The sequence below is a fragment of the Thermotoga sp. KOL6 genome (genome assembly GCF_002866025.1).
In the GTDB taxonomy this organism is placed as follows: Bacteria; Thermotogota; Thermotogae; order Thermotogales; family Thermotogaceae; genus Thermotoga.
Genome location: NZ_LNDE01000003.1, coordinates 115,344 through 157,373 on the forward strand (window position 1 = coordinate 115,344; position 42,030 = coordinate 157,373).

Annotated in this window: 34 protein-coding genes, 7 tRNA genes, 3 rRNA genes and 1 CRISPR repeat array (1 of these 45 cut by a window edge); of the genes, 30 read left to right on the forward strand and 14 right to left on the reverse strand. The window is 44.3% G+C overall.

The window, feature by feature from the left end; all coding sequences use genetic code 11:
• Positions 1-130, reverse strand: partial view of a flavin reductase family protein gene (locus tag AS005_RS07695; protein WP_101511128.1) — the start only. 329 nt of this gene lie to the left of the window's left edge; the window shows 130 of its 459 coding nt (coding positions 1-130); it begins with the start codon at positions 128-130; its stop codon lies beyond the left edge, outside the window.
• A gap of 52 nt (positions 131-182) precedes the next feature.
• Between AS005_RS07695 and AS005_RS07700 the strand changes: the two genes are divergently transcribed.
• Together AS005_RS07700 and lgt are read left to right on the forward strand one after the other, a co-directional pair.
• Positions 183-428, forward strand: a complete 246-nt coding sequence (locus tag AS005_RS07700) for a DUF370 domain-containing protein (protein WP_101511129.1) — start codon at positions 183-185, stop codon at positions 426-428.
• On the forward strand, positions 425-1,294 hold the full coding sequence (lgt, locus tag AS005_RS07705; RefSeq protein WP_101511130.1) for a prolipoprotein diacylglyceryl transferase: 870 nt from the start codon (positions 425-427) through the stop codon (positions 1,292-1,294). The genes AS005_RS07700 and lgt overlap by 4 nt, the downstream gene beginning before the upstream one ends.
• Here lgt and rdgB read toward each other — a convergent pair.
• Positions 1,251-1,829, reverse strand: coding sequence for an RdgB/HAM1 family non-canonical purine NTP pyrophosphatase (gene rdgB, locus AS005_RS07710; RefSeq protein WP_101511131.1), 579 nt, complete (start codon positions 1,827-1,829; stop codon positions 1,251-1,253). The two genes, lgt and rdgB, sit on opposite strands and share 44 nt — an antisense overlap.
• Before the next feature lie 114 nt (positions 1,830-1,943).
• On the opposite strand from rdgB, the gene AS005_RS07715 reads away from it, so the two are divergent.
• From AS005_RS07715 to AS005_RS07735, 5 genes are read left to right on the forward strand one after another with little or no spacing between them, the layout of a single operon-like run.
• Entirely contained in the window at positions 1,944-2,492 is a 549-nt protein-coding gene (locus AS005_RS07715) for a bifunctional nuclease family protein (RefSeq protein ID WP_101511132.1), read from the forward strand.
• A complete protein-coding gene (locus AS005_RS07720) occupies positions 2,470-3,291 on the forward strand; it encodes a polyprenyl synthetase family protein (RefSeq protein WP_233186292.1) in 822 nt (273 codons plus the stop codon). The genes AS005_RS07715 and AS005_RS07720 overlap by 23 nt, the downstream gene beginning before the upstream one ends.
• Positions 3,288-5,609, forward strand: a complete 2,322-nt coding sequence (locus tag AS005_RS07725) for a hypothetical protein (protein ID WP_101511133.1) — start codon at positions 3,288-3,290, stop codon at positions 5,607-5,609. Before AS005_RS07720 ends, AS005_RS07725 begins: the two co-directional genes overlap by 4 nt.
• Entirely contained in the window at positions 5,588-6,436 is an 849-nt protein-coding gene (locus tag AS005_RS07730) for a tetratricopeptide repeat protein (protein ID WP_101511134.1), read from the forward strand. Before AS005_RS07725 ends, AS005_RS07730 begins: the two co-directional genes overlap by 22 nt.
• A 2-nt stretch (positions 6,437-6,438) precedes the next feature.
• Positions 6,439-7,218 carry a DUF368 domain-containing protein gene (locus tag AS005_RS07735; protein WP_199203888.1) on the forward strand — a complete coding sequence of 260 codons (780 nt, stop codon included), beginning with the start codon at positions 6,439-6,441 and terminating at the stop codon, positions 7,216-7,218.
• Here AS005_RS07735 and ruvA read toward each other — a convergent pair.
• Genes ruvA through AS005_RS07750 form a run of 3 tightly spaced genes read right to left on the reverse strand, consistent with a single transcriptional unit; the run spans position 7,204 to position 10,247 of the window.
• A complete protein-coding gene (gene ruvA, locus AS005_RS07740) occupies positions 7,204-7,770 on the reverse strand; it encodes a Holliday junction branch migration protein RuvA (RefSeq protein WP_101511135.1) in 567 nt (188 codons plus the stop codon). The genes AS005_RS07735 and ruvA overlap by 15 nt on opposite strands.
• Positions 7,767-9,065, reverse strand: coding sequence for a folylpolyglutamate synthase/dihydrofolate synthase family protein (locus AS005_RS07745; RefSeq protein ID WP_101511136.1), 1,299 nt, complete (start codon positions 9,063-9,065; stop codon positions 7,767-7,769). The genes ruvA and AS005_RS07745 overlap by 4 nt, the downstream gene beginning before the upstream one ends.
• Positions 9,066-10,247: a phosphopentomutase gene (locus AS005_RS07750; RefSeq protein WP_101511137.1), complete on the reverse strand. Its 1,182-nt coding sequence runs from the start codon at positions 10,245-10,247 to the stop codon at positions 9,066-9,068.
• A gap of 97 nt (positions 10,248-10,344) precedes the next feature.
• Here AS005_RS07750 and leuS point away from each other — a divergent pair, with 97 nt between their 5' ends.
• From leuS to AS005_RS07835, 17 genes are all read left to right on the forward strand, one after another.
• Positions 10,345-12,819: a leucine--tRNA ligase gene (leuS, locus tag AS005_RS07755; protein ID WP_101511138.1), complete on the forward strand. Its 2,475-nt coding sequence runs from the start codon at positions 10,345-10,347 to the stop codon at positions 12,817-12,819.
• Positions 12,820-12,828: 9 nt separating this feature from the next.
• The gene (locus AS005_RS07760; RefSeq protein WP_101511139.1) at positions 12,829-13,455 is read left to right on the forward strand and encodes a redox-sensing transcriptional repressor Rex; all 627 of its coding nucleotides are present in this window, start codon (positions 12,829-12,831) and stop codon (positions 13,453-13,455) included.
• Positions 13,456-13,677, forward strand: coding sequence for a DUF4911 domain-containing protein (locus AS005_RS07765; RefSeq protein ID WP_101511140.1), 222 nt, complete (start codon positions 13,456-13,458; stop codon positions 13,675-13,677).
• Entirely contained in the window at positions 13,674-14,141 is a 468-nt protein-coding gene (locus tag AS005_RS07770; RefSeq protein WP_101511141.1) for a YqeG family HAD IIIA-type phosphatase, read from the forward strand. The genes AS005_RS07765 and AS005_RS07770 overlap by 4 nt, the downstream gene beginning before the upstream one ends.
• Entirely contained in the window at positions 14,128-15,342 is a 1,215-nt protein-coding gene (locus AS005_RS07775; RefSeq protein WP_101511142.1) for an adenosylhomocysteinase, read from the forward strand. The genes AS005_RS07770 and AS005_RS07775 overlap by 14 nt, the downstream gene beginning before the upstream one ends.
• Positions 15,339-18,644, forward strand: coding sequence for a reverse gyrase (gene rgy / locus AS005_RS07780; protein ID WP_233186295.1), 3,306 nt, complete (start codon positions 15,339-15,341; stop codon positions 18,642-18,644). Before AS005_RS07775 ends, rgy begins: the two co-directional genes overlap by 4 nt.
• 3 nt (positions 18,645-18,647) lie before the next feature.
• The gene (locus tag AS005_RS07785) at positions 18,648-20,819 is read left to right on the forward strand and encodes a sodium-translocating pyrophosphatase (protein ID WP_101511144.1); all 2,172 of its coding nucleotides are present in this window, start codon (positions 18,648-18,650) and stop codon (positions 20,817-20,819) included.
• A gap of 60 nt (positions 20,820-20,879) precedes the next feature.
• On the forward strand, positions 20,880-21,149 hold the full coding sequence (locus tag AS005_RS07790) for an acyl carrier protein (protein ID WP_101511145.1): 270 nt from the start codon (positions 20,880-20,882) through the stop codon (positions 21,147-21,149).
• Positions 21,127-22,008: a DUF89 domain-containing protein gene (locus AS005_RS07795; RefSeq protein WP_101511146.1), complete on the forward strand. Its 882-nt coding sequence runs from the start codon at positions 21,127-21,129 to the stop codon at positions 22,006-22,008. Before AS005_RS07790 ends, AS005_RS07795 begins: the two co-directional genes overlap by 23 nt.
• Before the next feature lie 134 nt (positions 22,009-22,142).
• Positions 22,143-22,994 (forward strand): YitT family protein, encoded by an 852-nt coding sequence (locus AS005_RS07800; protein ID WP_101511147.1) that lies wholly within the window; start codon positions 22,143-22,145, stop codon positions 22,992-22,994.
• Positions 22,995-25,205 (forward strand): primosomal protein N', encoded by a 2,211-nt coding sequence (priA, locus tag AS005_RS07805; protein ID WP_101511148.1) that lies wholly within the window; start codon positions 22,995-22,997, stop codon positions 25,203-25,205.
• Positions 25,206-25,434: 229 nt separating this feature from the next.
• Positions 25,435-26,996, forward strand: a 16S ribosomal RNA gene (locus AS005_RS07810).
• 43 nt (positions 26,997-27,039) lie between these two features.
• A tRNA-Ile gene (locus AS005_RS07815) sits at positions 27,040-27,116 on the forward strand.
• Between the two features lie 5 nt (positions 27,117-27,121).
• Positions 27,122-27,197, forward strand: a tRNA-Ala gene (locus AS005_RS07820).
• A 40-nt stretch (positions 27,198-27,237) separates the two neighbouring features.
• A 23S ribosomal RNA gene (locus tag AS005_RS07825) occupies positions 27,238-30,258 on the forward strand.
• Positions 30,259-30,299: 41 nt separating this feature from the next.
• Positions 30,300-30,416: ribosomal RNA gene (gene rrf / locus AS005_RS07830) — 5S ribosomal RNA — on the forward strand.
• The 16S, 23S and 5S rRNA genes sit together here with 2 tRNA genes alongside, the layout of an rRNA operon.
• Positions 30,417-30,634: 218 nt before the next feature.
• Complete coding sequence (locus AS005_RS07835) at positions 30,635-30,913, forward strand: hypothetical protein (RefSeq protein ID WP_101511149.1); 279 nt, start codon at positions 30,635-30,637, stop codon at positions 30,911-30,913.
• Positions 30,914-30,940: 27 nt separating this feature from the next.
• Here AS005_RS07835 and AS005_RS07840 read toward each other — a convergent pair whose 3' ends face one another.
• A complete protein-coding gene (locus AS005_RS07840) occupies positions 30,941-31,513 on the reverse strand; it encodes a hypothetical protein (RefSeq protein WP_101511150.1) in 573 nt (190 codons plus the stop codon).
• An 82-nt stretch (positions 31,514-31,595) separates the two neighbouring features.
• Between AS005_RS07840 and holA the strand changes: the two genes are divergently transcribed.
• The 4 genes from holA to glmM are packed head-to-tail and all read left to right on the forward strand — an operon-like array spanning position 31,596 to position 35,784.
• Positions 31,596-32,573, forward strand: a complete 978-nt coding sequence (gene holA, locus AS005_RS07845) for a DNA polymerase III subunit delta (RefSeq protein ID WP_101511151.1) — start codon at positions 31,596-31,598, stop codon at positions 32,571-32,573.
• Positions 32,542-33,735, forward strand: coding sequence for a TIGR04013 family B12-binding domain/radical SAM domain-containing protein (locus tag AS005_RS07850; protein WP_101511152.1), 1,194 nt, complete (start codon positions 32,542-32,544; stop codon positions 33,733-33,735). The genes holA and AS005_RS07850 overlap by 32 nt, the downstream gene beginning before the upstream one ends.
• The gene (locus AS005_RS07855) at positions 33,716-34,498 is read left to right on the forward strand and encodes a carbon-nitrogen hydrolase family protein (RefSeq protein ID WP_369819491.1); all 783 of its coding nucleotides are present in this window, start codon (positions 33,716-33,718) and stop codon (positions 34,496-34,498) included. Before AS005_RS07850 ends, AS005_RS07855 begins: the two co-directional genes overlap by 20 nt.
• A gap of 2 nt (positions 34,499-34,500) precedes the next feature.
• Positions 34,501-35,784, forward strand: a complete 1,284-nt coding sequence (glmM, locus tag AS005_RS07860; RefSeq protein WP_199203889.1) for a phosphoglucosamine mutase — start codon at positions 34,501-34,503, stop codon at positions 35,782-35,784.
• Here the strand turns inward: glmM and AS005_RS07865 are convergent.
• From AS005_RS07865 to AS005_RS07875, 3 genes are read right to left on the reverse strand one after another with little or no spacing between them, the layout of a single operon-like run.
• Complete coding sequence (locus tag AS005_RS07865; protein WP_101511155.1) at positions 35,764-36,213, reverse strand: SRPBCC domain-containing protein; 450 nt, start codon at positions 36,211-36,213, stop codon at positions 35,764-35,766. The two genes, glmM and AS005_RS07865, sit on opposite strands and share 21 nt — an antisense overlap.
• The gene (locus AS005_RS07870; protein WP_101511156.1) at positions 36,137-37,246 is read right to left on the reverse strand and encodes a two-component system response regulator; all 1,110 of its coding nucleotides are present in this window, start codon (positions 37,244-37,246) and stop codon (positions 36,137-36,139) included. Before AS005_RS07870 ends, AS005_RS07865 begins: the two co-directional genes overlap by 77 nt.
• The gene (locus tag AS005_RS07875) at positions 37,227-38,627 is read right to left on the reverse strand and encodes a HAMP domain-containing sensor histidine kinase (RefSeq protein WP_233186296.1); all 1,401 of its coding nucleotides are present in this window, start codon (positions 38,625-38,627) and stop codon (positions 37,227-37,229) included. Before AS005_RS07875 ends, AS005_RS07870 begins: the two co-directional genes overlap by 20 nt.
• Positions 38,628-38,843: 216 nt before the next feature.
• On the opposite strand from AS005_RS07875, the gene tsaA reads away from it, so the two are divergent.
• Both tsaA and AS005_RS07885 read left to right on the forward strand, forming a co-directional pair.
• Positions 38,844-39,293: a tRNA (N6-threonylcarbamoyladenosine(37)-N6)-methyltransferase TrmO gene (gene tsaA / locus AS005_RS07880; protein WP_101511158.1), complete on the forward strand. Its 450-nt coding sequence runs from the start codon at positions 38,844-38,846 to the stop codon at positions 39,291-39,293.
• Positions 39,294-39,358: 65 nt separating this feature from the next.
• Positions 39,359-39,434 (forward strand) — tRNA-Ala (locus AS005_RS07885).
• A 49-nt stretch (positions 39,435-39,483) separates the two neighbouring features.
• On the opposite strand, the gene AS005_RS07890 is transcribed toward AS005_RS07885, so the two are convergent.
• The 5 genes from AS005_RS07890 to AS005_RS07910 form a co-directional block, all read right to left on the reverse strand.
• Positions 39,484-39,747, reverse strand: coding sequence for a stage V sporulation protein S (locus AS005_RS07890; protein ID WP_004082838.1), 264 nt, complete (start codon positions 39,745-39,747; stop codon positions 39,484-39,486).
• Between the two features lie 69 nt (positions 39,748-39,816).
• A tRNA-Arg gene (locus AS005_RS07895) sits at positions 39,817-39,893 on the reverse strand.
• 4 nt (positions 39,894-39,897) lie between these two features.
• Positions 39,898-39,973 (reverse strand) — tRNA-His (locus AS005_RS07900).
• A 13-nt stretch (positions 39,974-39,986) separates the two neighbouring features.
• Positions 39,987-40,063, reverse strand: a tRNA-Arg gene (locus tag AS005_RS07905).
• 11 nt (positions 40,064-40,074) lie between these two features.
• A tRNA-Gly gene (locus AS005_RS07910) sits at positions 40,075-40,150 on the reverse strand.
• 93 nt (positions 40,151-40,243) lie between these two features.
• A CRISPR array of direct repeats spans positions 40,244-41,729; the repeat unit is 30 nt; unit sequence GTTTCCATTCCTCTAAGGAAGTATTGAAAC.
• The last annotated feature ends 301 nt before the right edge of the window (positions 41,730-42,030 follow it).

Here is a 42,030-nt window from a genome sequence, read left to right on the forward strand (position 1 = left end):
TTGAAACTGCCACCATCGGAGGTTGCCACGAGACTCTTGTAACCCATGCTACCGTTATTCCATTGAGTTTACCTTCCACGTTGACAGTGACGATAACCGTTGATGTATAGAATTTCCCCAACGCATCCATTTCTTTCACCCCCCCTGAAGATGGTATTATACACCATAGTGGAGGTGGGACAATGAGTTTTGTCTCTTTTGGAAGAAAAGTATTCCTTCCCAGGGAAAGAGTGATGGCGGTGATGCCTGTCAGTGCTGTTGTGGCGAAAAAGATAAAAGATGTGGATTTCTATGCAAATAAAATAATAAATGCAACGTTTGGTAAACAGGCGAAGACGGCCGTTGTGATGGACAGTGGTCATGTAATTCTCATACCTACGAGATACAAAATAGCAGTTCGTGCCATATGGGGGCGGAGAAAGAAATGAGAAAAATACTTATTTCGCTTGTTGTACTTTTCGGAGTCGTTTTTTTGTCGATTTTCCTAGCGAAAGTTTTCAGTGGTGAGATCTTGGTAAAACGGTACATTTTTAGGATAGGAAATTTCGAACTTCGTTGGTATTCAACTTTGATTCTCTCTGGTTTTCTGATCAGCTATTTCGTCGCTAGAAGAAGGGCTAGCAGAGAAGGTATCAACGTTGAAGAGTTCGATGAACTCGTTTTTTACGGTGTGATCTTCGGAATTATAGGTGCACGGCTTTATTATGTTCTTTTCAATCTAAGGTATTACAGAGATTTTTGGAGTGTTCTGAAAGTCTGGGAAGGCGGGCTCGCTATACACGGTGCAATAATTGGTGCTTTGCTGACAGGATTTCTTTATGTTCTCTTAAAGAAACCGTCTTTTTCTTTTCTCCAGGCAACTGATCTTTTCACATCCGTTCTTCCGTTAGGGCAAGCTATAGGAAGGTGGGGAAATTTCTTCAACTATGAGGCTTTTGGGGTACCGACGAATCTTCCTTGGAAAATGTTCGTTCCGGAACCCTATAGACCTCTTGTATACAAAGATTACGCATTTTTTCATCCAACGTTCCTGTACGAATCTTTGTGGGATCTCGCAGTGTTTTTTATTTTAAGTGCTTTCTACAGAAAATATCGCGAAAAGCCAGGGGAGGTCACTTGTCTCTACTTTGTTCTCTATTCTCTCGGTAGGATCGCTGTGGAAAGATTGAGAGTAGATAGTTTGATGCTGGGAGATATAAAGGCCGCCCAGCTTTTGAGTGCGATATTGATATTGCTCGGTTTCATGGGATTTATACTTCTAAGACTTTCGAAAGTATCAAAAACAGCTTTTTGAAAGCTTGTGCCCTATGACTTAGTTTTTTCTTGAGATGAGGAATTTCTCCAAACGTTCTGTCGAAACCATCCGGAACGAAAAATGGGTCGTATCCAAATCCTCCATTTCCCCTTATTTCTTCGGCAATCTTTCCTTCTACCCTACCTTCTACAGAAACGAGAATGTTTTTCAAAGGGTCGAAGAAAGTTGCACTGCAGACGAAAGCAGCTCTTCTGTCTTTTCCTTCTAACATCCTTAAGATGGTCTTCATTTTATCCTTGTATGAATAGTCTTCCATGAATCTAGCGGACATAACTCCCGGGAAATTTCCTAGTGAATATATCACCAGTCCTGAATCATCAGCAATCACAGGTTGCTTGAGTTTTTTTCCATAAACGATAGCTTTTTTCACAGAATTTTCCAGAAATGTTTCTCCGTCTTCCACTACCTCGATTTTCTCTGGGGAAGGAAGTAAATCTATCCACTCTGGAGCGATTTCTTTTATTTCCTCAACCTTGTGAGTGTTTGTGGTAGCAATATAAACAAGCGTTTTCACGGCAGCTTTTCCTCCTTTCGACTTTGATCTTATTTTACCTGAAAAAATTTTCGACCTTTGGAAAATTGGTTGTAGAATATGTTTTGGATCGGAAACGGAAAGGAGGGAAGAATTTTGAAAAAGGCCTGGGTGAAGGCGTTGGTGTTGGACAGGATCAGCAACACACCAGTAGTTGTCCTTGGTATAGAAGGGACAAACAAAGTGCTTCCCATATGGATAGGTGCTTGTGAAGCGCACGCTCTGGCATTGGCTTTAGAAAAAATGGATTTTCCTCGTCCTTTAACCCACGATCTCTTGCTTAGTGTTTTGGAATCACTCGAGGCACGAGCAGAGAAAGTGATAATTCACTCTTTGAAAGATAACACCTTCTACGCCACCTTGGTTTTGAGAGATCTCACATACACCGATGAAGAAGACGAAGAAGCAGCACTCATTGAAATCGATTCTCGACCTTCCGACGCGATAGTTTTGGCAGTTAAAACGGGAGTACCCATTTTCATCTCTGATAACTTGGTGGAAAAACATGCGATCGAACTGGAGATAGGAGAGGACCAGGATGAAGAGGAAGAATTCAAAAAGTTCGTTGAAAATCTAAACATTGATGCCTTCAAGCAGATGATAGAGAAGAAGAGGGAAGAAGATGAAGAAGAAAATGACGATTGAATCTAAAATAAAAGAAGCTTTGCACCCTCATTGGAACCTACTCACAGAAGAAGCGATGCTTTATTCAGCAACTGCTGGTGGAAAGAGAATTCGTCCTCTCCTCCTCCTAACCGTTGGTGAAGATATTGGTGTGGATGAAAAAGAACTACTGGATGTGGCAGTAGCTGTGGAACTCTTTCATACAGCTTCTCTCATACACGATGATCTCCCACCGATAGATAACGCGAATTTTCGCAGAGGAAAGCCTACTTGTCACAGGGTGTACGGTGAAGGTATAGCACTACTTGCGGGCGACGGGCTTTTCTTCTTGGCCTTTTCTCGAATAGCAAAAGTTGGTATACCAAAGCTTTTTGAAGAGTTCTCGGAGATGGCTTACAAGCTTCTCCTTGGAGAAGCTATGGATGTTGAATTCGAAAGAGGTGAAAGAGAAATCTCTACAGAGATTGTGGAGAAAATGTACTCTTTTAAAACAGGGGCTTTGTTCGCCTTTTGTTTTTCGGCTCCGTTCATTTTGAAGAAACACGAGTATTCTCTTATGAAAGAGATGGGCGAGAAATTCGGAGTAGCTTTTCAAATATACGACGACTTGAAGGATGTGTTGGGTTCCTTCGAAAAATTGGGAAAAGATGTTGGAAAGGATGTGAAAAAGGTTACGCTCGTCAAAAAGATGGGAATTCAGAAGGCTCGATCGCTTGCCGATAAATATTACGACGAGGTTCTGGAATTTGTGAAATCAGAAGGATTACATAAGACGCTCAGGCTTCTGAAAGATCTAAAGAAAGTGGTGGAGGAGAGATGAATTTTCTGAAAAGATTGTTGAGTACATTATTGAAGCGAAGAGTTCTTCTTTTCTCGCTTGTGGGCATCTTAGTAGCGGTGATTGTTTTTGTTGTTCTCTTTCGGGAAGAAAGCTCCTTGAAAGTGGGAAAGGAAGGGGCAGAATCTGGTTTTGTCAACCTGAGGGTAGAAATTCCACGCGGGGCATTCGGGAAGCAAAAATTACTGAAAATAACACGAATATCCAGTGAGGAAAGAAAAAAATATCCTGATGTTTTTATTGGGGATCTTTACAAGGTTGAATTTGCAGATGGTGTTAACGAATTTGCTTTGAAACCTATCCGTCTAAAGTATTACTTCGATTCCAGATACTTCAGAGGGGAGAATTACAACAATCTTGCTCTTGCCTACGTAACAGAAGATGGCGGTTACAGAATCATACCGGGTTCAATGATAGGAAAGGATGAAAGGGGTTATTTTGTAGAAGCTTTCACTTATCACCTATCTGTCTTCGGCTTGATTATGAAAGTTGCTGGTTTTCAAAAACATGGAATAGAACTTCTGAGAGAGGCTGTGAGTAGCTATGCGCCAGCTGTTCTTGTCGTGCCAGGAGAGGATCCCACATTTAGAGGGAATGTTGGGGATAGCAATATTTGGGAAGCGATTTTTCCGGACAGAACGCTCATGGCCTATAATTATGCTTTGTACGATTCTAGGTCTTTTTCTTACAGTGAGATGTACAGAGAATTCATCAGAAAGGAAGGACGAAGGTGTTTCATCGATTTCGAAGCAGATTTTCTCTCGCAAGAGTTGACCAAATATTCACAGTATGAGTTTGATATTCTCGCCCATGGAACTGGTGGCTTAATAGTTCTAAGGATGTTACAACGTCATCCTGAAGTGAGGAATGTTAGAAAGATAGTTCTTCTTTCCACACCAGTGCAGGGTACTAATGTTGTGAATCCTCTCTATTTTTCTTCGATGTTTTTCGGAAAGGATCCGGAGGTGCTCAGTGATATTTTAGGAGTTGAGTGGACAAAACTAAAAATGATGATTTTGCACATAAAGAATCTGATAGACACTCTTGGTGAAGTAGCATTGGATATTCTGCCAGATTCTTCCTTAATAAAGGAGCTAGAAAACTTCAAAAGAGACGATGTGGAGATATTTTCAATATGTGGTGATACCCCTCCTTATGAAGTTGATGTTTCAGGAACGGAGTTGGAAAAGTTCTATCCTGAGTTCGTGAAAGGAAAAGGAGACGGTTTCGTTTCCGCTCGATCCTGTGAGATTGGTGAGTCTTTCCAACTGAAGGGTAGCTTCTACGACCTTTATTCGCGGGAAGAAAACATATCTCAACTGAAAAGGTTGTTGGGTTACGAAAAGCGGGCTTTTCCTGGTTTCAAAGACGATACTTATGTTGAGTATCTTCCCGTACAGAATCCGGAACGCTTTCCAGAGAGTGAAGAGTCAAAGAGTTCAGAGGGCAAGATTATGAAACCGAAAGGTGAGGAATCGATATTTCCAGGAACGTTCCAGGTGTCGATGTTTCTGAAAAAGCTCAAATCCTTGCAACTTCCGTCTTATACAACAGGAATTACACTTGGAAGCGAGGCGTACATCGTAGCGGGTCATGCGATTCTGAAGTGGGACAAGGAGATGTTCAGGGGAGAAATCATGTTTTTCAAGAAAGTGAGTGACTTTGCATCTTTTCTGAGTGACGGCGATATTTTCTTGATAGACACGGTGGGAATAAAGAAATTTGCTCCCTTTCCTTTGGATAGAGATATAGAGGATGCCATGATGATCAAGGATAAGATCCTCTACGCGAGAATGGTTCCGAGTGGTGTGAGGTATTATCTTTTCGAGAATGGCAAAGAAACTCTCCTAGCCACATCTCCTGGTTTTAAAACGAAGATAAAATCGGAAAATGGAAAATTCTTTCTTTTGACGGATAAAGAAGTTATAGTGTTGGACAGCGATTTCAGTGAAAAAGAGAGAATTCTGAGCTCACTGCTCAGTGAAAATGAGGAAATAGTTGATGCAACGTTTGTGAGTGATTCAGTCTATGTTCTTTCGAGTGGTGGAACGATAGCTCGTGTCTCCAATGAGAATTTTGAAATAAGGCATCTGAGAGTCCACACTCCAAAGAAGATTCTCAACTTTGGAAACGATATCCTGGTTGTGGGAGAACATGCTTTGATAGATGTAACGAATGGTATCGTTCAGCCTTTCGAGAGGAAAATTTTGGATGCCTTTACGGGTAACGATAGCCTTTTTATCGTGTTTGAAGAGAGGGTGGGAGTATCGGTGGAAGAGTGGAGAAGAACAGGAATTTAGTGACCTTAATATTGTTATTATTTTCTCTCATAGTATTGGCCAGCGATCTTTACACAAACGCTTTGGGAGCTTATATCAGCGGGGATTATAAAAGAGCTCTTGAGCTTTTCGAGGAAGCCCTTCAGGAAGACCCCACTATTGAAGAGAGAGATCCATTTGTAAAACTAAAAATGGGAATATGCGCTTATGCGATAGGTGATTACGAGAAAGCAAGAGCGTATTTGTCGAGTTTCCCAGATAACGTAATAGCCCAAGAGATTCTCAAAAAACTAAACGTGACTGAAGAGGAGTGGGAAAAGTATGTAAAAGCCAAAGCTCCTATCGAGAAACAGGAAAGTGAGAAAACCTCCATAAAACCTTCAATATGGATGCTCGTCGTAGTTTCAGGGGGAACTTTTGTTGTGGTTTACTTCTTGCAACGGTTGATTGTTACTCGTTTGTTGAAAAAACCTAAAGTTGAAGAAGTCATTGAAGAAAGGCATGAGGAGATCGAGGAAGAACCAGAGGCAGTTTTGAAAGAGCCTCCCCTTTCAAAAGGTGAAGAAAAGCTAGAGGAAAAATTGGACGTTCTCGAAGAACTTCTCGGAGGGATTGAAGAGAAAAGAGGGAAGGCAACCGAGGGAGAAGATGTAGACGTAGATGAAGTTCTGAAGAAAGCTAAAGCGATTCTTGAAAGTTCAGAAGAAGTGCCAGATGATAAAACAGCCGAGGAGATCAATTTGGATGTAGACGAGGTTCTCAAGGAACTTGAATCGAAGGAACAATACGATGAGGAAGATGCTAAAAAATTAGTCCTTGTTCTGAAGAAAAAACTCGAGGAGGAATAGAGGTGTGGTACCTCCTTTCCGGGATCCTCATGGGGATAGCAAACGTCGTTCCTGGTGTGAGTGGGGGAACGATAGCAGTTTTGATGGGAATATACGATAAGCTTATAGAGGCGGTTGATTCTCTTGTCTCCAGAGATTTCAAATCTTTGAGAATACTTCTTCCCGTTGGATTTGGCATTCTTGGAGGGATCTTTGGTTTCGCCAGTTTTCTCGAATATTCTTTAAGTAATTACCCTGTTCCCACACGCTTTTTCTTTGTTGGGCTTGTCGTTGTAAGTTTCATAAAAGCAAAGGGGTTCTTCCGTTTTAATAGGAAGAATTTGATACTCGTTCTCATCGGGATTGTGTGTGTTCTGCTACTTAATTTGATGAACAAGGGGGAGAGCAAAGAAAATCTCCTTTTCCTGTTGTTGGGTGGGTTTGTAGCAGCGATAGCTATGGTGATACCCGGTATAAGTGGATCCTTGATCCTACTGATACTGGGTGTTTATGATTCTGTTCTTTCAATGGTTTCTCATCTTATTGTGGGAAAATTACTGATTTTTTCTTTGGGGGCAGCTTTGGGGTTGATAGTTTCTATAAAAGTCATGAAATTCTTTCTGAAAAATTTCAAGGAAGAAACGTACAGTTTCATAGGAGGGATGATTGTAGCATCTCTTTACGAGGTGTTGCCAAAAAACATGGTTTCGGGAGATATTCCTTTCTCAATCCTGAGTTTTATCCTATCTCTAATTTTGGGGATTGGTCTTTTGAAAGTGGAAAAAAAGCTATCTGCGACTTAAGATTTTCAAGGCTTTTTTTATCACTTCGGAAGTAGTCATTCCTTCTTTGAGAACCTCTTTCACAACTTCCCTTGCCAACCTTTCTGGATATCCAAGCGACACCAACGCTTCTAAGGATTCATGATAAACTTTCATATCTTTGATATCTACGTTCTCAAACTCTCCTTTCAATTCCATGACGATGCGTTCGGCAGTTTTTTTGCTGATTCCAGGTAATTTCGAAAGACCTTCGATATCCTGGGAAGCAATCATTGTGATCAGATTGTCTACATCTTCACTCGAAAGTAACTTCAAAGCTGTCTTTGGACCGAGCCTTGAGACCTTTATGAGTGAAAGAAAGAGATTTTTCTTTTTTTCATCCGAAAAACCATACAGTGTTACTCCCTCTTGAGAGATTATCATGAACGTATGGAGATAACAGTCTTTTCCCTCTTCCAACTCTTCGCTTGTTTGCATATCGCATACGATCTCAAATACAATTCCCGAGTTTGTTGACAGATGTATCGTGTTCCCACTCTTTTGTACCACCTTCCCCACGATGCCTGCAATCATACATTCCACTCCTCGCTGATCTTTCCTTCTACAAGATATTCTCTGACGTATCCAACAAGAAAAAGAGAGCCAGTTACAACGGTTACAGAGTCCTCATTCGTTTCTTCCAAAGCTTCAAAAGGATCTTCGATTATTTCTGGGTTGTTAAAAATTTTTTTTGCAATTTCCACCAGACCGTCAAAATCCTTCATTCTGGATGAAGGAACGCGGGTGAGGATAACTTTTCTGAAAATCCCAGTGTAATTTTTCAAAATACCTTCTCTATCCTTGTCATCGAGGATACCAACTATCAAATCCAAAGGCCTTCCTTTGAAATACATCTTCAAACTTTCTACAAGACTTTTCGCGCCGTGTGGATTGTGAGCTCCATCGAGGACGAATGTCTTACCATCTTTCTCTAAGACTTCAAATCTCCCTATATTTTTTGCCTTTTTCAAACCCTCACGAACGGCTCTTTCGCTCACTGATATTCCACTCGCTTCCAGTGCCTTCAAAGCAACTGCTGCATTTTTTATCTGATGATATCCGTTCATTTTCAGAATCAGATCCTTCATTTCTTTATCGCCAAAATAATCGAACTTGTTTTCAAAGATTTTCAACTGTTTTACTTTCACAGAGAAATCTTTGTTCAAAACGTACAATTTCGACCTTTTATTTCTTGCGATATCTTCTATCACTTTTAGAGCTTCTTCTTTATTTTCCCCGGTGACAGTGGGAATATATTCCTTTATTATCCCAGATTTTTCCCACGCAATTTGCTCCATAGTTTTTCCTAAAACTTTTTCATGATCCTTATCTACTGTGACAATAACAGAACACAATGGTTTTACCACATTTGTGGCATCCAAACGACCTCCAAGCCCAACTTCTAGAACGGCAAAATCCACACTCTTTTTTGCAAAATAGAGAAAGGCCATCGCTGTTACGGTTTCGAAAAAACTGGGGGAGAATATTTCATCCCTGTCCAGTTCATTCAACACAGGTTCTATCTCTTGAAAAATCTCTACAACGTCCTTTTCGGAGATGTAGCCTTCATTCAATCTTATTCTTTCTCTAAAGGTGCTGAGATGTGGAGAGTAATATGCACCCACCCTATAACCTTGAGCCGTTAGTACATGGCTGATCATGTTGGTGACTGATCCTTTTCCATTTGTCCCGGCGACGTGTATGGTTTCATAATTCAAGTGGGGATTTCCAAGGCGCGAGAGAAGAAGGCGAATCCTTTCGAGGCCAGGCTTTATCCTACCCATTGGCTTTTTATGATACAAGTATCTCAACACATCCAAGTATTCCATTTACTCGCTGTCACCCCATATGAGATTCTTGAAGGAAGTTCCGTTTTCTAATGGAGGAACGCCGAAGATATCTGCTATTGTTTGTCCAAGATCAGCGAAAGTCTCCCTGACACCTATATTCACATCTCTTTTCAGTTTTTTTCCGTATCCTAAAACAGGTACCATCTCACGTGAATGATCCGTTGAGGGAGTTGTGGGATCACAACCGTGATCAGCCGTTATGAAAAGAATATCATCCTCTGTCATAAATTGAAGAATTTCAGGAAGTCTTCTATCGAATTCCTCCAGAGCTTCAGCATAAGCAACGTAATTGTTTCTGTGACCGTACTTTGTATCGAAATCTACTAAGTTTGTGAATATCAAACAATCGTGTTTTTTCTCTTTTAAAAGGAAAACGGTTTTGTCAACACCATCGTTGTTGTCTTTCGTTTTGTAATTTTCTGTTATTCCTCTTCCCGCAAATATGTCGGCTATTTTTCCTACTCCGTAAACAGGGATGTTGTTTTTCGTGAGGATGTCTAATAGCGTTTCCCCTTCCGGTTCGAGCGAAAAATCCTTTCTTTCGGGCGTTCGAACGTAGTTCGGCCATTCTCCTGTGAACGGTCTGGCTATGACTCTTGCAACTTTGTAACCCATTTCATCGAGTAGTTCTCTGGCGATTCTGCAGTACTCATAGAGTTGTTCTAGTGGAACGATTTCTTTTTTCGCGGCAATTTGAAAGACACTATCCGCTGAGGTGTAGACTATCAGAGCACCTGTTTTCTCGTGAATAGGCCCTAATTCCTTTATTATCTCTGTTCCTGAAGCAGGTTTGTTTCCTATCACTTTTCTCCCTGTTCTTCTTTCGAATTCTTCTATCAATTCTTTTGGAAAGCCGTTCGGGAAAAGATCAAACGGTTTTTTAAGGATTATACCGGCTATTTCCCAATGACCGGTAGTTGTATCTTTTCCAGGACTCTTCTCCATCATCTTTCCATAAATACCTTCCGCCGGTTTCACGGGTTTAACTCCCGGTATATCTTCAAGGTTTCCTAGCCCCAATCTTTCCATATTTGGAAGATGCAGCCCTCCAACTGCTTTGGCGGTATTAACGAGTGTGTTACTTCCTTCATCACCATATAAGTGAGCATCTGGCATTTCACCAATTCCCACGCTATCGAGAACGATCAAAGTCACTCTCATCCTTATCAGCCCCTTTTCCAAAAAATTCTACCATGAAAGCGCGAAAATCTGCTATTATTAAGTTAAGAGAAATACAGGAGACTCAGGAGGTGTAGATATGAAAGAGTATAGGCCACAAGAAATAGAGAAAAAATGGCAAAAAGTTTGGGAAGAGAAGAAGGTTTTCTACACACCGCAAAGATCTGAAAAACCCAAGTATTACGCCCTCGTGATGTTCCCCTATCCTTCGGGAACGCTACATGTGGGTCACGTGAAGAACTACGTTATCGGCGATATTGTCGCCAGATACAAGAGAATGAGAGGCTACAATGTTCTCCATCCTTTCGGTTACGATGCTTTCGGTCTTCCAGCGGAAAACGCTGCCATAGAAAAGGGTATCCATCCAGAAGAATGGACCAAAAGAAACATTTCTATCATACGAGAGCAGGTGAAAAAACTTGGTATAAGTTATGACTGGAGCAGAGAAATAGCTACTTGTGATGAGGAGTACTACAAATGGACCCAGTGGATTTTTCTTCAACTTTATAAGAACGGTCTTGCTTACAAAAAGAAAGCGGCCGTTAATTGGTGTCCCAGTTGTAAGACAGTTTTGGCGAACGAACAGGTCAAGGATGGAAAATGTGAAAGATGTGGAACGAACGTCACCATAAAGCATCTTGAACAGTGGTTTTTCAAAATCACTGACTACGCAGAAAGGCTATTAAGCGACTTGGACAAACTCACCGGATGGCCTGAGCATGTGAAAACGATGCAAAGAAACTGGATAGGAAAAAGCACTGGAGCCGAGATCGAGTTTCCAGTGGAAGGTACAGATACGAAGATTAAGATTTTTACAACAAGACCCGACACACTTTGGGGAGTTACTTTCATGGCCCTCGCACCTGAGTCTCCACTTGTGGAGGAGCTCGCTCCCGAGGATGAAAAAAAGGCGCTTCAGGAGTTCCTCGAACGTGTAAGGCAACAGGATAGATTCAAAAGGACCTCTGTGGAAGCGGAAAAAGAAGGCTTTTTCCTTGGAAGATACGCAGTCAATCCGGTGAACGGTGAAAAGGTTCCTATATACGTTGCGAATTACATTCTAATGGAGTACGGAACCGGTGCCATAATGGGAGTTCCCGCGCACGACCAGAGAGATTTCGATTTTGCTAGGAAATACGGGATACCCATAAAAGTCGTTATAAAGCCGGAGGATAAGGATCTCGATCCTAAAACGATGAAAGAAGCTTACGAAGGTGAAGGGATCATGGTAAATTCCGGTCCATTTACGGGAATACCGAGCAAAGAGGGTATTGAGAAAGTTATAAATTGGCTTGAAGAAAAGGGATTGGGCAAGCGATCGGTTCAGTATAAGCTTAGAGATTGGCTTATTTCAAGACAAAGGTATTGGGGGGCGCCTATTCCCATTGTTTACTGCAAGAATTGTGGAATCGTACCTGTTCCGGAAGAAGACCTTCCTGTGAGACTTCCGAAGGATGTAGAATTTCTTCCAACAGGACAATCTCCCCTTTCTTTCCACGAAGGTTTCAAGAAGACAAAGTGCCCGATCTGTGGCGGTGATGCTCAGAGAGAGACCGACACTATGGATACGTTCGTTGATTCGTCTTGGTATTTCCTCAGGTATGTGAATCCTCATTTAGAAGATAAGCCTTTCGAACCTGACGACGTGAATTATTGGCTCCCTGTGGATCAGTACATAGGAGGTGTGGAACACGCTGTTCTTCATCTTTTGTACTCCCGATTCATAACCAAAGTCCTTCACGATTTGGGATATTTGAAATTCGACGAGCCGTTCACTAATTTGTTCACGCAAGGAATGATTTACAAAGATGGTGCTAAGATGTCCAAATCGAAGGGGAATGTAGTCTCTCCAGACGAGATGATAGAAAAATACGGCACTGATACTTTGAGAATGTACATTCTGTTCATGGCGCCGCCGGAAAAAGATGCAGAATGGAGCGACGCCGGAATAGAGGGTGTCCACAGATTCGTGAAAAGACTTTGGAATACTTTCTATACGATCCTCCCGTATGTAAAAGAGGAAAAGATCGAAGGACTTTCACTGAACAGTGCGGTAGAGAAAGAACTCAGAAGAAAATTACACAGCATAATAAAGAAGATTACGGAAGATATTGAAGGTGGCTTTAAGTTCAACACAGCTATCAGCGGTCTCATGGAATTGGTAAATCACCTAAATCAGTACTTGAACAACGTCCCAGAGGAAAAATGGAATAGGAAGCTTCTGAGAGAAATTGCTGAAAAACTGACACTCGCGTTGTCTCCTTTTGCACCACACATAGCGGAAGAATTCTGGCACGATCTTGGAAAAGAAGGATTGGTAGTTCAGCAGGAATGGCCATCTTACGATCCAAAGGCTCTTGAAGTTGAAGAAGTCGAAATTGCCATTCAAATAAATGGAAAAGTGAGAGATAAAATGATGGTACCGGTCGATATAAATGAAGAAGAACTGAAGAAGATCGTTCTGGAGAGGGAAAAGATCAAAGAGTACGTTGGGGATAAGCCTATAAGGAAATTCATTTATGTCAAGGGAAGAATAGCGAATATAGTGGTATGAGGTGATAGAATGGCTGGAAAGATTCCAAAACCTGTATCAAAAAGATTGGTCAGTTATTACATGTGTTTGGAGAGACTCCTCGAGGAAGGGGAGGAAGTAGTTTCTTCGGAGGAGCTTGCACAGAGATTGGATCTCAAGGCTAGCCAGATCAGAAAAGATCTTTCTTACTTCGGAGAGTTCGGGAAACGTGGAGTTGGATACAATGTAGAACACCTGTACAACGCCATTGGAGAGATACTTGGAGTGAAGAAAGAATGGAAGCTCGTCGTCGTTGGAGCAGGAAACATAGGTCGAGCTGTGGCGAATTATGCCGTTATGAGGGAAAGGGGTTTCAAAATAGTGGGTATCTTCGATAAAGATCCATCAAAGGTTGGTAAAGAGATTGCTCCGGGATTGACGGTGATGGATGTAAAAAATTTGGAGGAATTCGTAAAAGAAAATGGTGTGGAAATAGGGGTGATCGCCGTTCCGGCTGATCGCGCGCAGGAGATTGCAGAGAGATTGGAAGAAAGTGGTGTGAAAGGAATTTTGAATTTCGCTCCTGTGAAAATCAAAGTCTCCATTCCGATCGAAAATATTGACATAACTGCGGCTCTGAGGGTCCTCACTTTTGAGATTGTAAGGAGGAACAAATGAATGGAATACGACGTTTATGTCAAGGTTTCCAAAGAAGATGTTCATCTTCTGAATTATCTCTTGGAAGTCGAAGAACACATGTTCAACATCAGAAAATACGAAGATGGCGTTTTAAGAATCATCACACCTTTTCCGGAAGAAGCGATCAAGCTTCTTGAAGGTTGTAAGGAAATGGTGGATCTCGAAATAATCGATGTGAGGGAGAACCCTGGAGAAGCATGAAAAAGGTCGAAAGAGTTAACAGAGTGGAAGACGTAAACTTTGAAGCGCTCATAAAAGAAGGATACGAATATTTTTTGTTCGATTTTGACAACACACTTGCTCCTTGGAGAGAAGAAAACGTAGATGAAAGTAAGAGAAAAATTCTGGAGAATCTTTCAAAGAAGGCACACGTGGTGATCGTGTCGAATGGAACACCGAGAAGGGTAGAGCTTCCTGCTACTTTCATCTGGCGAGCTGGTAAACCTTTCAGTTTCAAATTGTGGAAGTTTTTGAGGAGGAAGAAGGTTAACCCGAAACGATGTGTAATGATAGGGGATCAGATATTCACGGATGTTCTTATGGGGAAGCTTTTTGGATTTCGAGTGATAAAGGTGAAACCTTTGAGCTCGAAAGAGTTCTTCGGTACGAAAATTTTGCGGTTCTTCGAAAGGATAGTGGAGGGTCAAAAAGATGAGAACGGGTGAAATGAAAATAAACTGGGTTTCGAGATATATGCCTCTTCTGAATGAAATCTCAAGAGAGTACTCGAAAGAAAAACCACTGTCTGGTTTGACTGTGGGTATGAGTATACATCTCGAAGCGAAAACGGCATATTTAGCCATAACGCTTTCTAAGCTGGGAGCGAAGGTAGTTGTGACTGGAAGTAATCCACTTTCTACTCAAGACGACGTGGCAGAAGCCCTCGCAGAAAAGGGAATAATCGTTTATGCGAAGAGAACACATGATGAGAATGTTTATCGTGCAAATCTCGTGAAAGTGTTGGATGAAAAACCGGATTTCATAATAGACGATGGTGGAGACCTTACCGTCATATCTCATCTTGAAAGGACTGATGTTCTCGAAAATCTAAAGGGTGTGTCTGAGGAAACAACAACTGGTGTGAAACGATTGAGGGCACTTGAAAAATCTGGAAAACTAAGGGTGCCAATTATCGCGGTGAATGACTCTAAAATGAAATTCCTTTTTGACAATAGGTACGGAACAGGACAATCTACTTGGGACTCTATCATGAGGAACACCAATCTTCTCGTTGCGGGGAAGAGGGTTGTAGTTGCGGGTTATGGGTGGTGTGGCAGAGGAATTGCCCTTCGGGCTTCCGGACTCGGTGCGAAAGTTATTGTGACAGAAGTGGATCCCGTTAGGGCAGTAGAAGCGATTATGGATGGTTTCGAAGTTATGCCGATGAGAGAAGCTGTGAAGAATGCGGATTTTGTTATCACGGCTACAGGGAATACGGATGTGTTGAACGAAGAAGATATACTCTCTCTTCGAGATGGTGTGATTCTTGCCAATGCAGGGCATTTCAACGTTGAAATACCGGTGAAAGTGTTGGAAAAAATTGCTGTTGAGAAATTTGAAGCTCGTCCGAACGTAACAGGTTACGTTTTGAAGAACGGCAAGACAGTTTTTCTTTTAGCGGAGGGAAGGCTGGTGAATCTTGCGGCGGGAGATGGGCATCCAGTTGAGATCATGGATCTTTCTTTTGCGCTCCAGATAATGGCCGTGTTGTATCTTCTAAAGAATCATGAAAAATTGGAGCCCAAAGTCTACACATTGCCACCTGAAATAGATGAAAAAGTTGCCAAAATGAAGCTGGCAGCTATGAAGGTGGAAATAGATAAGTTAACGGAACATCAAAGGAGGTATCTGGAAAGTTGGCAGTGAATTCAAAATACCATCATTCTTGTATAAATTGTAATGGCGTGAATACCGACGAGAGAAACGAAAGGGGACTTCCATGTGAAATTTGTCTACCTGGGGAGTCCCCTTCTGACATTTATAATGAACTTCTCACCAGAGGAACCCTCAAGGACTATCGTTTCTATCACGACTTTTGGAACAGATATGAAGAGTTTCGAAATTTCTTCAAGAAATCCTTCGGGAAGGATCTTACAGGTTATCAAAGATTGTGGGCTAAAAGGATTGTTCTGGGGAAGAGTTTTACTATGGTTGCTCCAACGGGTGTTGGAAAGACAACTTTTGGGATGATAGCTGCTCTGTGGCTTTCCAGAAAGAGAAAAAAATCGGTGTTGATTTTTCCCACTGTAACTTTGGTGAAGCAAGCGCTCGAGAGATTGAGAGAAATGGCTGATGAGAAAACGAAGATATTGGGTTTTTATTCTTCCATGAAAAAAGAGGAAAAAGAAAAATTCGAAAAAGGTTTTGAAAGCGGTGATTATCACATCCTTGTTGTTTCTACACAGTTCGTTTCTAAAAACAGAGAAAGACTTGCGAAGAGAAAGTTCGACTTTGTCTTTGTGGATGATGTGGATGCTGTGCTCAAGGCTTCTCGAAATATAGACACTCTTTTAATGATGGTTGGTATTCCTGAAGAGGAAATCAAAAAAGCTCTCTTTTTCATCAATCGAGGTCAAACTTACGAAAGACCCAAGAACTTGAGAACAGGTATCCTCGTTGTCTCCTCCGCTACAGCCAGGCCACGTGGAATCAGGCCCTTGCTTTTCAGGGATCTACTCAACTTCACTGTGGGGAGACTAGTGTCAGTTGCTCGAAACATCACTCACGTTCGCATCTCCACCAAATCCAAGAAACGACTGTTGGAACTTGTGAAAAACTTGAAAGATGGTATTCTCATCTTTTCCAAAACTGAGGAAGAAGGAGAAGGTTTAGTAGAGTATCTAAGGAGTAACGGTATAAAGGTTGGAGAGACATGGAGTAGATTTGAGGAAAATTTCGAAGATTTCAAAGAGGGGAAAATAAACGTCTTGGTTGGCCTTCAAGCCTATTATGGAAAGCTAACGAGGGGAGTCGATCTCCCTGAAAGGATAAAGTATGTAATCTTCTGGGGGATCCCTTCTATGAGATTTTCTTTGAAACTGGACAAAGTTCCCAAATTTATCCTTGTGAGGGTTCTTAGAGAAGCAGGTTTGATAAAAGCCCAGGGAAGAATCCTGGAGGATGCGAAGCTCCAGCAAATCGCACAAGAACATTTTTCACAGGAAGAATTTGTGAAAAAGGTGAAAGAGATATTCAAAGGGGCTACGATAGAGGATGAAGAACTCATAATTCCAGATGTGTACACTTACATTCAAGCATCTGGAAGATCCTCCAGAATACTCAACGGTGTACTCGTGAAGGGAATTGCTGTGATTTTCGAGGAAAACGAAGAGATCTTCGAGTCACTGAAAACCAGATTGTTGTTAGTAGCAGAAGAAGAGGTAGTTGAAGAGGACGAGATCGATTGGAAAGAACTCATCCGTGAGGTTGAGGAAAGTAGGAAAAAGGTGACCAAGGGAGTTGTAGATTCGGCGAAGTCGCTTCTCATCATCGTGGAATCGCCCACAAAAGCTGATACTATATCGAAATTCTTAGGAAAGGCCTCTTCACGTAAAGAAAGGAATATACTCGTACACGAAGCTGTGACGGGTGACGGTGTTGTTCTTTTCACAGCAACTAGGGGACACGTTTACGATCTGATAACCAAAGGTGGTATTCACGGTGTAGAAGAAAAAGATGGTATTTTTGTTCCCGTGTACAACTCCTTAAAAAGGTGTAGAGATTGTGGTTATCAATTTACAGAAGATTATAACGAGTGTCCTGTATGTTCTTCTAGAAATCTTGATGATAAGACAGAAACACTTAAAGCATTACGGGAAATATCGCTAGAAGTTGATGAGATTCTTGTTGCAACAGATCCTGATGTTGAAGGAGAAAAGATATCTTGGGACGTAACCCAGTACCTGATACCTGCCAACTGGTCTCTCAAACGAATCGAAATGCATGAAATAACAAGATATGGTTTCAAAAAGGCCCGAGAAAATGTTCGTTTCGTTGATTTTAATTTGGTAAAAGCGCAAATAGTGAGAAGAGTTCAAGACAGATGGATCGGTTTTGAGCTGAGTGGGAAACTTCAAAAGAAATTCGAGAAACCCAACTTGTCTGCTGGTAGAGTTCAATCCACCGTTCTAGGATGGATAGTGGAACGAGAAGAGGAATATAAAAAAAGTGAGAGAAACTTCACGCTTCTCACCTTAGAAAACGGTATACAACTCGAGATAGAAGGTGAAATAACCGGTGATAGTGTTAAAATAGTGAAACTTGAAGAGATGGAAGAGGAAATAAATCCTTTACCACCATACACAACGTCTACTGCTCTCACAGAAATATCTCAACGCCTGAGATTGGGTGTCCAAGAAGTTATGAATATTCTTCAGGATCTGTTCGAGAAGGGTTTCATCACTTATCACAGAACAGACTCTACAAGGGTTTCACTGGAAGGACAAAACATTGCGCGTCTCTATCTGAGAAAGATTGGTAGGGAAAACATTTTCACTGGAAGAGGCTGGTCTTCAGAAGGTGCGCACGAAGCTATCAGGCCGGTGAAGCCCATAGATAGAGGAGAGATCGAAGAATTAATTGAAGAAGGTTTGGTTACGGATCTCACAAAAAAGCATCTCGAAATTTACGATCTCATATTCAAGCGTTTCCTAGCAAGTCAATCTTCTTCTGTCAAGGTAAAAAAACAAGTTGTTACCCTAGAAATAGAAAATCACGTTTTGGAAAGAGAATTTTTGGTGAGCGTGATCAAAGATGGATGGAATCTCTTCATGCCCTTAACACTTTCGCCAAGATTTGAACACACAAACTACAAGGTAATTGAAAAAAAGTTTTACAAAAAACATGTGGTTCCTCTCTTCACACAAGCCTCTATAGTGGAGGAGATGAAGAAAAAGGGGATTGGAAGGCCTTCCACTTATGCGAAAATAGTAGAGGTACTTTTCAGAAGAGGTTACGTGTACGAAGATAAATATAGAAGAATCAGGCCAACCAAACTGGGTGTAATGGTTTATTCGTATCTTAAGGAGAAGTATGAAAAATATGTGACAGAAGATACAACACGCAGACTGGAAGAGATAATGGATAGAGTGGAGAAAGGATTGGAGGATTATCAGGCAACACTCAGATTTCTATACGAAGAAATAAAATCTCTCATGGAGGAGGGGTAACGTATGTGGTTGCTCTTTCTTGTTCCCCTTATTGCTCTAGGATTCGCTGCGGCGAATTTTTCTGCGGTTGTCAAAAAACCCGAAGGAACAGATCGAATGAAAGAGATTTCCTCCTACATTCGAAGTGGAGCAGATTCTTTCTTGGCCCACGAGACGAAGGCTATCTTCAAAGTAGCTATCGTTATAGCCATTCTTCTGATGATTTTCACAACTTGGCAAACGGGAGTTGCCTTTCTCATTGGAGCAGTTATGAGTGCATCCGCGGGTATAGTTGGTATGAAAATGGCCACGAGAGCCAACGTAAGAGTGGCAGAAGCTGCACGAACAACAAAAAAGATAGGTCCGGCCCTGAAGGTTGCGTATCAGGGTGGAAGCGTTATGGGACTCTCCGTGGGTGGTTTTGCTCTTCTGGGGCTGGTTTTGGTGTATCTGATCTTTGGAAAATGGATGGGTCAGTTGGATAATTTGAACATATACACCAACTGGCTTGGTATAAATTTCGTGCCTTTTGCGATGACCGTTTCCGGATATGCTCTTGGCTGTTCGATCATCGCGATGTTTGACAGGGTCGGTGGTGGTGTCTACACCAAGGCAGCAGACATGGCAGCAGATCTTGTTGGAAAAACAGAATTGAATCTCCCTGAAGACGATCCAAGAAATCCTGCAACCATAGCCGATAACGTTGGAGACAATGTTGGGGATGTTGCAGGACTCGGCGCAGACCTCTTGGAAAGCTTCGTTGGTGCGATAGTATCATCCATAATTTTGGCTTCTTACATGTTCCCGATCTACGTTCAAAAACTGGGAGAAAGATTCGTTCATCAAATACCAAAGGAAACCATTCAGTCTCTCATCAGTTATCCTATCTATTTCGCCCTGGTTGGTCTTGGTTGTTCCATGTTGGGAATACTTTATGTCATAGTCAAGAAGCCTTCCGACAACCCACAAAGGGAACTCAACATCAGTCTTTGGACCTCAGCCATTCTTACAGTTGTTCTAACTGCTTTCCTGACATACTTCTACTTAAAGGATGCCCAAGGTTTGGAAGTCGTTGGGTTCAGGTATGGACCTATTTCACCGTGGTTCTCGGCGATCATAGGTATATTCGCGGGTATTCTCGTAGGTTTTTGGGCTGAGTACTACACGAGCTATCACTACAAACCCACCCAATTCTTGAGTCGCTCTTCTATCGAAGGAACCGGAATGGTTATTTCCAATGGTCTTTCTCTTGGAATGAAGAGTGTTCTGCCGCCGACTTTAACCCTCGTTCTGGGAATTCTCTTTGCAGATTACTTCGCAGGACTGTATGGAGTTGCAATCTCTGCTCTTGGAATGCTTTCATTTGTGGCCACGTCCGTATCCGTTGATAGCTATGGTCCCATAGCAGACAATGCAGGTGGAATAAGCGAAATGTGTGAGTTAGAACCAGAAGTGAGGAAAATTACGGATCATTTGGATGCTGTAGGAAACACAACGGCAGCGATAGGGAAGGGATTCGCTATAGGATCAGCTATACTTGCAGCTCTTTCCCTCTTCGCGTCCTACATGTTCTCTCAAATTAGTCCTTCCGATATTGGAAAACCACCTTCAATAGTGCTTCTTTTGAACATGGTAGATGCTAGGGTGATTGCAGGAGCTTTGCTTGGTGCAGCAATCACTTATTATTTCAGCGGATACCTGATCTCTGCTGTCACCAAAGCCGCAATGAAAATGGTCGATGAGATCAGAAGGCAAGCTCGTGAGATCCCTGGCCTTCTTGAGGGCAAAGCAAAACCGGACTATAACAAGTGTATCGAGATAACCAGTGACAATGCGTTGAAACAGATGGGATATCCAGCTTTTATAGCCATTCTCACACCTCTCATAACAGGTTTCCTTCTGGGTCCGGAATTCGTCGGTGGAGTGTTAATTGGTACGGTCATCAGTGGTGCCATGCTTGCCATATTGACAGCGAATTCTGGAGGCGCTTGGGACAATGCCAAGAAGTTCCTTGAAGCGGGGCATTTGGAAGGATATGGAAAAGGTAGTGATCCTCACAAAGCGCTTGTCATTGGTGATACTGTAGGGGATCCTCTCAAGGACACAGTAGGTCCTTCACTCGATATTTTGATAAAAATAATGTCGGTAGTTTCGGTGATAGCAGTCTCTATATTCAAGCATATTCATCTTTTCTGACAACAAGGGGGCTCTTGCCCCCTTTAAACATGTGGTAGGATTTCTAAAGGGGGGATGTTTTTGGAGAGGGAGGAACTCTTAGCAAAATTCGTAGAAATTACTTCTGAAAAGATCGGAAAGGAAATCGAGGTAGTCGATGAAGAGTCTTCTTTTTCAGAGCTTGGCTTTGATTCCCTTGATGTGATAGATCTTGTGATGTTTTTCGAAGATGAATTCGCCATAAGGATAGAAGACGAAGATTTTGGGAAAATTCGAAAAGTCAGAGACTTGATAGATCTTGTGGCAAAGAAGCTGGAGGAGGTTGATGATGAGATATCTGAGAGCGGATGAAAGATGCTTGATCTGTAGTTTGAGACAGGCAGAGAATCTTTTGAAGAAAACGATCAATTCTCCCGAAAAGAGATGGGTGATTTTTCGAGAGATTTTTAGAATTATGAGTGAAATGAAATGGGGGTTGAAACCCCTTGAGGTGAATGGTGAGATTCATAGGTTCATAATGGAATATGTGAAAGTGGAAGATCCGTTCAAAGAGGAAAAAGAAAGATCCAACGAAATGGCATTGAAAGTTGTTGAGATGTTCAAAGCGGAGATTTTGAACTCCGCTGATCCTGTTTATTCTGCTGCAAAGCTGGCAGCCTCTGGAAATTTGATAGATCTTGGAATACCGGGTTGGAAAGTGGAAGACATATTTGAAAAGTTACACGAAGCTTATGAAAGACCTTTCGATAGAGAGGATTACGAGAAATTCAGAGAAGCTCTTGAAAACGCTTCAACTCTCTTTTATGTGGCGGATAATGCCGGAGAGATCGTTTTCGATAAATTCTTTATGGAGGTTTTGAAACAGCAAAATCCATCTTTGGAAATAATAGTCGCTGTTCGAGGAAGACCCATAATCAACGATGCCACCATCGAGGATGCGAAACAAATAGGATTGGACGAAGTTGCTTTGGTAATAGACTCTGGTGTAGAAGAACCCGGGGTGATTTTGGACAAAGCAACGAATGAGTTTAGAAAAGCGTTTTTTGAATCAGATTTGGTCGTTTCCAAAGGACAGGGGAATTTTGAAGGGCTGTACGAAGAAGAACGTTCCAACCTCTTCTTCCTCTTAACCGCCAAATGTGACTTTGTTGCAGAGATTTTGAAAGTACCGGTGAGTGGGAAAGTATTCGTCTCTTCCGAGTCTTTATGACTGCCATCATAGATCTATAAAAACAGGGAGCCTGTGGCTCCCTGTTTTTGTTCTTTCCCTTCTTTCTTGTTGTATTCAAGCTTTATTCTGCATAAAATAATATAGACAAGTCGTATCGAATGGGAGGTGAGGAGTTGCTGGAGAAGATCAAAGAGTACGTTTTAAGTACTATCGGTACAGTGATCACAGCGGTTGGTGTAGTTGTTTTTTTGGTTCCAAACAATATAGCAGCAGGTGGTGTGAGTGGTCTTTCCATGATTTTACATCATCTTCTCCCTTTACCAGTGGGTGTTTGGATGTACATTCTCAACGGTTTACTTTTCCTCATCGCCTTTCTCACTGTAGGGTTTGATTTCAGCGCTAAGACGATCTACTGTACGTTCGTTTTCAACTTCTTTGTAGATTTTTTTGATCGTCTCGTTCCCATACCGAAATACACCGGAGATGATCTCTTTTTGGCGGTATTCTTCGGTACCTTACTAACCGCTTTAGGACTCGCCGTCACTTTCTCGCAGAATTCTTCGACTGGAGGAACAGATATCATTGCAAGGATTTTGAACAAGTACTTCTGGATATCTATGGGGACAGGTTTACTGGTAGTAGACCTAACCATAGCAGCTTTGGCTGGCGTGGCTTTCAGTGCAAGAACGGGTATGTACGCCCTTCTCGGTGTGATTTTGAACGGTATAATGGTGGACTTCATGTTGAGAGGAATAGAGCAGTCCAGCGAAGTCATTATCATCTCTGAGAAATCGGATGAGATAAAAGATTTCGTTCTCTACAAGCTGCAGAGGGGAGCCACGTACGTTCCTGCGACGGGAGCTTACACGGGAAAGGAACGGAGGATACTCCTTGTAGTGGTAAGAAGAAGAGAATTGAACGAGTTGATCAGGTTCATAAAGAAGACCGATCCGAGGGCGTTCGTTATAATCAAGGAAGTAAGGCAAGCTTTAGGAGAGGGTTTCAAAGAATTGGGGGAATTGTGAGTGTACTACGATGCCGTTGTTTCAGGTTCAGAAAGAATCGTGTGTGTTTTTTCGGAAGAAATCCTTGAACCTGGTGAGAGGGTAAAAATCAGCTTGAGAGGAGAAAAAATAAAATGTTATGTCTTAAGGGAGTCTTCTCCAAAGGGAGAAGTTTTTCGTGTAAAAGAAAGAGATGGGAAGAGTTTCTTAAAAGAGGAACATGTAAAACTGGCAGAGTGGGTGTCTAGAAGGTTTGGCTCTCCTCTTGGTTCTGTGTTTGATCAATTTTTTCCTGGAGGTATTGATGACTACAAGACAGAAATGGTAGTTTCTCAAAGTCCTCTTCTGGATTTCCAAAAACTCCCAATGTCGGAGTTTCTGAAGACTCGCGGTGAAGAGGTTCTAAAGGAAATGTTGAAAAAAGGACTGGTGAGAATAGAGAAAGACTTTTACTTGAGAGAGCCTAAACCTCGTCAAAAGAGAAGAGTCTACTTGAAAAGACCTCTCTCTGGGATAATGCGTGAACCTTTGACGTTCAAACAGAAATTGGTAGTAGAATATCTTCAATTCAACGATGGTGTTCTTTTGAGAGAGCTTTTGGAAGATTTAGGAATATCTAGGAGTGTAATCGATTCTTTAATCGAGAAAGGTATCGTGGAAGTGATTATTCAGGATGTTTCGCCAAAAAGAGTGATTTCATTGCGTAAAAAATTCGAAGGACGAATCTCTAGGATAAATCTTTTTTTTGGACCTACTGGGAGCGGAAAGACAGAAGCGCTCTTCGATCTCGTTGGTGAACATTCTAAAAAAGGAGTTGTCTTGTTCCTTGTACCAGAGGTTCCCATTCTCACTCACACACTTTCTCGTCTCAAAGGAATTTTCCCGGATCTGAACATTGGAATATTCCATAGTTATCTATCGAAGGCGAGAAAGAATTTGGAATGGTACAAGGCATTTGAAGGAAAGGTAGACGTTTTGTTGGGGACCAGAAGTGCGGTTTTTGTTCCTGTAAACAAATTGTCCTTGATAATTGTGGATGAAGAACACGATGAAAGTTTCTATCAGTACACGAGCCCCTCATACGATGCAGTTGCGGTGGCAAGAAAGATCTCTGAGTTGTTCGATGTACCTTTGGTTTTGTCATCAGCCACACCCAGTTTAGGTTCCTATAAAGATGCAAAAGAGGGAAAAATTAAGCTTTTCACGTTTTCTAGAAATTGCAAAAGTATGTCAGTGGAAGTCATCGATATGAGGAAGGAGGAGAAAATAGGGAGTTTTGCTCTAAAAACCCTAAACAGAATAGAGGAAACCCTAGAAAACGGTCGTAGAGTTCTTGTGTACGTGAGGAGGAAAGGATACTGGGGAAGGATACAATGTGAATCTTGTGGCTACGTTCTCAAATGCAGGGATTGTGATGTGTCTCTCGTATATCACAAAGAAAAAAACGCTTTGAAATGTCACCAGTGTGGTAGAGAGTACGAAGTCTTAGAAACGTGTCCTGTTTGTGGTGGGAGACTTTACGGCAGAATAGGGGGTACGGAGAAGGTCGAAAAAGAATTACAGAAATTCTTTCCAGACAAAAAGGTGAAACGAGTGGATCGTGAGGTTGTAGAGGATATCATGGAAATGGAGGATTACATAGACGACTTGACTGCTGGTGAGATAGATATCCTTGTTGGAACGAAGATGATAACCAAGAGTTTCAACGTTCCAGAAGTGGGTCTTGTGTGTGTTCTTGATGTGGATTCTCTGGTTTTTCTACCGGATTTTTCAGCTTCTTTGAGGACATTTCAGTTGATTGTTCAGGCGTTAGGAAGAGCTTCCAGAAACGAGGAAGGCAGAGCTATTCTTCAAACTTACAATCCCGATGAGAGCGTGATCATGAGAGCCGTGGATGAAGACATAGAAGGTTTTTATGAAGAAGAATTGGAAAGAAGGAGGTTGCTTGGATATCCACCATACAAACACTTGATTCACATCGCCTTGAAAACGAAAGATCCCAGCTTAGGAAAAAGACTTCTTTTGACTTTGAAAGAACGTTTGAGGAACGGAGAGGTTTTAGGACCCTCTGAACACTGGATATTCAAACTGAAGGGGCTCTACAGATATCATCTTTTGATAAAAACGGATACACCGGAGGAAAGCGTTTCAGAAGTGTCGAAATTATCCAGAGTGTTGGGCTTGGACACAGTTGTTTGGGTGGATCCCCCATCGCTAGAGATACCAGATTAACTTGTTCGTAACTATTGCTTATCTTTTTCTTAATTGAACGAGCGTTGAAGGAATGCTATTATTTATCTCGGCGACGTTGAGATGAAGGGTCTTCAAAAAGGCAAAAAAAGAATAAAACCGCTAAGGAGAAGTTACGTACCCCGGAGCCGAAGAAAACTTCATGGTTTTTGTCCTCGGGTCATTGAAATATGGATAGCAGCCCCAAATTTGTTGAGCCTGGATCGAATCTTATATGGAGGGTTTGATCCTGGCTCAGGGTGAACGCTGGCGGCGTGCCTAACACATGCAAGTCGAGCGGAGGAAACTCCCCTTTGGGGAGGAGTACTCAGCGGCGGACGGGTGAGTAACACGTGGGTAACCTATCCTCCGGAGGGGGATAACCAGGGGAAACCCTGGCTAATACCCCATACGCTCCGTCCACGTAAGTGGGCGGAGGAAAGGAGCGTTTGCTCCGCCGGAGGAGGGGCCCGCGGCCCATCAGGTAGTTGGTGGGGTAACGGCCCACCAAGCCTACGACGGGTAGCCGGCCTGAGAGGGTGGTCGGCCACAGGGGCACTGAGACACGGGCCCCACTCCTACGGGAGGCAGCAGTGGGGAATCTTGGACAATGGGGGAAACCCTGATCCAGCGACGCCGCGTGCGGGACGAAGCCCTTCGGGGTGTAAACCGCTGTGGCGGGGGACGAATAAGGCAGGGAGGAAATGCCCTGCCGATGACGGTACCCCGCTAGAAAGCCCCGGCTAACTACGTGCCAGCAGCCGCGGTAATACGTAGGGGGCGAGCGTTACCCGGATTTACTGGGCGTAAAGGGGGCGTAGGCGGCCTGGTGTGTCGGATGTGAAATCCCACGGCTCAACCGTGGGGCTGCATCCGAAACTACCAGGCTTGGGGGCGGTAGAGGGAGACGGAACTGCCGGTGTAGGGGTGAAATCCGTAGATATCGGCAGGAACGCCGGTGGGGAAGCCGGTCTCCTGGGCCGACCCCGACGCTGAGGCCCGAAAGCCAGGGGAGCAAACCGGATTAGATACCCGGGTAGTCCTGGCTGTAAACGATGCCCACTAGGTGTGGGGGGGTCACTCCCTCCGTGCTGAAGCTAACGCGTTAAGTGGGCCGCCTGGGGAGTACGCCCGCAAGGGTGAAACTCAAAGGAATTGACGGGGGCCCGCACAAGCGGTGGAGCGTGTGGTTTAATTGGATGCTAAGCCAAGAACCTTACCAGGGCTTGACATGCCGGTGGTACCTCCCCGAAAGGGGTAGGGACCCAGTCCTTCGGGACTGGGAGCCGGCACAGGTGGTGCACGGCCGTCGTCAGCTCGTGCCGTGAGGTGTTGGGTTAAGTCCCGCAACGAGCGCAACCCCTGCCCCTAGTTGCCAGCGGTTCGGCCGGGCACTCTAGGGGGACTGCCGGCGACGAGCCGGAGGAAGGAGGGGATGACGTCAGGTACTCGTGCCCCTTATGCCCTGGGCGACACACGCGCTACAATGGGCGGTACAATGGGTTGCGACCCCGCGAGGGGGAGCCAATCCCCAAAGCCGCCCTCAGTTCGGATCGCAGGCTGCAACCCGCCTGCGTGAAGCCGGAATCGCTAGTAATCGCGGATCAGCCATGCCGCGGTGAATACGTTCCCGGGCCTTGTACACACCGCCCGTCACGCCACCCGAGTCGGGGGCTCCCGAAGACACCTGCCCCAACCCGAAAGGGAGGGGGGGTGTCGAGGGAGAACCTGGCGAGGGGGGCGAAGTCGTAACAAGGTAGCCGTACCGGAAGGTGCGGCTGGATCACCTCCTTTCTAGGAGATTTCCGGGGCTGCTATCCATATTCCAATGGCTCGGGGGCTCGTAGCTCAGTCGGTCAGAGCGCACGCCTGATAAGCGTGAGGTCGGTGGTTCGAGTCCACCCGAGCCCACCATTGGTGGGGACGTAGCTCAGCTGGGAGAGCGCCTGCTTTGCAAGCAGGAGGCCAGGGGTTCGAATCCCCTCGTCTCCACCAAGGTGAAGGGTCATTGAAAACTGCATAGGGGAAAGTAGGAGGTCAAGGTACTAAGGGCACGCGGTGGATGCCTTGGCGGCGGGAGGCGATGAAGGGCGTGGCAAGCTGCGATAAGCCCGGGGGAGCCGCAAGCAGGCGTTGATCCCGGGATTCCCGAATGGGGAAACCTGGGTGGCCGATAAGGTCACTCGCCGCCGAAAGGCGGTGCGACACCGGGGGAAGTGAAACATCTCAGTACCCCGAGGAAAAGAAATCAAACGAGATTCCCCTAGTAGCGGCGAGCGAACGGGGAGGAGCCCAAACCAGCGTGGTGTCAAAGCCCGTGGGCGTTGCCACGCTGGGGTTGCGGGACACGGCCGGGCGAGGCCACGGACTCGCCGGGGAGTTACAAATCCCTCCTCTAGCCGAACCACCTGGGAAGGTGGGCCGGAGAGGGTGACAGCCCCGTAGGCGAAAGGGGAGGGACTCCCTGGGCCGTGATCCCGAGTACCGCGGGACACGTGGAATCCCGTGGGAAGCTGGGGGGACCACCCTCCAAGGCTAAATACTACCCGCCGTCCGATAGCGCACCAGTACCGTGAGGGAAAGGTGAAAAGCACCCCGGAAGGGGAGTGAAAGAGGACCTGAAACCGCGTGCCTACAAGAAGTCGGAGCCCCCATTTGGGGGTGACGGCGTGCCTTTTGATTAATGAGCCCGCGAGTTGCCGTCGGTGGCGAGGTTAAGCCGAGAGAGGCGGAGCCGTAGCGAAAGCGAGTCCGAATAGGGCGCTCAGTCACCGGCGGCAGACCCGAAGCCGGGTGAGCTACCCCTGGGCAGGGTGAAGGTGGGTTAAAACCCACTGGAGGCCCGAACCGGTGGACAGTGAAAAGTCCTCGGATGACCTGGGGGTAGGAGTGAAAAGCTAACCGAACCCGGTGATAGCTGGTTCTCCCCGAAATGCATTGAGGTGCAGCCTCGGGTGGTCTGTGCAGGGGGTAGAGCACTGATGGGGCTAGGGGGTTTTCCTCCGAACCCCGTCAAACTCCGAATCCCTGCACACAAAGCCCGGGAGTGAGCCCGCGGGGGATAAGCTCCGCGGACGAGAGGGGAACAACCCAGACCGCCGGCTAAGGGCCCGAAGAGGTGGCTAAGTGGGAAAGGATGTGGAGCGCCTAAGACAGCTGGGATGTTGGCTTAGAAGCAGCCATCATTTAAAGAGTGCGTAACAGCTCACCAGCCGAGGCGCTCTGCACCGAAAATGTAACGGGGCTTAAGCCACCCCCCGAAGCCGCGGGTCAGTACCTCCACTGGAGGTACTGGCGGTAGGGGAGCGTTCCGCTGTAGGGTGAAGGCGGACCCGCGAGGGCCGCTGGACGAGGCGGAAGTGAGAATGCGGGCATGAGTAACGAGAGGAGGGTGAGAATCCCTCCCCCCGTAAGCCCAAGGGTACCTGGGGAAGGGTCGTCCGCCCAGGGTTAGCCGGGACCCTAAGGTGAACCCGAAAGGGGTAGCCGAAGGGAAGCCGGTTAATATTCCGGCGCCACCTGCGGTCGATGGCACGAGGGGTGACGCAGGAGGGTAAGTGCCGGGGGCAAGTGGCATGCCCCTCCAAGCGGTTAGGGCGATGACGGGCGTAGGTAAATCCGCGCCCCGAGCCTGAGCCGTGATGGGGAGGTCCCTTCGGGGACCAACGGCGCTGACCCCACACTGCCGAGAAAAACCTCGCGTGCCGCTTGAGACCGTAGGTGCCCGTTCCGCAAACCGACACAGGTGGGCGGGCTGAGAAGGCTCAGGGGAGCGGGTGAACCCTCGCCAAGGAACTCGGCAAATTGGCCCCGTAACTTCGGGAGAAGGGGTGCCGCGTTAGGGTGAACCCAGGGGAAGGGGCAACCCGGAAACTGGGGGAGCCCGAGGCGGTCGCAGTGACAAGGCCCTGGCGACTGTTTACCAAAAACACAGGTCTCTGCTAACTCGAAAAGAGGAAGTATAGGGACTGACGCCTGCCCAGTGCCGGAAGGTTAAGGGGAGGGGTGAGGCTCCCCTTGTGGGAGCGTAGCTCCGACCCGAAGCCCCGGTAAACGGCGGCCGTAACTATAACGGTCCTAAGGTAGCGAAATTCCTTGTCGGGTAAGTTCCGACCTGCATGAATGGCGTAACGACTGGGGCACTGTCTCGGCGGGGGGCCCGGTGAAATTTCAGTCTGGGTGAAGATGCCCAGTACCCGCGGCTAGACGGAAAGACCCCGTGGAGCTTTACTGCAGCCTGGTATTGGGCTCTGGTGCATCGTGTATAGAATAGGTGGGAGGCTGTGAAGCCGCCTCGCCAGGGGCGGTGGAGCCGCCAGTGGAATACCACCCTCGGTGCACTGGAGTCCTAACCTGACCCTGTGAAAAGCAGGGTGGGGACAGTGCCAGGTGGGCAGTTTGACTGGGGCGGTCACCTCCTAAAAGGTAACGGAGGTGCGCAAAGGTCGGCTCAGGTGGGTTGGAAATCCACCGTAGAGTGCAAGGGCATAAGCCGGCCTGACTGCGAGGCCGACAGGCCGAGCAGGGGGGAAACCCGGCCCTAGTGACCCGGCGGTCCCGTGTGGAAGGGCCGTCGATCAACGGATAAAAGTTACCCCGGGGATAACAGGCTGGTCCCGCCCGAGAGTTCACATCGACGGCGGGGTTCGGCACCTCGATGTCGGCTCATCCCATCCTGGGGCTGAAGCAGGTCCCAAGGGTTGGGCTGTTCGCCCATTAAAGGGGTACGTGAGCTGGGTTCAGACCGTCGTGAGACAGGTCGGTCCCTATCTGCCGCGGGCGTAGGAGGCTTGAGGGGGGTCCTCCCTTGTACGAGAGGACCGGGAGGAGGGGGCCTCTGGTGTACCGGCTGTCGCGCCAGCGGCATACGCCGGGTAGCTATGCCCCTAAGCGATAACCGCTGAAAGCATCTAAGCGGGAAGCGCGCCCCAAGATTAGGCCTCCCATCCCGTTAAGGGAGTAAGGCCGGTCCGAGAAGAGGACCTTGATAGGCCGGGGGTGTAAGCGCCGCAAGGCGTTGAGCCCACCGGTACTAATCGGCCGAGGCCTTGACCTCCGAAATCCCCTATGCAGTTTCCAATGGCCCTTCAAGTATCCCCGGGTGCTGATACTGGGGCGGGAAACACCCGGTTCCATTCCGAACCCGGCCGTTAAGCCGCCCTGGGCCGATGGTAGTATGGGGGCAGCCCCATGCGAGAGTAGGTAGCGCCCGGGGTTTGTAGAGTAGCGGGAGCTTTTTAGCTCCCGCTTTTTGTTTTTGTGTTTTTGTACTTGAACTTAAAGTTTTTTTAATCTTCTGTGGTACTTTTTAGAATTTCGAGCATTACTTACGAAGTACTTCCTTTTTGTATAGGTGGAGCTTTTCGACTGATTTTTCCTATTTTTAACCAGAGAAGGGATATATGATAAAATTTTAACAAGGGGGTGATCTTGTGGCAGAAAAGCTTCCAATCAAAACGGTGATGGCCATCCTTGTGGAAAACAGAAAGGAGACCGCCGAGAAGGTTCAAAAGATACTCACCGCTTGGGGTTGCTTGATCAAAACAAGGTTGGGACTTCATGACGGGGTTTTAGATAACTGTTCAGAAGCGGGCTTGATTGTTTTAGAACTCGTTGGAAGCCCTGAGCAACACAGGGAATTGTGTGACAAGTTGAACAAGCTTCCAGGTGTGAAAGCAGATTACATGGAGCTTTCGTTCGACGAGAAATGAAGCCCCTCGTAAAGAGGGGCTTTTCTTTTACCAGGCAGTCCAGGTAATCCAGAGTCTCACGTTGTTGACTGTTATTGTAACAGTTGCACCATTGGTTGATTCAATACTTTCATAACCGAGTATCACCCAAAGTGTTACGTCTTCTCCATTGTTTATCCTGTTAAGGGCTGTCTTCAAAGCAGGTGAGTCGTCCGAGGAAAGGGAAATGTCGTAGTCAGGCTTAATGCTGGTATCAATATTTAAAGAAAAGTCGCCTGTAGTTGGTGTAGAAGTTGGTTCTGTAGTTGAAAACCCTATAAAGCCGTTCACTTTGAGATCCCCTTCTACTTCGATTCTTCCTGTTACTTCAATTTTGTGGAATTGAACGGTACCAGGAACACCAGCTTCTCTTTGGGCGTTTTCAATATCCTGATGTCTTATCGTGAAACTCGTCCAAGTTGCTTCTGACGTCGTCGATGTTGCACCTTCAGGTACTTCCATTACCATTGGTTCTAATCCAGGGTTTCCTAGATCGATCGGGATAGGTATTGGGATACACCCAGAAACTAACAATAAGAGGCCTGCTGTAATCAGAGCTGACCAAAAAACCACTTTTTTCATAGGCATCACCTCCTTGTTTTCATGATATCACTTTTGAAGTATATTTTCAAACATGTTAAAATTTTCAGTGAGAGGTGATTGAATGCCGGTGAGTTTTCTTACAGGAGCAGCGGAGACAAAAAAAGAGGAACTCATAAAGAAGGCCCTAAGCAAGGAAAAAGATGTTGAGTATATAAGAATTCATCCTGACGATCCTGATAAATTGAATTTTATAAAGTCTGTGATCAACACGAAAACGATATTCTCTGGAAAAACTGTGATCGACATCGTTGATTTTGATTCTTGGAAGGCTCAGGATCAGAAGCGTTTCCTGGAGCTCGTAAAAAACGTGCCACCGGACGTTTATATATTCGTTCGATCCCAGAAGACAAAAGAAAAAGGTGTAACTTTGGATCTTCCAAAACCTTGGGAAACGGATAAGTGGCTCGAATGGATAGAAAGGCGTTTCAGAGAAAATGGCCTGAAAATCACCAAAGATGCTCTGCAGTTGTTTTTCTCCAAAGTGGGTACCAACGATCTTCTTGTGGAAAGGGAAATAGAGAAGTTAAAGGCCTATTCTGACACGGGTGAAGTAACAGCGGAAGATGTGGAAGAAGTTGTTTTCACTTATCAAACGCCAGGTTACGACGAGTTCTGTTTTGCTGTTTCTGAGGGAAAAAGAAAACTTGCTCACGCACTTCTGTCACAATTGTGGAAAACGACTGAACCCGTGGTGATTGCCGCAGCCCTTGTGAATCACTTTCTTGATCTTTTCAAATTGGTTGTTTTGGTGACGAGAAAAAGATACTACACCTGGCCGGACATCTCGAAAATATCTAAAGAACTCAACATCCCTGTGCCGAGGGTTGCACGTTTTCTGGGCTTTTCGTTCAAGACGTGGAAGTTCAAGGTGATAAACCACCTTCTTTACTACGATATCGATAAATTGAAAGAGATTCTCAGGAAACTCTATGATCTAGACAGAACAGTCAAGAGCGAAGAGGATCCAAAGCCGTTTTTCCACGAGTTTATAGAAGAGGTGGCACTCGATGTACATTCTGTTCAGAGAATTGAAGAATAATTGGTACAGTCTTGCTGCTCTCCTTTCTGCGGTATACAGCAGAAATCTCGATATCATGGCGAAGACAGTGAAGTTGGACGAAATAGAGAGATTTCCAGCTGATGAAACTGTTGTTGCGTACTCCTTCATGAGCTTCGATCTAGATCTTGTGGAAAAAGAGGTAAAAATTCTCAAAAAGAGGGGCTACACGGTCATAGCTGGTGGGCCACATGCGACAGCTGATCCCGAAGGTTGTTTGAGGCTGGGGTTTGATCATGTTTTCGTGGGAGACGGTGAAGAGAACATCATAAGGTTCATAATGGGGGAACGTCTGAGAATCTTCGATGGCCTATCGAAGAGGATCAATTTGAATCATTATCCACCCTTTCTTCCCTCGAAAAGGATTTACATGCCCATAGAGATCTCCAGGGGGTGTCCCTTCTCATGTGCGTACTGCCAAACACCGAACATAGCGGGAAGAGTTGTAAGGCATCGTGATGTAGATGTGATTCTTCACTATGCAAATCTCGGGGTGAAACATGGTAGAAAGCTCGCTCGCTTCATAGCATCGAACTCTTTTGGGTACGGCTCTAAGAACGGAGTAACTCCTAATGTAGAAAAGATAGAAGAGCTTCTCTTTGGTCTCAGAAGAGTCGGTATAGAGGAAATATACTTTGGAACCTTTCCTTCAGAAGTGCGTCCCGAGTCTGTGACCGACGAGGTTTTGAGTGTGATTAAGAAGTACGTCAACAATCGTTCGGTCGTAATAGGAGCTCAGAGTGGTAGCGACCGAGTCCTCAAGATCATAAAGAGGGGACATACCGTGGAGCAAGTCGAAGAAGCCATAGAGAAGATAGCGGCGCATGGTTTCACACCTCATGTGGATTTCATATTCGGTTTTCCGTTTGAAACGAGAGAAGATATCGAAGAAACCTTCAATTTCATCGTGAAGATAGTGAACAAGTACGGCGCCAAGATACATGCGCATACTTTCATGCCTCTCCCCGGAACGGAACTCTTCAATGTAGGGCCTGGGAAACTCACAAAGGACCATTACAAATTTCTCGGAAGACTTGCTTCGAAAGGCATACTAGATGGTTATTGGATGAAACAAGAAACACTTGCAAGGAAGGTGTACGAAATTGCGAATAGCAGCCGTGCAAATGCTTCCGAGAATCGGTGAATACCAGTGGAATCTAGAGAGAATAGGGCATTTTGTGGAAGAAGCCATCGACAACGGGGTTTCGTTGATCGTCTTTCCAGAACTCACAATCAGTGGTTACACTTGGGACGAGGGAGTAATGAAAAAGGGATCGGTGTTTTTCAAAGAGGTCGCAAAGAAAAAACTTTTGAAGTTGTCCAGAGAAGGACAAATCGTGATCGTTGTGGGAACTCCGAGGACAGTGCTTGGAAAGTTAAGAAATTCTTTGGTGATTTTCAAAAAGAAAAAAGAATTGCTCTTCTATGATAAAACACATCTCTTCCGTGGAGAAAAAGATATATTCGAGCCAGGAGAGTACTACTTGGCGTTCTCCTACAAAAACGTCGTCTTTGGTACGTTGATCTGCTACGAGATAGGTTTTCCAGAAATTTCACGTATTCTAGCTTTCAAGGGAAGTAAGATTATTCTTGCTTCCTTCGCGTTCGGTAAGATGAGGGAGCACACTTACGATGTCGCGACCAGAGCTCGAGCCGTAGAAAACGGTGTGTTCCTTGTTGCTTCCTCCATGTGTGGTGAGGGTTTTACAGAATTTGTTGGCAGAACAAGGATAGTAGGACCAAACGGTAAGATCATGAAAGAAATTCCGAATGAAGAAGGGCTGATATTTGAGGACATCGATCCTGACATCGTTTATCATTACAGATACAACGAAGAAGGAGATTCCCATGCTTATTTCAGAAATTACAAAAAGCACATCTATTCGTTGGAGAAGAGGAGGTTATAGCGATGAAATACTTTGGTACCGATGGAATAAGGGGTGTTTTTGGAGAAACACTGACAGATGATCTGGCTTTCAAGGTTGGAAAAGCTTTGGGAGAGATGATTGAGAATGAAAAGGTCATCATAGGAAAAGATACGAGAGTCTCTGGAGATTCGTTGGAAGCCGCACTTTCCGCCGGTATTACTTCCATGGGTGTGGACGTTCTCTCTTGTGGAATTCTTCCAACACCCGCTGTTGCTCTCCTTACGCGAATCACCAGATCTTTCGGAGTGGTTATATCTGCATCTCATAATCCTCCAGAGTACAATGGGATAAAGATTCTGAAAAGTGGTTACAAGATACCGGACAAGATGGAGGAAGAAATAGAGAAGAGGTTGGAGAAGGAGGATTTTTCCAAACGTTATATTGTAGGGAGAGTGAAATCTTTCAAAGAAGGAAAAGACATGTACATAGGAGCAATTCTTGAAATGTTCAAGGATTTGGATCTCACAGGCGAGAGGGTTTCTCTCGATTTGGCAAATGGTGCAACTACGGTCACAGCTAAGGATGTGTTCGAATTTTTAGGAGCGAGTGTAGAGGTGTTCAATCACTCTCAAGATGGATTGCTCATCAATCAAGGATGCGGAGCTACCCATCCGAAGTTTCTAGCAGAACAAATGAAGAACGGAAAGATCGGCTTCACATTCGACGGAGACGGTGATCGAGTGTTGGCAGTGGACGAAGAGAGAAACGTTATCAACGGTGACAAAATCATAGGGATATTAGCAAATGGGATGATGAGAGAAGGTCGCTTGAAGAACAACATGGTGGTTGGAACTGTCATGACTAACGGAGGTCTCGAAGAGTATCTGAAAGGAAAAGGTGTGAAGCTTGTCCGGACAAAGGTGGGGGATAAATACGTCTTGGAAGAAATGTTGAGATTGAGGTCGAACTTGGGAGGGGAAAGATCAGGGCACATAATCATTCTTGACAGAAGCACCACAGGAGACGGCCTCATAACCGCTCTGGAGATAATGAGAATCCTCAAAAATAGTGGTAAGGCTCTGTCTGAACTAGCCAAAGTGATACCTGATTACCCTCAAATTACTAAAAATGTGAAGAGAACAGAAAAAACATCATTAGAAAGTGATGAATTGAAAAAACTGATCGAGAAAATCACCGCAGATGGCTACCGTGTCGTTGTTAGGCCATCGGGTACGGAACCTGTCATAAGGATTACAGTGGAGGGAAAAAACAGGGAAGAGATAGAGGAAATCGTGGAGAAACTATCACGGGCTATCGAGAGTTGATATCCCGTATTCTATCCATACCTTTGCGAGAGTGAGCATTTCTCCCCATCCCACGGCACAAACGAGTTTTATTTCCATGTCTTTTTCATTGAGAACTAGTGTATGATCTTCGATTTGAACCCATGTTCCACCGTAGGAAGAAGGAAAAAATTCCATTTTCACTCTCGATCTGTAGCCATCTTCGTAAGAGTTCCAGGAAAATTCGATAAGGCGGGGAGGAACGAGTCTGTGGATGATCCCCTCATCGGTGACTTCCTCCCCAAACGTTTTTCTGAACCAACGAAAGAATATCTTTCCACCTTCTTTGATTTCCATTCTCATTCCGTCTGTCAACCAATCATCCCAACCACGTTCATTCACGAAGACCTTCCAGACCTTCTCCACTGGAGCTTTTATGTGAACCCCCGCTTTGGTGGGAGGAATTTTCATCCTTTTCCCTCCTATAGACTTCCCTTATTTCCTTCTCCAAACTCAAAAAAGCTTCCACAACTTCGGGAGAGTACAGCTTACCAGATAGTAACTCTATCTCTTGAAACGCTTCATCCAGAGTTTTGGCTCTTTTGTAAGGTCTTTCTGTTACCATTGCATCGAAACTGTCTGCGACAGCAACTATGAGTCCCGATATTGGTATCTCTTTTCTTTTCAATCCTCGAGGATAGCCAGAACCGTTCCATCTTTCGTGGTGAGTGAGAGAGATTTCTGCACCCATTTGTAGAATGGGAGAAGAGCTTCTACTCAGTATCCTGAAACCTATAATAGTGTGTTGTTTCATGATCTCGAACTCTTCAGGCGTAAGAATTCCAGGTTTTAAAAGGACTTTATCGGGAATTCCGATTTTCCCTATATCATGCAAAGGGGCAGAGAATTGTATTTCGGTGACTAAGAGTTCATCTAGTCCCATGACCTCTGCTATCCTTCCAGAAAGCCATCCAACTCTTTCTGTGTGTCTGTAGGTTTCAACGTCTCTGTACTCGGACAACATGTTCAATATATCCAAGATCTCGAACATAAAATCCTCGTACTCGGTGAAGAATTCTTCTGCGGTTTTTTCTATGATTTCGAGACGCTCTTTTAGAGATTTCATGTAACTGCTTCTGTAAAGATGGAAGATCTTGTTTCTGATAGCGTGAGTTATTTTGAGTTTCAGGAGTTCAAGATTCACCGGTTTTTTGATGAAATCGTCGGCTCCAGCTTCCACACATTTTTTGATGGTTTCTTTATCGTCGTACGCCGTTATGACAAAGACCACGCAGGAAGGATTTCTGGATTTTATTTCACTCACAACTTCTATTCCGCTCATTCCTGGAAGTTTCACATCTATTAACGCAACATCGATCATGTTCGAAAAGTCGATGGCTTTTTCTCCAGAATTGGTTTCGAGCACCTCGAATCCACTAAGTTTCAAATATTGGGCCATTGCTTCTCGTGTAATGTCATCATCCTCAACTATTAGAATGCTCATTTCTTTCACCTCCGAGGGGGATCTCTATTTTGAATGTTGTTCCATTCTTTCGAATTATCTCCATCGTCCCCCTTAGATAGTTGACCAGTTTACTTACTGTGAGGAGTCCAAAACCACTCGTTGAATTCAATCCTGGCCCTGTATCGGAGATCATCAGAATAATTTTATCATTTCGTTTCTCGATTGTTAGGGATACTTTTCCAAAAGGAGTGTATTTTACTGCGTTTGAAAAAAGATTGGTCACTATGGAAAGGAAGGCATCTTTGTCCAATTGGATTTCATCGAAATCCATTTTCAAATTCACTTCCAGTTTTTTTGATTTGGCTATTTCCAAGATTGGAGATATGGCCATTTCCAAATCTTCTTTTCTTACATTACTCGTTTTTCCAACAGAAATGTTAAGAATCTTGTCTATCTCTTTCAACATTACATGACATGTTCTCTCGATGTTTTTGGCAATTTCGAATGTTTCGGGGTATTTGTATCGTAAGAGCTGTGCGTTCACGTACACGGCGTTTATCGGATTTTTCAAGTTATGGGCGAGATTCTTCACTAAAATGATGTAAACCTCTTGGAATTTTCGATTTTCCTCCAGGAATTTGATATATTTTTCGATGAAACTAGAAAAGGCTTGTTTGAAAGGTTCCAAATAAGATGGGGTGGGTTTGGGAAAGTATCGTTCAAAAACTTCTCTTACTTCATTTTCGTTGTTCTTCTCCAGAGTATTTGAGATGAGTTCTGGAATCTTGAGAAAGAAGTTCTGTATATTCTTAAAGGTTTCAAAAAGATCTTCCGGATTGACTCCGAGCTCTTCCGAAAGTTTCTCAGATTCTTTTCTTGGGATATCCACGTATTCTTTTAGAAAATGCAGTGCCAGTAACAGGTTTCCGGCTGTCACAGGATAAGTATAAACATTTTTGGAGAGATAAAAGAGTATAGAGGAGGCAGAGAAAAGAAAAGCGCTCAGTCTCAAAAATGTGGAAGAATTTTTTTTGAACAAGGGAAGGAGGAAGAAGGCAAGAGAAATTCCCTCAAGATAATATGAAATTTCCACTTTAAGAACAGAAAGGATGAATAGAACAGAAAAAGATATTCCAAATATCCATGATCTGTAACCTCTATCTTTAAGCAGAGAGAGAAGAAATCCTTCTGCAAGTAGAATTTTTGAGCTACTTGTAAACATCCAATGTTTGTTAGGATCTATGAGAAAGGCTCTTATGGAAAAGAATGCAAGGAACATGGAAAAAAAGCAAGAAAGAGCTATTGGCTCCTTTTTTCTCCTAGTGCTCACATGGTAAACGGTGAAAGAGAGAAATAAACTTGCAAAGTTTAAGATGAGCAGAATGATGGTGTTTGTATCATTTGGAAATAGGAAATACATCAAGACCAAACCAAAAAGGACGATAGTTATAAAGGGTTCATTTTCTCCCTCCTTTGATAATTAATTTAACATATCAAATTGCAATCAGTCAATACAGATTATTAGATGATATCAAAGAATGTTGTGAAAGGTCTTATAATAAATGGTTGATCACATTAATGATAAATATAACTTTTTTAATACATATGAAAAATCAGCTGTTGGAGGAGGGAAAACATGTTTTTCTACGTCAAACCAATAGGTGTGATACGATCTCCTTACAAAGATGTTTCTGAATGTCCCTTCCAGGGAAGATTTTCTCAGGAAACATTCGTTTTAGAAATCTTTCCCGAGTATGAGAAAGGTTTGAAGGACATAGAGACATGTTCGCACCTTATAGTCCTTTATTGGTTGGACAGAGCAAGGAGGGACAGTCTGATCGCTGTTCCACCACACGACAGAAAGGAACATGGAGTGTTTTCCACTCGTTCACCTCATAGACCGAATCCGATCGGCTTTGCGGTAGTGGAAATTTTAGAAGTGAAAGGAAGAAATCTGCTTGTAAAAGGATTGGACGCGATCGATGGAACACCGATCTTGGACATCAAACCTTATTCTTCCAAGATAGATTGCGTCGAGGAAGCTAAGATAGGATGGTTTGAAAAAGCCAAAGAGAAGAAGTTTTAATTTGAATCTCCCTATGGAGAGTCTTGAACACATCAAAAAGATCGAGTATAATAGATCACGGTTGTGGGGCCGTAGCTCAGTTGGGAGAGCGCTACCTTCGCACGGTAGAGGTCGTGGGTTCAAGTCCCATCGGCTCCACCAAAAAAATAAATCCCCCGCATTTGCGGGGGTACTTTTTTTCTTTGGGAATTCAGTCTTTCGGAAAGACAATGAATTTGATGGCTGTTCTCGTTTCTCCATTGATCTGAACTTCCGCAAAAGCAGGAACGCAGACAAGGTTGATTCCGCTTGGAGCAAGGTAACCCCTTGCGATAGCGATGGCTTTCACCGCTTGGTTAACTGCTCCTGCTCCAATGGCTTGAAGTTCAGCCTTGCCTTTCTCTCTGATGACACCAGCAAGAGCTCCAGCGACTTTGTTTGGGTTGGAATTAGAAGCAACTTTGAGTACTTCCATGTGTTTCTACCTCCTCTACGATGAGTGTTTCTTTATATTTTCCAGCGACATTGGTTTATTTGTTTCCTCTGGCGCGCCCGGCAGGACTCGAACCCGCAACCATCGGATCCGAAGTCCGACGCTCTATCCAATTGAGCTACGGGCGCGTGCTGGGGTGACCAGCGGGACTCGAACCCGCGACCACCTGATCCACAGTCAGGCGCTCTACCAACTGAGCTATGGTCACCACGAAAACAAAATGGCGCGCCCGGCAGGACTCGAACCTGCAACCCTCGGATTAGAAATCCGATGCTCTATCCTGTTGAGCTACGGGCGCACCAAAAACCATGGAGCGGGCGACGGGACTCGAACCCGCAACCCTCGGCTTGGAAGGCCGATGCTCTACCAATTGAGCTACACCCGCCCTTCAAAGACCCTCCAAGCACTAAAAATATTATCATATCCACTCAAAAACGTCAAGTTCCCCCGGTCAATTTTCATTGATTAAAAACTGCATGTTTCCATCCCTCTAAGGAAGTATTGAAACTCTTTTCTGCTAGAGTTCTGAGCACACCACAGGGATGTTTCCATTCCTCTAAGGAAGTATTGAAACAAGTTCAGATTGATGGACCACTCATGAAGTATGTCGTGTTTCCATTCCTCTAAGGAAGTATTGAAACCCCACCGCCGTAATGCTTGTTGGATTTGCGGATGTTGTTTCCATTCCTCTAAGGAAGTATTGAAACATATAAACCTTCTCCATTTGCCCTTCGGTGGCTCGCGTTTCCATTCCTCTAAGGAAGTATTGAAACTCTGGAAGTTCGATTAGTTAACTTTGCTGAAAGCGAGTTTCCATTCCTCTAAGGAAGTATTGAAACAGCCACTCAAAGTCTGCTATGAACGGTGGACGTCCATGTTTCCATTCCTCTAAGGAAGTATTGAAACGAGATGCCTTGTATTCTCTATTGCTTCAGTTCTGTGTTTCCATTCCTCTAAGGAAGTATTGAAACCCATCGTTGCCTGCATGCCAAATTTTGTTTCCTTTGGTTTCCATTCCTCTAAGGAAGTATTGAAACAAGTACATTACAGATGGATAAAGAGAGTTAAAATCAGTTTCCATTCCTCTAAGGAAGTATTGAAACTAGACTAACAACATCTTTCTTATACGTTGGAGAACCGTTTCCATTCCTCTAAGGAAGTATTGAAACGGTTCGGTGTAGTCTATAACGTCCTGCATAGTTGTCGTTTCCATTCCTCTAAGGAAGTATTGAAACTGAAATAAATCATGTTATCATAATCGATTGCACAATCGTTTCCATTCCTCTAAGGAAGTATTGAAACTACTTAAGCCGGATACTGTATAAGAACTCCAGTTTTGGTTTCCATTCCTCTAAGGAAGTATTGAAACGCAGACGATTGGGTGATTGCATATTGGAAGAAACCAGTGTTTCCATTCCTCTAAGGAAGTATTGAAACAGACTCATTTTAATTTGAGCATGTGAAAAAGAACGGTTTCCATTCCTCTAAGGAAGTATTGAAACTAGCTTTGCCGGTTAAAATGGCTTCTTCAATGCGTGTTTCCATTCCTCTAAGGAAGTATTGAAACGGACTAGGCACAATGTTGTTCGGCAACTGCTGCATAGTTTCCATTCCTCTAAGGAAGTATTGAAACACTTGACCATCAACACAGGAACACAAATTGGATCGTGTTTCCATTCCTCTAAGGAAGTATTGAAACCAGATCCGCAGTACGCTGAGAAATGCTTTGCGGTGTAGTTTCCATTCCTCTAAGGAAGTATTGAAACATGTTAGTGATAACGAATATTCTGGTACAACTCGAAGTTTCCATTCCTCTAAGGAAGTATTGAAACAATTACCACGCAAAAAGGAATGATACGCTGTATGTGTTTCCATTCCTCTAAGGAAGTATTGAAACTCTTTAGCTTTCTTTTTTGGGACTCTCAAAACTTTATGTTTCCATTCCTCTAAGGAAGTATTGAAACCCATCTGATTCGTAAGAAATTATAGAACATAGATGAGTGAGAAGTCAAGGGAAGAAGGAAAAAAAGGACAAAGTGGGAAGATGAGACACAAAAACAAGAGATGATACCGGAAGTTGTATGTGATGGAAAAATTGAATAATGGAATACGAAGCGAATATCCTATCACAAGAGATACAAAACACTATGAATTATCAACACCTAAAACAGGCTGTTTTTGTTCAAAAAGGTCTCTTTCAAAAAAGTTCCACAATTCACAAAATCAAGAAAGAAGTTTCACATTATTGTGTTAAATTGAAATGTC

Bases quoted from the DNA above. Each gene is read 5' to 3' on its own strand.
- AS005_RS07700 (WP_101511129.1), top strand. From the start codon at position 183: ATGAGTTTTGTCTCTTTTGGAAGAAAAGTATTCCTTCCCAGGGAAAGA.
- lgt (WP_101511130.1), top strand. From the start codon at position 425: ATGAGAAAAATACTTATTTCGCTTGTTGTACTTTTCGGAGTCGTTTTT.
- AS005_RS07720 (WP_233186292.1), top strand. From the start codon at position 2,470: ATGAAGAAGAAAATGACGATTGAATCTAAAATAAAAGAAGCTTTGCAC.
- AS005_RS07725 (WP_101511133.1), top strand. From the start codon at position 3,288: ATGAATTTTCTGAAAAGATTGTTGAGTACATTATTGAAGCGAAGAGTT.
- ruvA (WP_101511135.1), bottom strand. From the start codon at position 7,770: ATGATTGCAGGCATCGTGGGGAAGGTGGTACAAAAGAGTGGGAACACG.
- AS005_RS07745 (WP_101511136.1), bottom strand. From the start codon at position 9,065: ATGGAATACTTGGATGTGTTGAGATACTTGTATCATAAAAAGCCAATG.
- AS005_RS07750 (WP_101511137.1), bottom strand. From the start codon at position 10,247: ATGAGAGTGACTTTGATCGTTCTCGATAGCGTGGGAATTGGTGAAATG.
- leuS (WP_101511138.1), top strand. From the start codon at position 10,345: ATGAAAGAGTATAGGCCACAAGAAATAGAGAAAAAATGGCAAAAAGTT.
- AS005_RS07760 (WP_101511139.1), top strand. From the start codon at position 12,829: ATGGCTGGAAAGATTCCAAAACCTGTATCAAAAAGATTGGTCAGTTAT.
- AS005_RS07765 (WP_101511140.1), top strand. From the start codon at position 13,456: ATGGAATACGACGTTTATGTCAAGGTTTCCAAAGAAGATGTTCATCTT.
- AS005_RS07770 (WP_101511141.1), top strand. From the start codon at position 13,674: ATGAAAAAGGTCGAAAGAGTTAACAGAGTGGAAGACGTAAACTTTGAA.
- AS005_RS07775 (WP_101511142.1), top strand. From the start codon at position 14,128: ATGAGAACGGGTGAAATGAAAATAAACTGGGTTTCGAGATATATGCCT.
- AS005_RS07785 (WP_101511144.1), top strand. From the start codon at position 18,648: ATGTGGTTGCTCTTTCTTGTTCCCCTTATTGCTCTAGGATTCGCTGCG.
- AS005_RS07795 (WP_101511146.1), top strand. From the start codon at position 21,127: ATGAGATATCTGAGAGCGGATGAAAGATGCTTGATCTGTAGTTTGAGA.
- AS005_RS07840 (WP_101511150.1), bottom strand. From the start codon at position 31,513: ATGAAAAAAGTGGTTTTTTGGTCAGCTCTGATTACAGCAGGCCTCTTA.
- holA (WP_101511151.1), top strand. From the start codon at position 31,596: ATGCCGGTGAGTTTTCTTACAGGAGCAGCGGAGACAAAAAAAGAGGAA.
- AS005_RS07850 (WP_101511152.1), top strand. From the start codon at position 32,542: ATGTACATTCTGTTCAGAGAATTGAAGAATAATTGGTACAGTCTTGCT.
- AS005_RS07855 (WP_369819491.1), top strand. From the start codon at position 33,716: ATGCTTCCGAGAATCGGTGAATACCAGTGGAATCTAGAGAGAATAGGG.
- glmM (WP_199203889.1), top strand. From the start codon at position 34,501: ATGAAATACTTTGGTACCGATGGAATAAGGGGTGTTTTTGGAGAAACA.
- AS005_RS07865 (WP_101511155.1), bottom strand. From the start codon at position 36,213: ATGAAAATTCCTCCCACCAAAGCGGGGGTTCACATAAAAGCTCCAGTG.
- AS005_RS07870 (WP_101511156.1), bottom strand. From the start codon at position 37,246: ATGAGCATTCTAATAGTTGAGGATGATGACATTACACGAGAAGCAATG.
- AS005_RS07875 (WP_233186296.1), bottom strand. From the start codon at position 38,627: ATGTATTTCCTATTTCCAAATGATACAAACACCATCATTCTGCTCATC.
- tsaA (WP_101511158.1), top strand. From the start codon at position 38,844: ATGTTTTTCTACGTCAAACCAATAGGTGTGATACGATCTCCTTACAAA.
- AS005_RS07890 (WP_004082838.1), bottom strand. From the start codon at position 39,747: ATGGAAGTACTCAAAGTTGCTTCTAATTCCAACCCAAACAAAGTCGCT.